The organism is Falsiroseomonas sp. HC035 (assembly GCF_050563525.1).
In the GTDB taxonomy this organism is placed as follows: domain Bacteria; phylum Pseudomonadota; class Alphaproteobacteria; order Acetobacterales; family Acetobacteraceae; genus Falsiroseomonas.
In genome coordinates, this window is sequence record NZ_JBNXUN010000001.1 from 54,522 (window position 1) to 109,275 (window position 54,754).

At 70.5% G+C, this 54,754-nt stretch carries 53 protein-coding genes, 3 tRNA genes and 1 pseudogene (2 of these 57 only partly in view); 33 read left to right on the forward strand and 24 right to left on the reverse strand.

Annotated elements, in window-relative coordinates:
* The 3 genes in view from ACLF3G_RS00300 to ACLF3G_RS00310 are tightly spaced (at most 24 nt apart) and all read right to left on the reverse strand, a layout consistent with a single transcriptional unit that may run on beyond the window.
* On the reverse strand, positions 1 to 151 hold the 5' end (the start) of the coding sequence (locus ACLF3G_RS00300; protein ID WP_430667314.1) for an MFS transporter. 1,103 nt of this gene lie to the left of the window's left edge; 151 of the gene's 1,254 nt are visible here — the first part of the coding sequence; the start codon lies at positions 149 to 151; its stop codon lies off the left edge, out of view.
* Between the two features lie 13 nt (positions 152 to 164).
* On the reverse strand, positions 165 to 554 hold the full coding sequence (locus tag ACLF3G_RS00305) for a hypothetical protein (protein ID WP_430667315.1): 390 nt from the start codon (positions 552 to 554) through the stop codon (positions 165 to 167).
* A gap of 24 nt (positions 555 to 578) precedes the next feature.
* Entirely contained in the window at positions 579 to 1,094 is a 516-nt protein-coding gene (locus ACLF3G_RS00310) for a hypothetical protein (RefSeq protein ID WP_430667316.1), read from the reverse strand.
* Between the two features lie 87 nt (positions 1,095 to 1,181).
* Between ACLF3G_RS00310 and ACLF3G_RS00315 the strand changes: the two genes are divergently transcribed.
* Both ACLF3G_RS00315 and ACLF3G_RS00320 read left to right on the forward strand, forming a co-directional pair.
* A complete protein-coding gene (locus ACLF3G_RS00315) occupies positions 1,182 to 2,444 on the forward strand; it encodes an amidase (RefSeq protein WP_430667317.1) in 1,263 nt (420 codons plus the stop codon).
* On the forward strand, positions 2,441 to 3,958 hold the full coding sequence (locus ACLF3G_RS00320) for a glycosyltransferase (RefSeq protein ID WP_430667318.1): 1,518 nt from the start codon (positions 2,441 to 2,443) through the stop codon (positions 3,956 to 3,958). The genes ACLF3G_RS00315 and ACLF3G_RS00320 overlap by 4 nt, the downstream gene beginning before the upstream one ends.
* On the opposite strand, the gene ACLF3G_RS00325 is transcribed toward ACLF3G_RS00320, so the two are convergent.
* A complete protein-coding gene (locus tag ACLF3G_RS00325; RefSeq protein ID WP_430667319.1) occupies positions 3,955 to 4,752 on the reverse strand; it encodes a helix-turn-helix domain-containing protein in 798 nt (265 codons plus the stop codon). The genes ACLF3G_RS00320 and ACLF3G_RS00325 overlap by 4 nt on opposite strands.
* A 113-nt stretch (positions 4,753 to 4,865) precedes the next feature.
* Here ACLF3G_RS00325 and ACLF3G_RS00330 point away from each other — a divergent pair, with 113 nt between their 5' ends.
* Positions 4,866 to 5,264, forward strand: coding sequence for a hypothetical protein (locus tag ACLF3G_RS00330; RefSeq protein ID WP_430667320.1), 399 nt, complete (start codon positions 4,866 to 4,868; stop codon positions 5,262 to 5,264).
* A complete protein-coding gene (locus ACLF3G_RS00335; RefSeq protein WP_430667321.1) occupies positions 5,261 to 6,070 on the forward strand; it encodes an alpha/beta fold hydrolase in 810 nt (269 codons plus the stop codon). The genes ACLF3G_RS00330 and ACLF3G_RS00335 overlap by 4 nt, the downstream gene beginning before the upstream one ends.
* On the opposite strand, the gene ACLF3G_RS00340 is transcribed toward ACLF3G_RS00335, so the two are convergent.
* The 7 genes from ACLF3G_RS00340 to ACLF3G_RS00370 form a co-directional block, all read right to left on the reverse strand.
* Positions 6,051 to 7,256, reverse strand: coding sequence for a class I SAM-dependent methyltransferase (locus tag ACLF3G_RS00340; protein WP_430667322.1), 1,206 nt, complete (start codon positions 7,254 to 7,256; stop codon positions 6,051 to 6,053). The genes ACLF3G_RS00335 and ACLF3G_RS00340 overlap by 20 nt on opposite strands.
* On the reverse strand, positions 7,253 to 8,920 hold the full coding sequence (locus ACLF3G_RS00345) for an NTP transferase domain-containing protein (RefSeq protein ID WP_430667323.1): 1,668 nt from the start codon (positions 8,918 to 8,920) through the stop codon (positions 7,253 to 7,255). The genes ACLF3G_RS00340 and ACLF3G_RS00345 overlap by 4 nt, the downstream gene beginning before the upstream one ends.
* Positions 8,917 to 9,609, reverse strand: coding sequence for an XdhC family protein (locus tag ACLF3G_RS00350; RefSeq protein ID WP_430667324.1), 693 nt, complete (start codon positions 9,607 to 9,609; stop codon positions 8,917 to 8,919). The genes ACLF3G_RS00345 and ACLF3G_RS00350 overlap by 4 nt, the downstream gene beginning before the upstream one ends.
* Positions 9,610 to 9,689: 80 nt before the next feature.
* On the reverse strand, positions 9,690 to 10,013 hold the full coding sequence (locus ACLF3G_RS00355) for an XdhC family protein (RefSeq protein WP_430667325.1): 324 nt from the start codon (positions 10,011 to 10,013) through the stop codon (positions 9,690 to 9,692).
* Positions 10,010 to 11,233: a vWA domain-containing protein gene (locus tag ACLF3G_RS00360; RefSeq protein ID WP_430667326.1), complete on the reverse strand. Its 1,224-nt coding sequence runs from the start codon at positions 11,231 to 11,233 to the stop codon at positions 10,010 to 10,012. The genes ACLF3G_RS00355 and ACLF3G_RS00360 overlap by 4 nt, the downstream gene beginning before the upstream one ends.
* The gene (locus ACLF3G_RS00365; protein ID WP_430667327.1) at positions 11,230 to 12,126 is read right to left on the reverse strand and encodes an AAA family ATPase; all 897 of its coding nucleotides are present in this window, start codon (positions 12,124 to 12,126) and stop codon (positions 11,230 to 11,232) included. The genes ACLF3G_RS00360 and ACLF3G_RS00365 overlap by 4 nt, the downstream gene beginning before the upstream one ends.
* Entirely contained in the window at positions 12,123 to 12,845 is a 723-nt protein-coding gene (locus tag ACLF3G_RS00370) for an SRPBCC family protein (RefSeq protein WP_430667328.1), read from the reverse strand. The genes ACLF3G_RS00365 and ACLF3G_RS00370 overlap by 4 nt, the downstream gene beginning before the upstream one ends.
* Before the next feature lie 186 nt (positions 12,846 to 13,031).
* Between ACLF3G_RS00370 and ACLF3G_RS00375 the strand changes: the two genes are divergently transcribed.
* From ACLF3G_RS00375 to prpB, 3 genes are read left to right on the forward strand one after another with little or no spacing between them, the layout of a single operon-like run.
* Positions 13,032 to 14,438 (forward strand): sodium:proton antiporter, encoded by a 1,407-nt coding sequence (locus ACLF3G_RS00375; RefSeq protein WP_430667329.1) that lies wholly within the window; start codon positions 13,032 to 13,034, stop codon positions 14,436 to 14,438.
* Entirely contained in the window at positions 14,435 to 14,881 is a 447-nt protein-coding gene (locus ACLF3G_RS00380) for a nucleoside deaminase (protein WP_430667330.1), read from the forward strand. The genes ACLF3G_RS00375 and ACLF3G_RS00380 overlap by 4 nt, the downstream gene beginning before the upstream one ends.
* 34 nt (positions 14,882 to 14,915) lie before the next feature.
* Positions 14,916 to 15,833: a methylisocitrate lyase gene (gene prpB, locus ACLF3G_RS00385; RefSeq protein WP_430667331.1), complete on the forward strand. Its 918-nt coding sequence runs from the start codon at positions 14,916 to 14,918 to the stop codon at positions 15,831 to 15,833.
* A gap of 15 nt (positions 15,834 to 15,848) precedes the next feature.
* Here the strand turns inward: prpB and ACLF3G_RS00390 are convergent, their stop codons facing one another.
* The 4 genes from ACLF3G_RS00390 to ACLF3G_RS00405 form a co-directional block, all read right to left on the reverse strand.
* Complete coding sequence (locus ACLF3G_RS00390) at positions 15,849 to 16,478, reverse strand: HAD hydrolase-like protein (RefSeq protein ID WP_430667332.1); 630 nt, start codon at positions 16,476 to 16,478, stop codon at positions 15,849 to 15,851.
* A gap of 181 nt (positions 16,479 to 16,659) precedes the next feature.
* Entirely contained in the window at positions 16,660 to 17,109 is a 450-nt protein-coding gene (locus ACLF3G_RS00395) for an MgtC/SapB family protein (protein WP_430667333.1), read from the reverse strand.
* 47 nt (positions 17,110 to 17,156) lie between these two features.
* Positions 17,157 to 17,231, reverse strand: a tRNA-Asn gene (locus ACLF3G_RS00400).
* Between the two features lie 74 nt (positions 17,232 to 17,305).
* Positions 17,306 to 17,376 (reverse strand) — tRNA-Cys (locus ACLF3G_RS00405).
* A 183-nt stretch (positions 17,377 to 17,559) separates the two neighbouring features.
* On the opposite strand from ACLF3G_RS00405, the gene ACLF3G_RS00410 reads away from it, so the two are divergent.
* The 4 genes from ACLF3G_RS00410 to ACLF3G_RS00425 all read left to right on the forward strand — a co-directional run bounded on the left by ACLF3G_RS00410 (position 17,560) and on the right by ACLF3G_RS00425 (position 23,060).
* Entirely contained in the window at positions 17,560 to 18,270 is a 711-nt protein-coding gene (locus tag ACLF3G_RS00410; protein WP_430667334.1) for a protein-L-isoaspartate O-methyltransferase family protein, read from the forward strand.
* A 70-nt stretch (positions 18,271 to 18,340) separates the two neighbouring features.
* Positions 18,341 to 19,717, forward strand: a complete 1,377-nt coding sequence (locus ACLF3G_RS00415) for a TolC family outer membrane protein (protein WP_430667335.1) — start codon at positions 18,341 to 18,343, stop codon at positions 19,715 to 19,717.
* A 78-nt stretch (positions 19,718 to 19,795) separates the two neighbouring features.
* The gene (locus ACLF3G_RS00420) at positions 19,796 to 20,314 is read left to right on the forward strand and encodes a DUF2497 domain-containing protein (protein WP_430667336.1); all 519 of its coding nucleotides are present in this window, start codon (positions 19,796 to 19,798) and stop codon (positions 20,312 to 20,314) included.
* Positions 20,315 to 20,378: 64 nt separating this feature from the next.
* On the forward strand, positions 20,379 to 23,060 hold the full coding sequence (locus ACLF3G_RS00425; RefSeq protein ID WP_430667337.1) for a valine--tRNA ligase: 2,682 nt from the start codon (positions 20,379 to 20,381) through the stop codon (positions 23,058 to 23,060).
* Positions 23,061 to 23,203: 143 nt separating this feature from the next.
* On the opposite strand, the pseudogene ACLF3G_RS00430 reads toward ACLF3G_RS00425, so the two are convergent.
* Together ACLF3G_RS00430 and ACLF3G_RS00435 are read right to left on the reverse strand one after the other, a co-directional pair.
* Positions 23,204 to 23,602 (reverse strand): annotated as a pseudogene (locus ACLF3G_RS00430) (Uma2 family endonuclease); the annotation flags it as partial.
* 46 nt (positions 23,603 to 23,648) lie between these two features.
* Positions 23,649 to 24,155, reverse strand: a complete 507-nt coding sequence (locus tag ACLF3G_RS00435) for a hypothetical protein (RefSeq protein WP_430667338.1) — start codon at positions 24,153 to 24,155, stop codon at positions 23,649 to 23,651.
* A gap of 151 nt (positions 24,156 to 24,306) precedes the next feature.
* Between ACLF3G_RS00435 and ilvD the strand changes: the two genes are divergently transcribed.
* Entirely contained in the window at positions 24,307 to 26,025 is a 1,719-nt protein-coding gene (ilvD, locus tag ACLF3G_RS00440) for a dihydroxy-acid dehydratase (RefSeq protein WP_430667339.1), read from the forward strand.
* A gap of 126 nt (positions 26,026 to 26,151) precedes the next feature.
* Positions 26,152 to 26,469 (forward strand): hypothetical protein, encoded by a 318-nt coding sequence (locus tag ACLF3G_RS00445; RefSeq protein ID WP_430667340.1) that lies wholly within the window; start codon positions 26,152 to 26,154, stop codon positions 26,467 to 26,469.
* Between the two features lie 3 nt (positions 26,470 to 26,472).
* Here the strand turns inward: ACLF3G_RS00445 and ACLF3G_RS00450 are convergent, their stop codons facing one another.
* The gene (locus tag ACLF3G_RS00450) at positions 26,473 to 27,246 is read right to left on the reverse strand and encodes an exodeoxyribonuclease III (protein ID WP_430668121.1); all 774 of its coding nucleotides are present in this window, start codon (positions 27,244 to 27,246) and stop codon (positions 26,473 to 26,475) included.
* A 49-nt stretch (positions 27,247 to 27,295) separates the two neighbouring features.
* On the reverse strand, positions 27,296 to 27,643 hold the full coding sequence (locus tag ACLF3G_RS00455; protein WP_430667341.1) for a HesB/IscA family protein: 348 nt from the start codon (positions 27,641 to 27,643) through the stop codon (positions 27,296 to 27,298).
* A gap of 83 nt (positions 27,644 to 27,726) precedes the next feature.
* Between ACLF3G_RS00455 and ACLF3G_RS00460 the strand changes: the two genes are divergently transcribed.
* The 11 genes from ACLF3G_RS00460 (at position 27,727) to serS (ending at position 38,651) form a co-directional block, all read left to right on the forward strand.
* Positions 27,727 to 28,896: a deoxyguanosinetriphosphate triphosphohydrolase gene (locus tag ACLF3G_RS00460; protein ID WP_430667342.1), complete on the forward strand. Its 1,170-nt coding sequence runs from the start codon at positions 27,727 to 27,729 to the stop codon at positions 28,894 to 28,896.
* Between the two features lie 33 nt (positions 28,897 to 28,929).
* Positions 28,930 to 30,705, forward strand: coding sequence for an arginine--tRNA ligase (gene argS, locus ACLF3G_RS00465; RefSeq protein ID WP_430667343.1), 1,776 nt, complete (start codon positions 28,930 to 28,932; stop codon positions 30,703 to 30,705).
* Complete coding sequence (locus tag ACLF3G_RS00470; protein ID WP_430667344.1) at positions 30,702 to 31,472, forward strand: SPOR domain-containing protein; 771 nt, start codon at positions 30,702 to 30,704, stop codon at positions 31,470 to 31,472. The genes argS and ACLF3G_RS00470 overlap by 4 nt, the downstream gene beginning before the upstream one ends.
* Position 31,473: 1 nt before the next feature.
* Positions 31,474 to 32,490, forward strand: a complete 1,017-nt coding sequence (gene nagZ, locus ACLF3G_RS00475; RefSeq protein ID WP_430667345.1) for a beta-N-acetylhexosaminidase — start codon at positions 31,474 to 31,476, stop codon at positions 32,488 to 32,490.
* On the forward strand, positions 32,487 to 33,185 hold the full coding sequence (locus tag ACLF3G_RS00480) for a site-2 protease family protein (RefSeq protein WP_430667346.1): 699 nt from the start codon (positions 32,487 to 32,489) through the stop codon (positions 33,183 to 33,185). The genes nagZ and ACLF3G_RS00480 overlap by 4 nt, the downstream gene beginning before the upstream one ends.
* Positions 33,182 to 33,952, forward strand: a complete 771-nt coding sequence (locus tag ACLF3G_RS00485; protein WP_430667347.1) for a segregation and condensation protein A — start codon at positions 33,182 to 33,184, stop codon at positions 33,950 to 33,952. The genes ACLF3G_RS00480 and ACLF3G_RS00485 overlap by 4 nt, the downstream gene beginning before the upstream one ends.
* Positions 33,936 to 34,559 (forward strand): SMC-Scp complex subunit ScpB, encoded by a 624-nt coding sequence (gene scpB, locus ACLF3G_RS00490; RefSeq protein WP_430667348.1) that lies wholly within the window; start codon positions 33,936 to 33,938, stop codon positions 34,557 to 34,559. Before ACLF3G_RS00485 ends, scpB begins: the two co-directional genes overlap by 17 nt.
* Positions 34,560 to 34,707: 148 nt before the next feature.
* Positions 34,708 to 35,775 (forward strand): ABC transporter ATP-binding protein, encoded by a 1,068-nt coding sequence (locus ACLF3G_RS00495; protein ID WP_430667349.1) that lies wholly within the window; start codon positions 34,708 to 34,710, stop codon positions 35,773 to 35,775.
* A gap of 103 nt (positions 35,776 to 35,878) precedes the next feature.
* Positions 35,879 to 36,481 (forward strand): Sec-independent protein translocase protein TatB, encoded by a 603-nt coding sequence (gene tatB / locus ACLF3G_RS00500; protein WP_430667350.1) that lies wholly within the window; start codon positions 35,879 to 35,881, stop codon positions 36,479 to 36,481.
* 18 nt (positions 36,482 to 36,499) lie between these two features.
* The gene (tatC, locus tag ACLF3G_RS00505) at positions 36,500 to 37,291 is read left to right on the forward strand and encodes a twin-arginine translocase subunit TatC (RefSeq protein WP_430667351.1); all 792 of its coding nucleotides are present in this window, start codon (positions 36,500 to 36,502) and stop codon (positions 37,289 to 37,291) included.
* Between the two features lie 82 nt (positions 37,292 to 37,373).
* Positions 37,374 to 38,651, forward strand: coding sequence for a serine--tRNA ligase (gene serS / locus ACLF3G_RS00510; protein WP_430667352.1), 1,278 nt, complete (start codon positions 37,374 to 37,376; stop codon positions 38,649 to 38,651).
* On the opposite strand, the gene ACLF3G_RS00515 is transcribed toward serS, so the two are convergent.
* Together ACLF3G_RS00515 and ACLF3G_RS00520 are read right to left on the reverse strand one after the other, a co-directional pair.
* On the reverse strand, positions 38,641 to 40,746 hold the full coding sequence (locus ACLF3G_RS00515; RefSeq protein WP_430667353.1) for a hypothetical protein: 2,106 nt from the start codon (positions 40,744 to 40,746) through the stop codon (positions 38,641 to 38,643). The two genes, serS and ACLF3G_RS00515, sit on opposite strands and share 11 nt — an antisense overlap.
* Positions 40,747 to 40,942: 196 nt before the next feature.
* Positions 40,943 to 41,809 (reverse strand): ATP-binding protein, encoded by an 867-nt coding sequence (locus ACLF3G_RS00520; protein WP_430667354.1) that lies wholly within the window; start codon positions 41,807 to 41,809, stop codon positions 40,943 to 40,945.
* Positions 41,810 to 41,914: 105 nt separating this feature from the next.
* On the opposite strand from ACLF3G_RS00520, the gene yajC reads away from it, so the two are divergent.
* Positions 41,915 to 42,271: a preprotein translocase subunit YajC gene (gene yajC, locus ACLF3G_RS00525; RefSeq protein ID WP_430667355.1), complete on the forward strand. Its 357-nt coding sequence runs from the start codon at positions 41,915 to 41,917 to the stop codon at positions 42,269 to 42,271.
* A gap of 147 nt (positions 42,272 to 42,418) precedes the next feature.
* On the opposite strand, the gene ACLF3G_RS00530 is transcribed toward yajC, so the two are convergent.
* Positions 42,419 to 43,057 (reverse strand): superoxide dismutase, encoded by a 639-nt coding sequence (locus ACLF3G_RS00530; protein WP_430667356.1) that lies wholly within the window; start codon positions 43,055 to 43,057, stop codon positions 42,419 to 42,421.
* Positions 43,058 to 43,182: 125 nt separating this feature from the next.
* Between ACLF3G_RS00530 and ACLF3G_RS00535 the strand changes: the two genes are divergently transcribed.
* Positions 43,183 to 44,004 carry a squalene/phytoene synthase family protein gene (locus ACLF3G_RS00535; RefSeq protein ID WP_430667357.1) on the forward strand — a complete coding sequence of 274 codons (822 nt, stop codon included), beginning with the start codon at positions 43,183 to 43,185 and terminating at the stop codon, positions 44,002 to 44,004.
* 165 nt (positions 44,005 to 44,169) lie between these two features.
* Positions 44,170 to 45,003: a hypothetical protein gene (locus ACLF3G_RS00540; RefSeq protein WP_430667358.1), complete on the forward strand. Its 834-nt coding sequence runs from the start codon at positions 44,170 to 44,172 to the stop codon at positions 45,001 to 45,003.
* A gap of 6 nt (positions 45,004 to 45,009) precedes the next feature.
* Here ACLF3G_RS00540 and uvrA read toward each other — a convergent pair whose 3' ends face one another.
* Positions 45,010 to 47,886: an excinuclease ABC subunit UvrA gene (gene uvrA / locus ACLF3G_RS00545; RefSeq protein WP_430667359.1), complete on the reverse strand. Its 2,877-nt coding sequence runs from the start codon at positions 47,884 to 47,886 to the stop codon at positions 45,010 to 45,012.
* Positions 47,887 to 48,079: 193 nt separating this feature from the next.
* On the opposite strand from uvrA, the gene ssb reads away from it, so the two are divergent.
* The 6 genes from ssb (at position 48,080) to ACLF3G_RS00575 (ending at position 54,247) form a co-directional block, all read left to right on the forward strand.
* On the forward strand, positions 48,080 to 48,616 hold the full coding sequence (gene ssb / locus ACLF3G_RS00550; protein ID WP_430667360.1) for a single-stranded DNA-binding protein: 537 nt from the start codon (positions 48,080 to 48,082) through the stop codon (positions 48,614 to 48,616).
* Between the two features lie 1,031 nt (positions 48,617 to 49,647).
* Entirely contained in the window at positions 49,648 to 52,434 is a 2,787-nt protein-coding gene (gene gyrA, locus ACLF3G_RS00555; RefSeq protein ID WP_430667361.1) for a DNA gyrase subunit A, read from the forward strand.
* Entirely contained in the window at positions 52,427 to 52,948 is a 522-nt protein-coding gene (gene coaD, locus ACLF3G_RS00560) for a pantetheine-phosphate adenylyltransferase (protein ID WP_430667362.1), read from the forward strand. Before gyrA ends, coaD begins: the two co-directional genes overlap by 8 nt.
* Positions 52,949 to 53,001: 53 nt before the next feature.
* Positions 53,002 to 53,532, forward strand: a complete 531-nt coding sequence (locus ACLF3G_RS00565; RefSeq protein WP_430668122.1) for a peptidylprolyl isomerase — start codon at positions 53,002 to 53,004, stop codon at positions 53,530 to 53,532.
* Positions 53,533 to 53,575: 43 nt separating this feature from the next.
* Positions 53,576 to 54,136 (forward strand): peptidylprolyl isomerase, encoded by a 561-nt coding sequence (locus tag ACLF3G_RS00570; RefSeq protein ID WP_430667363.1) that lies wholly within the window; start codon positions 53,576 to 53,578, stop codon positions 54,134 to 54,136.
* 38 nt (positions 54,137 to 54,174) lie between these two features.
* Positions 54,175 to 54,247 (forward strand) — tRNA-Lys (locus tag ACLF3G_RS00575).
* A gap of 39 nt (positions 54,248 to 54,286) precedes the next feature.
* Here the strand turns inward: ACLF3G_RS00575 and ACLF3G_RS00580 are convergent.
* On the reverse strand, positions 54,287 to 54,754 hold the final stretch of the coding sequence (locus tag ACLF3G_RS00580; protein WP_430667364.1) for a DEAD/DEAH box helicase. It continues 813 nt past the right edge of the window; 468 of the gene's 1,281 nt are visible here — the last part of the coding sequence; its start codon lies off the right edge, out of view; the stop codon is at positions 54,287 to 54,289.

Here is a 54,754-nt window from a genome sequence, read left to right on the forward strand (position 1 = left end):
CCCAGAAGGCGCTACCCGTCAGTTCCCAGGCGAGCCAGGACACCGCGATGCGCTGCATCCACAGCCCGGTCCAGGCCACCATGGAGCCGGAGAAGAACAGCCGGGAATCGCGCGTGGCGAGCGCGCGGGCGAGGGCGCTGGAGGAGGCCACCCGGGACGCCGGGTCAGCGCACCCGTCGCGGGGCGGCCGGCGGCGCCGGCTGGGTGGCCGGGGTGGCGGCCGGCGGGGTAGGCGCGCGGCTCAGGCATTCGGCGATCAGGCGGTCGCGATCGATCTGCGCCGCGCCGCGATCCGACTCGATCCGGCTGTAGGGCGTGACGCCGAGGGTGCCGCGACTCGACTCGGTCTCATCCGTCCGCATCAACTGCCCGCGTTCCCGGTACTGCACGACGCGCGTGGCCTCCGTCCGGCAGGCTTCGTAGCGGCTGTCGCGCTGGCCCTGCGGCACCGGCGCCGGGGCGGCGATCGGCGTCGGCAGGTTGCTGGGCAACGCCATGTTGCAGGCCGCCAGCGGCAAGGTGGCGAGGAGGAGGATCGGCAGGCGGCGGGGCATGTCGGGAACCTTCGGGGCGGCGGATCAGGCCAGGACGCGGGGGCCCGCCTCGGGTGGGCCGGGCAGGGTGCGTGACAATAGCCCGCGAAGTTCCTCCGCGTCGAACCTGGCTCCGGCATCCAATGGCAGGGCGGCGGCGGCGCGCAGCAGGGAAGGATGCAGTTCGACGCCATCGGTGGTCACCGCGAACAGGCCGGCCATCCAGGCGCTGCGCCCCATCACCTCCACCAGCGCCAGCAGCCGCAGGCACAGGGCCAGGCCGGGCAACGTCTCCAGCCCGGCACGGCGGTCCACCGCCTCGGCCCAGGACCGTGCGTCGCGGTCGGCGATGGACAGCACGGTGGCGCTGCCGTCCGGGCGGCGGAACAGCATCGTCCGCGTCGGTCCCCACTGGCCGGCATGGGCGCGGTCCCGTGCCGCATCCCAGGCGGCCAGAAGGGCGGTGGGGGTGACGGCGGGCAGCGCCTCGGGCGCGACGGGAACGGCGTAGGACAGGCTGCCGTCTTCGGCGGCAGCGACCTGGATCTTGGCATGCGGCATGTTGTTCTATGTGGCATCGGCGCCCCGCCGTGACACCCGCCACGGGGGCATCTTCGCAAAGCGTGCCTGGCATGGCGTGATGCGGTCATGGAACCGAACCGCCTCACCGCCCTCGACGCCGCCCGCGCCATCGCCGCCGGCCGGCTTTCCGCCACCGACCTGATGGAGGCCTGCCTGGCCCGCGCCGAGGAGCGGGAGGAGGTGGTGCACGCCTTCGTCCATCTGGACCGCGGCCTGGCCCGCCGCGCCGCCACACGGGCGCGCCCCGGCCCGCTGTCGGGCCTCCCGTTCGGGGTGAAGGACGTGCTGGATACGGCGGACATGCCGACCGGCTATGGCTCGCCGATCTGGGCCGGGCACCGGCCGCGCGGCGATTCGGCGGTGGTCGCCGCGGCGCGCGCGGCCGGCGCGGTCATCATGGGCAAGACCGTCACCACCGAATTCGCCACGCGCAATCCTGGGCCGACTACCAACCCGCACAACCCCGCGCATACGCCGGGTGGGTCCTCCTCCGGCTCCGCCGCCGCGGTCGCGGATTTCATGCTGCCACTGGCCTTCGGCACGCAGACGGCGGGCAGCATCATCCGCCCGGCCGCCTATTGCGGCGTCGTCGGCTTCAAGCCGAGCTATGGCAGCCTGCACCGTGGCGGCATGAAGGTGTGCTCGGAAGGTCTCGACACCATCGGCGTCATGGCGCGCAGCGTCGCCGATTGCGGGCTCGCGATCGGTGCGATGACCGGAATGCCGATGGACCCGGAGGCGAAGCTTTCCCGCGCGCCACGCCTTGGCCTCAGCCTGGGTCAGGCGCCGGGGGCCGCGGCGCCCGAGACCGTGGCGCGGCTGCACGAAGTGGCGGAGGCCGCGCGTCGCGCCGGCGCCGAGGTGCGGGAGTTCGCCCTGCCGCCGGCGCTGGAGGAGGCGGCCGCGCTGCACGCCCACATGATGAACATGGAAACCCGCCAGGCGCTGGCCTGGGAATGGGCGGTGGCGCGGGCCGAGATCTCGCCGGTGCTGCGCGAAAGGCTAGAATGGGCGGAGGCACAGCCGGCCGAGAAGCTGCTCGAATCGCGCCTCGCCTCCAAGGCCGCGCGCGCCGCCTTCCTGGATGCAACCCAGGGCCTCGACGCCATCCTGACGCCCAGCGCGCCGGCCGAGGCGCCGGAAGGTCTGGGCTATACCGGCGATGCCACCTTCAACCTGCTCTGGACCCTGCTGTGGGGGCCCAACGTGACCATCCCGGCCGGCACGGGCCCCAAGGGCCTGCCGCTCGGGGTACAGCTGGTCGGTCGGATCGGCGAGGATGCCGGGCTGCTGGCGACCGCGCGATGGGTACAGGCCGCGATCGGTTGACGGAGGACGTTGCGGCCGAGGCGCTGCGCAGCGCGCGGCACCTGCTGGCCTTGCCCGACCCGATCGCGGCAATCGCGCCGCTGGAGGCGGCGGCGCGGGCCACCGGCCTGACCCAGGTGGAGGCACTGCGCGCCCTGGTGCGGTTGCGGACGGGCCTCGGCCAGGATGCCCTGGCCGCGGCGCATGGACGGGCGCTTTTGGCGCTGCGGCCGGAGGATGACCAGGCGCGCTTCCTGCTCGGCCGGTCGCTGCACCTGCTCGGCTGGCCCGACCTGGCGCTGCGCTGCTTCCGTGCCCTGCGCCCGCCGGTGCCGGCCTGGTGGGTGGCGATGACCCGCGACGTGGCGGCGGAACTGTCCGCCGCGCGGCAGGAGGCGCGGGCCGCCTGCCGCGCCTGGCGCCGCGGACGCCGCGACGCGCCGAAGCTGGCCCGGCTGCTGCTGCGGGCCGGCCATCCGCGCGCGGCAGAGGCCGTGCTGGCCGCGCGTCCCGAGGACCAGCGCGGAGACTGGGCGGAGGCGCTGGTGCGGCTGCGCCTGGCGGAGGGTGAACCCGATGCCGCATCGCGTGCCACCCTGCGCCACCCGCCGGCGCTGCACTGGCGGGATGCGCTGGCGGCGGCCCGCATGCTGTTGCAGATTGGCGAGGTAGCCGCGGCGGAAGCCATGCTGGCGACACTTCCGGACCACCTGTCCAGCGCTGACGGCGCCCTGCTGCGGACCCGGCTGATGCTGCTGGCCGGCGAGGTGCCGCGCCTGCGGGCGGTCACGGCCGCCGCCTTCGCGGCCAAGCACTACCGCAGCGACCCGGCGCGGCAGGCGGTGACGGCGCTGGTGCTGGACCGGGCGATCCCGATCTGGCACGGCCCGGACCCTGCCGCCGGGCCGCCGCTCACCGTGCCACTCGTGCAGTACTGGGACACGCCCGACCCACCGTCCGATGTGCTGGAGGTGATGGAAAGCTGGGTGCGCCACCACCCCGGCCTGCCCCTGGCCCGTTTCCATGCCGCGAGCGCGCGGGATTTCCTGGCCGGGGTGGGGACGGAGGCGCTCGCAGCCTTCGATTCCTGCCGCCATCCGGCGATGCAGTCCGACGTGCTGCGGATGGTGTTCCTCGCGCGCCATGGCGGGCTGTGGGCGGATGTGGATGAGCGCTGCCTGCGGCCGGTCTCCGAATGGCTGGCGCGGCTGCACCGGGTCGGGCTCCTGGCGGCGTTCTCGGATGAGATTCCCTACTACGTCCACAGCTATGTACTGGCGGCGCCACCGGGTAGCGGCGTGATGGAGCGGCTGGTGGCGCGGATGCTGCCGCCGCTGGTTTCGGCCGCCCGCCGCGGCCAGCAGGTGCGCATCTGGGAGGCGACGGGGCCGGGGCTGGTGACGCGCGCGGTGGCGGCGGAGGCCGACCCCTCGGCGGTGGCACTGCTCGAACCCGGGTATTTCCGCAGCTTCGTCGGGGCGGTCGAGGATCTCGGCTACCGGCGCACGGCCGCGGGGAACTGGCGGCTGGCCTAGATGCTCCTCAGCCGTGCCGCGGTCTCGGCATCGGCGGGGTAGAAGGATTCGATGGCGAGTTCGGACAGGGTGACCTCGGCCGGATTGCCGAACACGGTGGTGGTGGACAGCAGGGTCAGCCGCCCGGCCGCACTTTCAAGCACCAGCGGCACCACGACCCCGCCCGGGACCAGCGCCGGCGTGGTCGGCGCGGTACGTGGCGGCGCGGGCATCGCCTGCAACTCGGCCAGCAGCGCGGCCAGCACCGGATCGCCGCCGGCGTCCACCTGCCGGCGCAGCCGTTCCAGAAGGTGCGACCGCCACTCATGGAAATTTCCGATGCGCGGCGCCAGCCCGCCCGGATGCAGGCTGAGCCGCATGGCGTTCACCGGCGGCGCCAGCAGCGACGGCTCGGCGATGCCGGCGAGCAGCGGCGCCACGGCGGCATTGGTCGCCACGATCTGCCAATGCCGGTCCACCGCCAGCGCAGGATTCGGCGCCTGGGCCGCCAGGATCATCTCCAGGGCCTGGCGTGCGCCGGCCATGGCCGGGTCGGCCAGCGCGGCGTCGCGGTAGGCCGGGGCATAGCCCGCGGCGAGCAGCAGCGCGTTGCGGGCCCGCAGCGGCACGTCGAGCTGATCGGCAAGGCGCAGCACCATCTCCCGGCTCGGGCTGGCGCGGCCGCTTTCGACGTAGCTGAGGTGCCGGGTTGAGACCTCCGCATCGAGCGCGAGGTCGAGCTGGCTGCGGCGCCGGCGCTGCCGCCATTCGCGCAGCAGCATGCCGATGGGCGGGGACGGGGTTGGGGCTTGCATGGTGGCGATCCTAGCCAGCCCGGCGCCGGCTTCCCATGACCTCCGAGGTTATCGCGCGCCGGCGTCCGACGGGTGTTGGCTGGCGGCATGGGAAACTGAAGGAGGAGATCCCGATGCCGAATGTTCGGATGCTGCGCCTGGCGCTGCTGGGCGATGCGGCGGCCTGCGCCGCCTGCGGCCTGGTGCTGGCGGCCGGCGCCGGTGCGCTGGCCGGCCCGCTGGGCCTGCCGGAGCCGCTGCTGCGCTGGGTTGGCCTTGGGCTGCTGCCTTGGGCGGCCTTCGTCGGCCTGACGGGCTGGGCGGCCAGCCCTTGGCAGCGCGCTGCCTGGGCCATCGTTGCGCTGAACGCGCTCTGGGTGCTGGACAGCCTGCTGCTGGCGGCAGGCGCCTTCGGCCTGGCGCCGACCGGGCTCGGCATCGCCTTCATCCTGGCGCAGGCCGTCATGGGTGCCGGCTTCGCGGTGGTGCAGGCGCTGGCGCTGCGGCGGGTGCCGGTGGAGGGCCTGGCATGATCCGCACCCGCGACGGCGTCGGGCTGTTCCACCGCAGCTTCGGCGATGGCCCGCCGGTCGTGTTCCTGGCCAGCTGGTCGCTGCCGAGCGACAGCTGGTTTGGACAGATGATGGCGATCCGCGACGCCGGCCTGCGCGCCGTGGCTTATGACCGGCGCGGCCATGGAAGGTCGGACGATCCGGGCCATGGCTTCGACTATGACACGCTGGCCGATGACCTGGCCGATGTCCTCGCCGTACTCGACCTGTCGGCAGTCACACTGGTCGCGATGTCCGGTGCGGCGGGGGAGGCGGTGCGCTACCTGACCCGGCATGGCGCCGGGCGCATCGCCCGGCTCGCGCTTGTGGGTCCGACGACGCCGCTGCTGGCGCAACGCCCGGACAACCCGGCCGGCATCCCGGCGGAGGTTCTCGGGGCGCTGCGCGAGGAACTGCGGCAGGACTTCCCTTCGTGGCTGGCCCGCAACGTGCGGGCCTTCGGTGGCCCGGAGGCCTCCGACGCCATGCTGGACTGGGTGTGCCGGTTGGCGGCGGGGGCATCTCTGCCGGGGCTCCTGGACTTCCACCGCAGCCTGGCGGAGACGGATTTCCGGGCCGAGCTGGCGGGGCTGCGCCTGCCCGTGCTGGTGATCCAGGGCGATGCCGATGCGACCTGCCCGATGGAGCTGACCGGCGGCCCGACCGCCGCGCTGATCCCGGGCGCCCGGCTACAGGTCTTCCCCGGCGCGCCGCACGGCCTGATCGTCAGCGATCCGGAGCGCCTGTCCGCCGCGCTGCTGGACTTCGTCAGCCCGGCGGCAGCGTAAGCCGCTGGCCGAGGCCGGGTTCACCAAACCAGCGCACATGCTCCGCCACCAGGTCGATCGAAAGCTCGGCCTCCGGCGGCAGATTCAAGGTCAGGTCAATATCCGCCACGCCCCCCGGCGGCAGCGGATCGGTCAGGAAGCGGTGGCGCTTCCAGTTGCGGTTGACGAGGCTGCCATCCGCCCTGAGCAGCAGCAGGCCGAGGTTGACACAACCCTTTTGCGAGCCGGAGGGCAACCAATCCACCTCGCCGGTATTCTCCAGCCGCAGCACCAGCCGCAGACCATCGGCGCCACATTGTAGCAGGCGGACGCCGATCTCGGCGGCGAGGCCCTCCCGCCGCAGGCTGCTCGGGCGGTCGCTGGCTTCCTGGCCACGATGCAGGACGAACATCCGGAAACCCTGCAGCACCGGCAGGGCCAGGTCGCGGTAGGTGGCGGAAGGTGGCGGCTTGGGCGCGGCGAGCCCCTCCATCTCGTATCCATACAGGTCCATGAAACGTCCGAGCGGCAGCATCAGGGGACGGATGCTGAACAGGCCGACCTCGATCCGCGCGAAGCCGCTTTCCTGCGCCGCAGCCCAGATGTCCTGGATGCGGATGTCGTTCTCGATCACGCCATGGCGGCGCATCTCGTTTTGCGAACTCTCGGCGCCGGAATGCTGCGGGCCGGGTTCCATGAACACGGCACGGCCGGTCGGTGCCAGCAGCCGGGAGAAATCCGCCAGCACGCCGCCCTGGTCCGACACGTGGTGGAACGCCTCGTGGCATAGGACGCGGTCGATACTGCCATCGGGCAGGTCGATACGGATGCCGTCATAGGGTACGTAGCGCAGCCGCGTCGCCAGATGCGGCCAGTACCGGGCATCATGCGCGGCGGCGGCCTCCAACGCGGTGGGGGAGATGTCGGTCGCCATGACCTCGCAGCCCGCCTCGGCCAGGCGGCGGCCGAGCCAGGCTACGCCACAGCCGAACTCCAGCACGCGCAGGCCGGGAAACAGCTCCGCCGCCTCCAGCATCGCGCCCAGCCGGGTCAGGTTGGGACCCACCTTGGCCAGCGGCGCGAAGGGCTTGCGGAAGCTCCAATGGTCCGGCGTGACATCGGCATGAGAGGCGTCGGCCCGGCGGGCGTGCTCGGCCAGTGGCACGTCCGCGATCAGCCGGCGGACGTCGATCGGCGAGGCACTCATCGCTTGCCGGCGAATTCAGGCAGGCCCTTGAGGCTTTCCGTCGTGTCGAAATCGCGCAGAACGGCGTCGCTCGCCATCTCTACCTCCACCATCCGCGCCGCATGCTGGGCCGCCAGGTGGCGCGCGCCGATATCGCCGGTGATCGACAGCATCTGCGGCAGGAATTCCCGCGCCCAGAGCATCGGGTTGCCCTGCTTGCCGCGGAAGGTCGGCTGCACGATGGCGCGGCCTTCCTCCGGATCAAAGGCCTGCATCAGCCGGTCCAGCATGGCGGCCGAGACCAGCGGCATGTCGCCGAGGCAAACCATGATGCCCTCGGCGTCCGCCGGCACCGCCGCCAGCCCCGCCTTCAGCGAGGCGGACAGACCATCGGCGTAGTTCTCCGCATGCGCGAACAGCACCGGCCGGCCGGCCAGCGCTTCCTCGATCCGCTCCCGCTCATGCCCGGTCACCACGATCACCGGCGAGGCGTGCGAGGCCAGGACGTTGTCGACGACCCGCAGGATCATCGGGATGCCCTTGTTGTCGGGCACCAGCAGCTTGTTCAAGGGCGCCATGCGGCGCGAACGCCCGGCGGCCAGCACCAGGGCGCAGACGGTGCGGGCGCGGCGCGGCGCGCTGGTCAGCGGCGGGGTGCGCGGCGCCTCGGCACGGGGCAGGGGGCGCGTCTCGATCTCCTTGAGCAGCCCGCCGACGCCCATGCCCATGATGTCCTTCGCCGTCACCTTGCGACCAGCGAAGATGCGGGCGAGTACCCAGTCGAAGCCGTTCAGCTTCGGGCTGCGGGCGCAGCCGGGCAGCACCAGGGCCGGCGTATCGCCAATGCGGCCGAGGCAGATCAGGTTGCCCGGGTCCACCGGCATGCCGAAATGCTCGATGGCGCCGCCGGCGCGGACGATGCCGGCCGGGCCGACGTCGCGCCGGTCCACCACGGCGGAGGCGCCGGCGACCAGCAGCAGGTCGGCGCCGGCGCGCTTCAGCCGGGCCAGCGCATCGGCCACGGGGCCTTCCTCGTGCCGCACGCGTTCCACCGGCAGCAGCGTGCCGAGCAGGGCGCGGATGCGCGTCTCGGTCGCCTCCACCGCGCCTTCCATGACGCTTTCCTTGATGCCGGGCAGTTCCGTCAGCACCAGGCCGACGCTGAGCGGCTGGAACGGATGCACGCCGAGCGCGCCATTCGCCTTGCGGCCGGCGCCGACTCCCTTGGCAATCGCCTCCACCACCGCCAGCACGCGGCCAGGGACGGCGAAGGGGATGATCTTGATGGTCGCCAGCATCTCCTTCGTATCGACCACGCTGTGGTTCGGCAGGGTGGCGATGGTGACGCTTTCGTCGACGGCGTTGATGCGCTCGATCAGCGCGGCGTCGAGCGTGAACAGGCCGGGGCTTTCGGCGAACAGGTTCACCCGGCCGGTCGCGGCGCGGGACCGGGCGATGAGCGGGGCCATCAGCGCATCCGCGATGCGGTCCGCCGCCTCATCCTCCGGCACGTCGCCGGATTCGAGGCGGGCCGTGATGACGTCACGCCGGCCGGCCTCCCGCAGCAGCGTGATGGCGGCCTCGTCCAGCACGGTGCCCTTCTTGATCACGCGACCGGTCAGGCGGACGGTGTGGGCGAGGATGGCGCCGCGCGCTTCCTCCAGCGGGGTCGGGCCGAAATTCATGTTTTCGAACCCTTCGGCCCGCGCCTTGCGGCAATGATCTGGGCGAGGATGGAGACAGCGATTTCAGGCGCGGTGACGGCGCCGATGTCGAGGCCGACCGGCGCGTGGATCCTGGCAAGCTCGGCTTCGCCCAGCCCGGCCTCGCGCAGCCTTTCCAGGCGCTTGCTGTGGGTGCGGCGGCTGCCGAGGCTGCCGATGTAGAAGGCGGGGCTACGCAGCGCGACTTCCAGCGCCGGGTCGTCCAGCTTCGGGTCGTGGGTCAGCGTGACCACGGCGGTGCGGGTATCGGGCGCCAGCGCGGTCATCGCCTCATCCGGCCAGTCGCCGGAGATGGCGACGGATTGGCCGAGACGCTCCTCCGTCGCGAAGGCGCGGCGCGGGTCCACCACCGTCACGGCGAAGCCGAGCGTCGTTGCCATCGGCACCAGCGCCTGGGCGATATGAACGGCCCCGACCACGATCAGGCGCAGCGGCGGGTTCTGCGGCTGGATGAACCAGCTTTCTTCCCCCAGCGTGGCGTTGCGCGCCGCATCGGTCGCCAGGGCTGCCTGCGCCTCGGCGGCCAGCGGCTCCGGTAGGTCGTCGTCAGGATACAGTCGCTGCGCGCCATCCGGCAGCCGCGTCAGCAGCGCGACCGGATGCTTCGCGTCTCGGGCGGCCGTCAGGCGGGCCAGGAGTTCCGGGGTCATGGTTCAAGTTCCCCGTGCGGTTGGTAGCGCCGGCCAAGGCCGTGAAGGTGGCGCGCGGCGCCGGAGATCCATAAGATCCTTCATCCGAGCTTCTCGACGAAGACCTTGAGCTTGCCGCCGCAGGCCAGCCCGACCTCCCAGGCGCGGTCGTCGGAAATGCCGAAATCCAGCAGCTGCGGCGTGCCGCTCGCCATGGTCTGCTTCGCCACGTCGGCCACAGCGCCCTCGATGCAGCCGCCGGAGACGCTGCCCTCCATGCGACCGGAAGCGGTGACCACCAGGCGCGACCCCGCCGGGCGCGGCGACGACCCCCAGGTCTCGACCACGGTCGCGATGGCCACTTGCTCGCCTTCCGCCATCCAGCGGGCGGCGGTTGCGAGAATGTCTTCGGACGATGCGCTCATGCCGCGCTCCTCATTCGGCCGGCGCGCGGGTCCGACAGGACGGAGACCAGGTCGCGCAGGCTCGCAAGATTATGCACCGGGCGGAATTCGTCCACATGCGGAAGCATCGCCCGGATGCCTTGCGATTTGGGCTGGAAGGCCGCGTAGCGCAACAGGGGATTGAGCCAGATCAGGCGGCGGCAGGACCTTTGCAGCCGGTCCGTCGCCTCGGCGAGGCCGCGCGCGCCCTCGCGGTCCAGCCCATCGGTGATCAGCAGCACCACGGCGCCCTGGCCGAGCACGCGGCGCGACCAAAGCCGGTTGAACAGTTCCAGCGAATCGCCGATGCGGGTGCCGCCTGACCAGTCGGGCACGGCGTGCGCTACCGCCTCGAACGCCACTTCCGCGTCGCGGTGGCGCAGCTGGCGCGTGACGTTGGTCAGGCGGGTGCCGAACAGGAAGGTGTGCACGCGCTCGCGGTCATTCGCCACGGCGTGCAGGAAGTGGATTAGGATCTGCGCATAGCGCGCCATGCTGCCGGAGATGTCGCACAGCGCCACCAGCGGCGGCGGTCGGACGATGCGGCGGCGGCGGGCGATGTCCAGGATCTCGCCGCCGGTGCGCAGGCTTTCGCGGGTGGTGGCGCGCAGGTCCCAGGCCGGGCCGGACGGATCGGCCCGGAAGCGGCGGGTGGGGCGCGCATCCAGCGGCAGGACCAGCTTGCGGATCTCGCGCTTGGCGTTGGCGAGGTCTGCGGCCGACATCGCCTCGAAATCCATCGCCTGCAGGCGTTCCCGCTCGCTGACGGTGAAGGTCATGTCCACCCGTTCCTCGGGCGGTTTGTCGTCCGGCCGGGGCGGCTTCGGGCGGTCGCCCTGCATCGCCTCTGCCAGGCGCCGCTGCGCCGGGGCGGGCTTGGCGGGTTCCTGCATGCCCTCCATCAGCGCCATAGCGCTGGCGTGGCGCGCGGCGTCCGGATCGCGCCAGAACATGCCGAAGGCCTGGTCGAAGAGAAGAAAGTGCTCGTGGCGGTGGACCATGGTGGCGCGCAGCGCGGCATGGACCTGGGCGCGGTCGCCGAGGTCCACCTGCGTCAGCGCCTCCGCCCCTGCCATGCTTTCGATCGGGCCGACCGGCACGCCGGCGCGGCGCAGCAGGCGGCCGAAGGCGAGCAGGTTGAAGGCGAGCGCGGCGCCGGGGCTCGCCGATGGCAGCGAAAGCGCCGCCTTCGGCGGAATCACGCCGCCGCCTGCTTGGCCTCGGCGACCAGCCGGGCAGCCTCCGCACCGCGGATCTTGGCGATGTCGTCCTGGTATTTCAGCAGCGCGCCGAGCGTCTCATCGACCAGGGTCGGCTCCAGCTCCCGCGCATCGAGCGCGGACAGCGCCGCGGCCCAGTCGATGGTCTCGGCGACGCCGGGCGGCTTGAAGGTATCGGCGCCGCGCACCGCCTGTACGAAGGCGACCACCTGGGCGGACAGCACCTCGCCCACCTGCGGCGCGCGGATCTTCAGGATGGCGCGTTCGCGGGCGGCGTCGGGGTAGTCCACCCAATGATACAGGCAGCGGCGGCGGATGGCGTCATGCACCTCCCGCGTCCGGTTCGAGGTGATGATCACCAGCGGCGGCGTCGTCGCCTTCACGGTGCCGAGTTCGGGAATGCTGATCTGGAAGTCCGCCAGGATTTCGAGCAGGAAGGCCTCGAAGGGCTCGTCGGCCCGGTCCAGCTCGTCGATCAGCAGGACGGCGGGCTCGCCCTCCAAAGCATCCAGCAGCGGGCGGGACTGCAGGAAGCGGCGGTCGTAGATGCCGCGCTCCAGCGCCTCCCGGTCTCCTGCGCCGCCGCTGGCCTCGGCCAAGCGGATCGCCATGAGCTGGCGGGCGTGGTTCCACTCATAGGCGGCCGAGGCCAGGTCCATGCCGTCGTAGCATTGCAGGCGGACCAGGCGGCGCGGCAGCTCGGCGGCCAGGACCTTGGCGATCTCGGTCTTGCCGGTGCCGGGCTCGCCTTCCAGGAACACCGGGCGGTTCATGCGCAGCGCCAGGTGGATGGTGGTGGCGAGTTGGCGGTCGGCGACGTAGCCGCCTTCCGCCAGCAGGCGCTGCGTCGCGGCAACGTCGGCCGGCCTGCTCACGTCAGGAAGATCAGCGCGAGGACGACCAGCATCGCGCCCAGGCCGAACCAGACCTGGATCGGGAAGCCGAGGAAATCCTGCGTCAGCAGGCGCAGCGGCAGCGGCAGCTGGCCCGAGGTCGGGTTTGGCCGGTGCACCGGCCCGCCCGGCGACATGCCCTCCGCGCCATGCTGCGTGAGCGGCGCGGCGGTGGCGGGTTCGGCCAGGTATTCGGTATCCGTGCCGGCGACGGCGCGGGAGGCCGGCTGGTCCGGCGGTGCCGGGTGCTCGGCCAGCGGCGGGGCGACGATGGCGGCGAAGCGATCGAAGAACTGGTCGGCCATGGATTTCGCGGTGCTGTCGATGAGGCGGGCGCCGAGCTGCGCCATCTTGCCGCCGACCTGGGCGCGAACGGCATAGCGCAGCACGGTCGCCTCCGGCCCGTCTTCCTCCAGCGCCACGTCGGCGCCGCCCTTGGCGAAGCCCATGGCGCCACCGGTGCCCTCGCCGGAGATGGTGTAGGAAACCGGAGGGACGATGTTGGACAGCGTGACCTTGCCGCCGAACTTGGCGGACATCGGGCCGAGCTTCATGGACACCTTGGCCTGGAACTGGTCGTCGCCGATCCGTTCCACGCTTTCGCAGCCGGGAATGGCCGCCTGCAGCACCTGGGGATCGTTCAGGGCATCCCAGACCCGTTCCCGGGGCGCTGCGATGCGCCGTTCGCCGGTCATTTCCATGCGCGAGTTCTCCGCTTTGCGGCGCGGAAGGTAGGCCGGGCGGGGCTTGGCGGGAAGGGCGGGCGGCGGGATCGTGAGGCAACGGGCTGATTTCCTGCCCGGGGAAAGCCCGGAAAGCGCCCGGTGACGCGGCATGGGTAAGCGTCTATGGGCTGGAACAGGGGATGGCGAATGGGGAATCCGGGGATGAGGGGGAAGGGTCTGCTTGGCCTGGGCGCCGCGCTTCTGCTGGCACCAGGGCAGGCGCTGGCGGCTGGCGTGCCGGGAGCGCAACTGTCGCTGGCCTGGGGCATTCCCTTCGTCGGCATCCTGCTGTCCATCGCGCTGATGCCGCTGGTGGCCGCGCATCTGTGGCACCACCACTACGGCAAGATCGCCGCGATCTGGGCGGCGCTGTTCCTGCTGCCCTTCGCCGCCACCTTCGGCTTCGATGCCGCCTGGTACGAGTTCGCCCATGTCATGGTGCTGGAGTACGTGCCCTTCATCGCGCTGCTGCTGGCGCTGTACACGGCGGGCGGCGGGGTTCTGCTGAAGGGTTCGCTGGTCGGCACGCCGACGGTGAACACGGCGCTGCTGGCCATCGGCACCATCCTGGCCAGCCTGATGGGCACCACGGGGGCGGCCATGCTGCTGATCCGCCCGGTGCTGCGCGCCAATGCCTTCCGCACCCGCAAGACCCACACCTTCGTCTTCTTCATTTTCCTGGTCGCCAATATCGGCGGCAGCCTGACCCCGGTGGGCGACCCACCGCTGTATCTGGGCTTCCTGCGCGGCGTGTCCTTCTTCTGGCCCACCACCCACCTTTTTGCCGAATTCGCCACCTGCGCGGTGATCCTGCTGGCAGTCTACTGGCTGCTGGATACGCTGGCCTGGAACCGGGAGAAGCCGGTGCCACCCGTGGTCGCCAAGGAAGCGGTGGGCATCGAGGGATGGCTCAACGTCTGGCTGGTGGTGGCCATCGTCGGCGTCGTCATCGGCATGGGCTACGTCAAGCTCGGCAGCATGAACGTGCTGGGGCAGGTGATGGAGGTGGAAAGGGTGGTCGGAATCGGCCTGTTCCTCGCCATCACCGGCGTCTCCGTCGCCTTCACCACTCCGGCGCTGCGGGAGGCGAACGGCTTTGCCTGGGGCGCCATCCTGGAGGTCGCGAAGCTGTTCGCGGCGATCTTCGTCTGCATGGCCCCGGTGCTGGCCATCCTGCGCGCCGGCAGCCAGGGCGCCGCGGCGGGGCTGGTGGCGTTGACCTCCGGCCCCGACGGGGCGCCGATTCCGTGGGTGTACTTCTGGATGAGCGGCGTGCTGTCCAGCTTCCTCGACAATGCGCCGACCTACATCGTGTTCTTCGAATTGGCCGGTGGCGACCCCGTGACGCTGATGGGGCAGGGGGCGCTGACGCTGGCGGCGATTTCGTGCGGCGCGGTGTTCATGGGGGCCAATTCCTACATCGGCAACGCGCCCAACTTCATGGTGAAGGCCATCGTCGAGGAGAACGGCGTCCGCATGCCGTCCTTCTTCGCCTATTGCGGCTGGGCGGTGGTGTTCCTGGTGCCGCTGTTCATGCTGATCACCTTCATTTTCTTCCGCACGCCATGAGCGACGATCAGGGGTTCATGGCGCAGGCCCTGGCGCAGGCGCGGACGGGCTTCGACGAAGGCGGCGTGCCGGTCGGCGCCGTGCTGGTCGGGGCGGAAGGCCGGCTGCTCGGTGCCGGGCGGAACCGGCGGGTGCAGCAGGGCGACCCGATCGCGCATGGCGAGATGGATTGTCTGCGCCAGGCCGGACGCCGCCCCGGCTATGCCGGCACCACGCTCTACACCACCCTGACCCCCTGCATGATGTGCGCCGGCACCATCGTGCAGTTCGGCATTCCCCGGGTCGTCATCGGCGAGAACCGCAGCTTCGCCGGCAACGAGGATTTTCTGCGTGATCGTGGCGTGCAGGTGACGGTGCTTGATGATCCGGCCTGCCACGCGCTGATGCAGCGCTTCCAGGCCGAGCGGCCGGAGGTCTGGGCGGAGGATATCGCGGCGGGCTAGACAAGGCCCGTCCCGCCCATCGGAGAGCCCCGCCATGCCCTATGTCATCGCCGACGACCTGCCCGACGCCCCCGCCGGCCAGCGCTTCCGCGCGCTGCTCGACCGGCCGCAGATCCTGCAGATGCCGGGCGCTCATCTCGGCATCGCGGCCCTGCTGGCGAAGGAGGCGGGGTTCGAGGCGCTGTACATGTCGGGTGCCGCCATGTCCGCGACCATGGGCCTGCCCGACCTCGGCATGATCACGGTGGATGACGTGGCCTTCCACATCCGCCAGGTCGCCCGCGCCGCATCCCTGCCCATCCTGGTCGATGGCGACACGGGCTATGGGGAGGCGCTGAACGTCATGCACATGGTGCGGACCTTCGAGGAAGCCGGCGCCGCGGCGGTGCACCTGGAAGACCAGTTGCTGCCGAAGAAATGTGGCCACCTGAACGACAAGAAGCTGGCCGATGCCCGCGACATGGCTGCCAAGGTCGCCGCCGCCCGGAAGGCGCGCAAGCACCTGTACATCATTGCCCGTACCGATGCGGTGGCCAGCGAGGGCATGGATGCGGCGGTGGACCGCGCGAAGCTGTATCTCGAGGCCGGCGCCGACGCGATCTTCCCCGAGGCGCTGGTGACGCGCGACATGTTCGCCGAATTTGCCCGCCGCATGCCCGGAGTGAAGCTGCTGGCCAACATGACCGAGTTCGGTCGCACGCCGTTCTTTACGGCGCAGGAATTCCAGGACCTCGGCTATGCCATGGTGATCTGGCCGGTCAGCCACCTGCGCGTCGCGGCGCGGGCGATGGAGGAGCTTTACGCCGCCATCAACCGAGACGGCGGCACCATGAAGATGCTGGACCGGATGCAGACCCGCGCGCAGCTCTACGCGACCATCAAGTACCACGAATACGAGGCTCTGGATTCCAGCCTGATCCAGACGGTCATCCCCGACGGGATGCCGCAATAGCCTGGGACGGACGGCTCAGGCGGCGAACCAGGCCGGGATCTCGGCCATGCTGGTGAACAGGATGTCCGGTCGCGCCGCGGCCAGGGCGGAGGGCACGGCGTAGCCCCAGGCCACCGCGCCGGCCTGCACGCCGGCGCTGCGGGCGGCGGCGATGTCGCGCAGCTCGTCGCCGATCGCCATCGCCTCGGCCGGCAGCCGACCGCTGCGGCGCAGCACCTGGCGGAAGCGGGACGCCTTGCCGAACAGGGTGGCGTCGCAGGCCCAATGGGTGAAGCTGGCGGCGGCGTCGCCCAAGGCCCGCCGGGCATTCGCCTCGCTGTTGGAGGACACCAGCGCCAGCGTGACGCCAGCCAGGCGCAGCCGGTCCAGCATGGCCTCCGCGCCCGGGAACAGCGGCGGCGGCGGGGCGGCGGTGGCCAGCGCCTTCACATGGGCGGCAATGCGCGGCAGCTTCCACAGCGGAACATGCAACGCCCGCATGATGGCCCGCGCATCCCGGTCGCGCAGCGATTCGGCTTCGGCATGGTCGATCCGGCGGAAACCGAATCGGCGCGCGGCGTCGTCCAGTGCCTCGAACATCAGGGCGCGGCTGTCGGCCAGCGTGCCGTCCAGGTCGAACACGGCGAGGCGCGGCGGCGGCAACACGCCTCGTGGGACCTCCCGGGAGAATGCCTGGAGTGGCAACCTCGGGGTCGGCCCGATCCGGCTCATCATGCGGCGTCTCGGTCGCGGGGCTGGCGCGGCGGGGGGGTCACATGGGGGCCTAGGGCGGTTGCGGGATCAGGACAACGCCAGCGGAGGGGGCGCCGTCAAGCCGTCCCGTCGCTCAGCCCCGCGGTTCCGGCTTGAATTTGCTGAGCAGGTAGAGGGTCAGCACGGCGAAAAGGCAGATCACCACGGCGACGTCATAGGCGGTGACCGCAACCGCGACGCCGATGGCCCCGGTGGCCCAGAGGGAGGCGGCCGTCGCCGTGCCGTGCACCTGGCCGCCATCCTTCAGGATGGCGCCACCGCCGATGAAGCCCATTCCGGTGATGACCCCTTCGATGATTCGCGCCGCGGCCTCGGGTTGCCCGGCGGTCAGCCCCTCCGTCGCCTGGACGAAGCCGCAGGAGGCGACGGCGACGAGGGGAAAGGTGCGCAGCCCGGCACTGCGATCCTCCCTTTCCCGGTTCCAGCCGATCAGGAAGGCGAGGGCGTAGGCGATGGCGAGGTCGCGCAGATGCGGCAGTAGGGTGAGCTGGCGCACGCTGGGCAGCAGGTCGGAGAGGTCCATGCGCAGCGAAACGCGCTGGAACGCCGGTGGTTCTGTCGGGATGAAGATGGCTCCGGCGGTAGGATTCGAACCTACGACCAACGGATTAACAGTCCGCTGCGCTACCGCTGCGCCACGCCGGATCAGCCAAGGTGCCGGGCTATAGCGACCGCCCGGCCCGGGGTAAAGCCCCCCAAGCAGGAAGAGGGGATCGGAAAGGCCGCGGCCGGAATCGAACCGGCATATACGGATTTGCAGTCCGCTGCATCACCACTCTGCCACGCGGCCGTGACACGATGGCGCCTCTATCCGGCAGGCCGCGCTGCTGGTCAAGGCGCGTGTGCCCCTCGACGCCAAGGCGCGTGCGCCCCTCGACGCCAAGGCGCGTGTGCCCCGCGACGCCAAGGCGCGCGGGACATCACGCGGAACTGCGACTTGGCCGGCGCGCGGGCGGCCCGTATAAGCGCGGCCATGGACAAGGCAGCGACGATGGACCTGGACCGCGCGACGCGCGCAACGCCGGATATGGCGGCCGCCCGCCGCTTCATGGTCGACGGCCAGTTGCGGCCGAACAAGGTCACGGACCCGCTGCTGCTGGCCGCCATGGGAGACCTGCCGCGGGAGCGTTTCCTGCCGCACGGCCTCGCCGCGCGCGCCTATGCGGACGAGGATGTACGCCTGCCCGGCGGCCGCGCCCTGATCGAGCCGATGGTCATCGCCCGCCTGCTGCAATTGCTGCGGATCCGGGAAGGCGACCGCATGCTGGTGCTCGGTGCCGGCACGGGCTACGCGGCGGCGGTCGCGGTGCGCTGTGGCGCGCGCGTCACCGCCGTGGAACCCGACCCGGCGCTGTTCAGCCATGCGCGGCAGGCGGTCGCCGGCCTGCTGCCGGCCGGCGTGCTTCGCCTGGTCCAGGCCGAACCGTCGCTCGGCCACGCCGCTGGTGCACCTTATGACGCTATCCTGATCGAGGGCGAAATTCCCGCGATACCGGCGGCGATCGCTGAGCAACTGGCTGATGGCGGCCGGCTGGCGACGGTCCTGGCGGCGGCGGAGCGCGGTCTTTCCTCCCGCGCCGTCCTGGGATTGCGGCAGGGCGGCAGCTTCAGCGTGACGGATGCCTTCGATTGCGCCACCCTGCCGCTGCCTCAGTTCCAACCGGCTCCGGGCTTCGCCTTCTGAAGCCCAGGCCAGGCCGGCGTGCCCTTCGTCTCCCCCGCCCTGCGGCGTGGGCATCTGGAGTTTCGACGCGATGATGTCCTCCCGTTCCGCTCTCGCCCTGATGCTGCTGGCCTCTCCGGCCGCCATCATCGCTCCCGCAGCGGCGCAGCCGTTGCAGGAAGCGCTGGCGCTGGCCTATGCCAATAACCCCACCCTGCAGGCCGCGCGCGCGGAACTGCGGGCGGTCGATGAGGGTGTGCCACAGGCCTTGTCCGGCTGGCGTCCCACGGTGCAGGTCACCGGCAGCTACGGCACCGCGACCGGCCGCAGCACCGCCAGCGGCGTCAGCCGCAACGTCGACCGCGACCCGGCCGCCATCCAGGCTGGCGTGACGCAGCCGCTGTACCGCGGTGGTCGCACGGTCGCGCAGACGCGGCGGGCCGAAAACCTGGTGCTGGCGCAGCGCGCCCGGCTGATCGCGACCGAACAGCAGGTGCTGGGCGATACCGTGAATGCCTATGTCGCGGTGATCCGCGACCAGGAGGAGGTCCGCCTCAACATCAACAACGAGCAGGTGCTGAACCGTCAGCTCAGCGCCACCAACGAACGCTTCCGCGTCGGCGAGATCACCCGCACCGACGTTGCACAGGCGGAAAGCCGGCTGGCCGGCACCCGCGCCGCCCGCGCCGACGCTGAGGGCCGCCTACAGCAATCCCGTGCCACCTTCACCCGGCTGGTGGGCCAGCCGCCGCAGCGCCTGGTTGCGCCGCAGCCGCTGCGCGCGCCGGTGGCGAACGCCGCCGAGGCCGGCGCCGTGGCCAGCCGCAACAACCCGGCCGTTGTCGCCGCGCTGTTCGGCGAGGCGGCGGCGCGCGACCTGGTGGACGTGAACTTCGGCACGCTTCTGCCGCAGGTCAGCCTGAACGGCACCACCTTCCGCAACGACAACAGCCAGGCGCCTGACAGCCGCGCTACCGGCAGCCAGCTGACGGCGAACCTCACCGTGCCGCTGTACCAGGGCGGCTCCGAGTATTCGCAGGTGCGCGAGGCGCGGCAGCGGGCACAGCAGGCGCGGCAGGTCGTGGCGGACCAGCGCCGCGCGGCCTCGCAGCAGGCGACTTCGGCGTGGGAGACGCTGAACGCGGCCCGCGCGCAGGTGGACAGCGTGCGCGCGCAGATTCGCGCTGCCGAGATCGCGCTGGACGGCGTGCAGCGGGAAGCCATCGTCGGCAGCCGCACCACGCTGGATGTGCTGAACGCGGAACAGGAACTGCTGAACGCCCGCGTCAGCCTCGTCCGTGCGCTGGCCAACGTGATCACCGCCTCGCATTCGCTGGCGGCCTCCGTCGGCCGCCTGACGGCGCAGGATCTCGGGCTGCCGGTGCAGATGTATGACATGGAGGCATATTATCGTCAGGTGCGGAACCGCTGGGTCGGCCTCGGCGACTACGCCGAGCAGGGGCGCTAAAGGATGAGTGGTGCAGGCAAAGGGCCTGGTGGTGGCGGTGGTGCTGGCGGCGGGCCGGGCGGCGGGAACGACCCGGCGATGGACGATATCCTCGCCTCCATCCGTCGCATCCTGAACGAGGACGAGGCGCAGGACACCTCGGCACCGGTCGCCAAGGGCGATGTGCCGGAGGATGAACCCCTCGACCTGACCGAGGCGATGCTGGTCGGCCCACCGGTGCCGGAGACGGTCGCCAGGCCGGAGCCGCCCGCGCCGGTTCTGCCGCCGCCACGCGCCGCCGTGCCGGCGCCCGAGCCGATGCCGGAACCGCCCGCGCCGGAACCACCGATGACGGTCGCCAGTGTGATGACGGCGGCGGAGGGGCTGATCGCACCCGCCGTCGCAGCCGCCACCACGCAGACCCTGGCAACCCTGCTGCGCAGCGTCGCCAACGAACGTTCCGCCACGGTGCACCGGGGCGGACCGTCGATCGAGGATGTGGTGCGGGAGGAAATCCGGCCGCTGCTGAAGGAATGGCTGGACCAGCACCTGCCGCCGCTGGTCGAACGGCTGGTTCGGGTCGAGATCGAGCGTGTGATCGGGCGCGCCCAGGGCTAGGCACAGGGCTGACGCCCGGACCCGCCCCTTGACGGCGGCCCTTCCGCGGGGAAGGGATGCCGCCATGCTCGACAAGACCTTCGACCCCGCCAGCGTGGAACCCCGCCTCTATCAGGGCTGGGAGGATTCGGGCGCCTTCGCGGCGCACCCCGAAAGCCCGGCCAAGCCCTTCACCATCATGATCCCGCCACCCAACGTCACGGGCAGCCTGCATATCGGCCACGCGCTGACCATGACGGTGCAGGACATCCTGACCCGCTGGCGCCGCATGCAGGGCCGCGACGCGCTGTGGCAGCCGGGCACCGACCACGCCGGTATCGCTACGCAGATGGTTGTGGAGCGCCTGCTGGCCTCCCAGGGCCAGAAGCGGCAGGAGATGGGGCGGGAGGCGTTCCTGGAGCATGTCTGGGAATGGAAGCGGCAATCCGGCGGCACCATCACCCGCCAGCTCCGCCGCCTCGGCGCCAGCCTGGACTGGCCGCGCGAACGCTTCACGATGGATGAGGGCCTGTCCGAGGCGGTGCGGGAGGTGTTCGTCACCCTGCACAGCCAGGGCTTGATCTACCGCGACCGCCGCCTGGTGAACTGGGACCCGGTGTTCCAGACCGCCATTTCGGACCTCGAGGTCGAGAGCCGGGAGGTGAAGGGCCAGATCTGGACCCTGAACTACCCGATCGAGGGCGCACCGGGCGAATTCCTGCAGGTGGCGACGACGCGGCCGGAGACGATGCTGGGCGACGTCGCGGTGGCCGTGCATCCGGAGGATGCGCGGTTTGCCGGGGTGGTGGGCAAGTTCCTCGTGCTGCCGCTGGTCGGGCGACGCATCCCTGTGGTGGCGGATGCCTATTCGGACCCGGAGAAGGGCACTGGCGCGGTGAAGATCACCCCGGCGCATGACTTCAACGACTTCGATGTCGGCAAGCGTCACGGGCTCGGAATGCCGTCCGTGCTGGATGCCGATGCGAAGGTGACCCTGGTGGAGATCGGCGGCGAGTGGGCCGAGCCGGAGTTCATCCGTAGCCTGGACGGGCTGGACCGCTTCGAAGCCCGGAAACGCATCGTGGCGAAGCTGGAGGAGCTGGGCCTGCTGGCCAAGGTCGAGCCGCATGTGAACCAGGTGCCGCATGGCGACCGCTCCGGCGTGCCGATCGAGCCGCGGCTGACGCTGCAATGGTATGTCGATGCGAAGACGCTGGCGCAGCCGGCGATCCGCGCGGTGGAGACCGGGCAGACGCAGTTCGTGCCGCGGCAGTGGGAGAACACCTTCTTCGCCTGGATGCGCGACATCCAGCCTTGGTGCGTGTCACGCCAGTTGTGGTGGGGCCACCAGATCCCGGCCTGGTACGCGCCGGATGGCGAAGTCTTCGTGGCCAGGACGGAGGAAGAAGCGCGCGCGGCGGCACAGGAAAAATTCGGCCGGGATGTCGAACTGCTGCGCGACCCGGACGTGCTGGACACCTGGTTCAGCAGCGCGCTCTGGCCTTTCAGCACCCTCGGCTGGCCGCGGGAAACGCCGGAGCTTGCGAAGTATTATCCGGGCGACGTGCTGGTGACGGGCTTCGACATCATCTTCTTCTGGGTCGCCCGGATGATGATGATGGGGCTGCACTTCATGGATGGCCGGGTGCCGTTCGAGAAGATCTACATCCATGGCCTCGTCCGGGACGAGAAGGGCCAGAAGATGTCGAAATCCAAGGGCAACGTCATGGACCCCCTGGAGCTTATCGACGCCTACGGCACTGATGCGCTGCGTTTCACCATCGCATCGCTCACCGGGCCGGGGCGAGACGTGAAGCTCGGCCGCAAGCGCGTCGAGGACTTTCGCTCATTCGGCACCAAGATCTGGAATGCGGCGCGGTTCCTGGAGATGAACGGGATCGCGGCGGATGCGGGTTTCGACCCGGCCACCGCCAAGCTGCCGCTGTCGCGCTGGATCCTGGACGGCTCGAATCGCGCCGTGGCGGAGACGACGGCGGCGCTGGAGGCGTTCCGCTTCGACGATTACGCCGCCGCCAGCTACCGCTTCGTCTGGGGCAGCTACTGCGACTGGTTCCTGGAATTCGCCAAGCCTGTGCTGAACGGGCCGGATGGTCCTGCCAAGGACGAGGTGAAGGGCGCTGCCCAGCATGTATTCGGCACCATCCTGCGCCTGCTGCACCCGGTGATGCCCTTCATCACCGAGGAACTGCACGCGCATTTCGGCTACGGCGCGCCGTGCAGCCTGATCCGTGCGGAATGGCCGGGCGCCGTGGAGGTGACCGAAGCCGAGGCGGCGCGGGAGGAGCTGGACTGGGTGGTGGCGCTGATCGGCCAGGTCCGCGGCGTGCGGGCGGAGATGAACGTGCCGCCTTCCGTCACCGTGCCGCTGCTGCTCTCTGGCGCCTCCGCCACCAGCCTGGCGCGGGCGGAGGCCTGGGTCGACGTGATCCGCCGCATGGCGCGCGCCACCGAGATCCGAGCCCTGGATGGTGCGGCGCCGGGGGGCGTGGCGCAGGTGGTGGTGGGGGAGGCGACGGTGATGCTGCCCCTGGCGGAAGTCATCGACCTGGCCGCGGAACGCGCACGCCTCGCCAAGGCGCGAGGCCAGGCGGAGACCGAGGCGGGCAAGATCGCCCAGAAGCTTGGCAACGCGGATTTCGTGGCTCGCGCGAAGGAGGAGGTGGTGGAGGAAAACCGTGAACGCCTTGCTGCCGCGCAGGCGGAGATGGCGCGGCTGGACGCGGCGCTGGCCCGCATCGCCGGTTGAGGCCGCCGCTCAATCCGGCGGCGGGAACAGCGCCTCGACCTGCAGGGCAAGCCCCGGCGGGTCGAGTGTGAGGGCACCACCGGGCAGGATCGCGTCACCGGGTCGAGGATCAGGTAGTGCCGGATGGCGTCCTGCCGCAGGTAGTCGGCCAGCTTGGTCACGCTGTCCCTGCGGGCGGTGGAGGGTGAGGCGACCTCCACGACGATGACCGGGTCCGGCACGGCGATCCGGTTGCCATCGAGCCTGGCGCCACAGGCGACCATGACATCGGGCTCGTAGGCGGTGTCGTTGCCGATCTCGAGGGCGGGACCGTCGATGAAGGCGTCGCCGGGCAGGCCTGCGGCGGCGATGGCGTCTGCGAGAGCGCGGCAAGCTCGATATTTCGTCCGCGCATGCACCAGCCGCTCGGGCGCCACGGCCTCCACCCGGCCATCGATCAGCTCGAAACGGCCGCGCGGCTGGCGCTCCACCCAGGCATAGTAGTCCGCGCGGGTCATCCGATGGTCGGGGGTCTTCGGCAGGTCGGAAATGGGGCCTGACATGGGGTTCGGCGCAGCCTACGCCAACGCGGTAGGCAGGCGGTAGCGTTCAGCGCCGAAGCTGCTCCAGGAAGCGCTGGTTCTGCTGGTCGAACTGGTTCTGCTGCTGGCGCATCCGGTCCTGGTGCTGCTGGAACTGGTTCTGCTGCTGGCGCATCCGGGCCTGATGGTCCTGGTTCATCTGCTGCGTCGAGTAGCCTTGGCCGCCGCCCTGGACCGGGGCGCCCTGCGGGTAGGCCACGCCACCCAGCATGCCGGCCCGCTGCTGCTGCTGGTAGGCACCGAAGACCTGCTGCGCACCTTCCTGGTAGGCTCGGCAGGCCTGGGCGCTGCCCTGCCGGCAGGCGTGCTCCGCCTGGCTGAGCTGAGCCTCCCGCCGCTGGATCGCCTGGGCCGCGTTGCAGGACGCGCCGTTGCCGGACTGGCACTCCTGGACCGCAGCCTGGAACATGGCCTGCAACGGTCCGGCCAGCCGGGGGTCGAGGTGGTCGGCTGCCGCCGGCAGGGCGAGGGCGGAAAGCAGCGCTGCGAGTCGGAGAGGGCTGGGGCGAACCATAATCTAAGATCCTTCGCTCATTCCGGAACCGCGATCATGGCGAGGGCGCAACCGCCGCCCGAATCACGTATCCGGCAGCCACGCCGGCCCTGGCCGAGCGGCCGGGCTTGTGGCACCCCAGGGGCCGACACGCCGCTGGGGAAAACGCGCCATGACCGAATGGGACAAGTCCAGGCTGCCGAGCCGCCACACGACCGTGGGGCCGGAAAGGGCGCCGCACCGCAGCTACTACTACGCCATGGGCCTGACGCAGGACGATATCGCCAAGCCCTTCGTCGGCGTCGCCACGTGCTGGAACGAGGCCGCGCCCTGCAACATCGCGCTGTCGCGCCAGGCGCAGTCGGTGAAAGTGGGAGTGAAGGAAGGCGGCGCGACGCCGCGGGAGTTCACCACCATCACGGTGACGGACGGCATCGCCATGGGCCACCAGTCCATGAAGTCCTCGCTCGCCTCGCGCGACGTCATCGCCGATTCGATCGAACTCACCATGCGCGGCCACTGCTATGATGGCCTGGTCGGCGTGGCGGGCTGCGACAAGTCGCTGCCGGGCGTGATGATGGCGATGGTGCGGCTGAACGTGCCGTCGGTGTTCATGTATGGCGGCTCGATCCGGCCCGGCCGGTTCCAGGGGCGCGACGTGACGGTGGTGGACGTGTTCGAGGCGGTTGGCAAGCACGCGGCCGGCAACATGTCCGACGCCGACCTGCTGGAGCTTGAACAGCACGCCTGCCCGGGGGCGGGCGCATGTGGCGGCCAGTTCACCGCCAACACCATGGCGTGCATTTCGGAAGTGCTGGGCCTGGCGCTGCCGGGTTCCGCCGGTGCGCCGGCGCCCGACGAATCGCGCGACTACTTCGCGGTGCAGTCCGGCCGCGCCGTGGTGGACCTGATCCGGAAGAACCTGCGGCCGCGCGACATCGTGACGCGGGATGCGCTGTTCAACGCGGCGGCCATCGTCGGCGCCACCGGCGGATCCACCAATGCGGCGCTGCACCTGCCGGCCATCGCGCATGAATGCGGCATCAAGTTCGACCTGCATGACGTGGCCGAGATCATGCGCGCCACGCCGCATATCGCCGACCTCAAGCCCGGCGGGCGCTACGTGGCGCAGGACGTGTTCCACATCGGCGGCGTGCCGGTGATCATCAAGGCGCTGCTGGAAGGCGGCTACCTGCGCGGCGACGCCATGACCGTCACCGGCAAGTCCCTGGCGGAGAACCACCGGGAGGTGATCTTCCCGAAGGACCAGGACGTGGTGCGCCCGACCAGCGACCCGATCAGCCCGATCGGCGGAGTCGTCTCCCTGAAGGGTTCGCTGGCGCCGGAAGGTGCCATCGTCAAGATCGCCGGCATGTCCAAGCTGCGCTTCGAGGGCACCGCGCTGTGCTTCGACTGCGAGGAGGATGCCTTCAAGGCGGTGGACATGCGCGCCTACAAGGCGGGCGACGTCATCATCATCCGCTACGAGGGCCCGAAGGGCGGCCCGGGAATGCGGGAGATGCTGTCCACCACCAGCGCCATCTACGGCCAGGGCATGGGCGACAAGGTGGCGCTGATCACCGATGGTCGGTTCAGCGGCGCAACGCGCGGCTTCTGCATCGGCCATGTCGGGCCGGAGGCCGCCGTGGGTGGGCCGCTGGCGCTGCTGAGGAACGGCGACCGCATCATCATCGACGCCGAGGCCGGGACCATCGACGTCGACCTGCCGGAAGCCGAGATGGAAGCCCGCCGCGCCGCCTGGACCCCGCGCAAGACGCAGTACACCTCCGGCGCCTTGTGGAAGTACGCGCAGACGGTGGGGCCGGCCTCGCAGGGCGCGGTGACGCATCCGGGCGCGGCCGAGGAGTCGCACGTCTACGCGGATCAATAAGGCGCGGCCGCCGCAAAGGCCTCGCCAGCGCCCCGATCGCGCCCGAACCGCGACATGAGGCTGGGGTTAAGTGAGCATGAAGCGGCAGGCACCCCCAACAAGGCCCGCCGCACGGGAGTTCCCGCCATGCGCCGCCTCCGCGCCCTTGTCCTGCTGCTGCCGGTGCTGCTGTTCGCACCCGGCTGCGTCATCGCCGGCGATATCACCCCGGTCGGCGGCTACGGGTATGGCTACGGCTATGCCCAGCCCTACTACGCCCCGCCGCCGCCGCGCTACTACGCGCCGCGCCCGGTCTATCGCCCGTACTACGCGCCGGCCCCCCGCTACTACGCGCCGCCACGCCACTACAGCCATCGCGGCTGGGGCGGGCACGACCGTGGCCGCGGCTATGACCGGGGTCGCGGCCATGATCGGGGCCATGGACGCGGCCGGGACTGGCGCTGAGCGTCAGTCCTCGATGTCGATGAGGAGGGGCGTGTGGTCGGAGGGCTGTTCCTCCGCCCTTGGGTCCACATCGACCGTCACCGCGGAAAGTCGCTCGGCGAGCTCCGCGCTGAGCAGGGCGTGGTCGATCCGCAGCCCGGCATTGCGCTCGAAGGCGGAGCCGTAGTCCCAGTAGGTGTAGATGCGCTCCGGCGCCGGGTGCAGGGCGCGCAGCGCGTCGGTCAGTCCAAGATGCTCCAGCGCCCGCCAGGCCGCCCGCGTCTCCGGCCGCACCAGCGCATCGGTCGGGGGCAGGGCACCCGGAGCAAGGTCATCCGCCGTGGGGCAGACGTTGAAGTCGCCGAGGATGGCGAGCGGGGTGAAGGCCGCCAGCCGCGACTCGGCCAGCCGGCGCAGGCGTTCCATCCAGGTCAGCTTGTACAGGAAGCCCTCGGCGCCGCCGGAATTGCCGTTGGGCAGGTAGATGCCGGCGGCGTGCATCCCAGCCGCTGCGACCTCGATATAGCGGGCCTGGTGGTCGGGGTCATCGCCGGGCAGCGCCTCGGCCACGATCTCGAACGGGATCCTTGAGAGGACCGCGACACCGTTGCGCCCACCATCCTGGCCGATGGCGTGGACCTGATAGCCGGACCCGGCAAATTCCTTGGCGGGGAAGTCCGCGGTCTTGCACTTCAGCTCCTGCAGGAACAGCAGGTCCGGCTGCTGCCGGGCCAGGAAGCGCAGGATGTGCGGCGCCCGCTTGCGGACGGAATTCACGTTGAAGCTGGCGAGGCGGATCATCCTGCCGAGTCTGCCCGGCGCAGGCGCGCTTGGCTACCCGGCTCGCTCAGGCGACGCTGAAGCTGGTGCCGCAGCCGCAGGCGCTGACGGCCTGGGGGTTCTTCACCGCGAAATGGGCGCCGATCAGCGCCTCCGTCCAATCCAGCTCCGCGCCGGCCAGGTATTCCAGGCTGACCGGGTCGACGAAGACGCGGCCGGGGCCGTCCTGCACCACCAGGTCGTCGGGCGCCGGCGCGTCCTCCAGGTCGAAGCGGTACTGGAAGCCGGAACAGCCGCCGGCATCGACCGCCAGGCGCAGGCCGGCTGTGGGGCGGCCCTGGCGCGTGGCGATATCGGCCACCTGCGCCGCGGCGCGCGGGGTGACGCGGAACGGGGTGAGGGGTTCGGTCTGCATGCGGGCGGGTGCTCCTTGCATCGGAACATAGGACGGAAGCGGCAGACCTTCCAGGGCGGTCGGGCGGGTGCTAGGCCAGCGCGATGGATCCGAAGCGGCTTCCGGACGGGCTCGTACCCTGGGCGGTCCGGGCCTCCCACTCGCGCGGACGGCTGCACGCCGAGCCGGGGGGAGGCGCGCGCTCGCCCTTCCAGCGCGACCGCGACCGCATCATCCACTGCACCTCCTTCCGGCGGCTGCAATACAAGACGCAGGTCTTCGTCTACCACGAGGGCGACCATTTCCGGACACGCCTGACCCACAGCCTGGAAGTCGCGCAGATCGCGCGTTCCATCGCCCGCGAACTGGCGCTGGAGGAAGACCTGGCGGAGGCGCTGGCGCTGGCGCACGACCTCGGCCACCCGCCCTTCGGCCATGGCGGGGAGGATGCGCTGGATTCGATGATGAAGCCGCATGGCGGCTTCGACCACAACGCGCAGTCGCTGAAGGCGGTCACCCGCCTGGAAACCCGCTACGCCGGTTTCGACGGCCTGAACCTGACCTGGGAGACGCTGGAGGGCCTGGCCAAGCACAACGGCCCGCTGCGCCGCCCATCCCCCTACATCGCCGAATACGACAGCCTGCACCCGCTGGAGCTGACCAGCCACGCCAGCGCGGAGGCGCAGGTGGCGGCGCTGGCCGACGACATCGCCTACAACAACCATGACCTGGACGACGGCATCCGCGCCGGCCTGTTCACGCTGGAGGAAGCCGCCAGCCTGCCCCTGGTGCGGGAAGCTTTCGCCGAGGCGACGCGCGACAACGCCCACCTGCCGCCGGACCGTGCAACGGGGGAGGTGGTGCGGCGGGTCATCAACGCCATGGTCAACGACACGGTGGCCGAGACCCGCCGCCGCATCGCGGCCCTCGCACCGGGCAGCGCCGCCGACATCCGCGCGCATGACCGGCCGGTGGTGGCGTTCTCGGAGGCGATGATGGAGGCGAACAACCAGCTCCGCGCCTTCCTGTTCCAGCGCATGTACCGCCACTGGCGCGTCAACCGCACGACCCAGAAATGCAAGCGGGCGCTGCAATTGCTGTTCACCCTGCTGCACGGCGAGCCGCGCCAGTTGCCGCCCGGATGGCATGCCAAGGCCGGGGAGCCCGGCAGCCAGGCGGCGGCCCAGGCGGTCTGCGACTACCTGGCCGGGATGACCGACCGTTTCGCGCTGGAGGAGCATCGGCGCCTGACCGATCCCTCCATTCCGGGCTAAGACCCCCTTTATTCGATTCCGGATCAGCTTTTCATGACACCGACAGCCGACCTATTCGCCACGATGCGCGCCCATGTGGTGGATGCGCTGCGCCAGATCCTGCCTGAATTGCCGGCGGTAGCCTTCACGCGCGTGCTGGTGGAGCCGCCGAAGGACGCGGCGCATGGCGACATGTCGACCAACGGCGCGATGGTGGTGGCCAAGCTGGCGAAGATGCCGCCGCCGAAGCTTGCCGGCTTGCTGTGCGAGCGGCTGGCCGCGCTGCCGATGCTGGTGGAGGCGACGCCCGCCGGGCCGGGCTTCGTGAACCTGCGGCTTGAACAGGGCTTTGTGCGCGGCGTGGTGCCGGCGGTGCTGGCGGCCGGGCCGGCCTATGGCGACGGGCCGGCGCGGGACGGCGGGCCGGTGAATGTCGAATACGTCTCGGCCAACCCGACCGGGCCGATGCATGTCGGGCATTGCCGTGGCGCCGTGGTGGGCGATGCGCTGGCGCTGCTGCTGCGCAAGGCCGGCTTCGACGTGACGCGGGAGTACTATGTCAACGACGCAGGCGCACAGGTGTTGGCGCTCGCCTATGCCACCTACTGGCGCTACCTCCAGGCGCTCGGCACGACGATGACCGAGGAGGACTACGCGCAATCCGTGCCTGGCGGGCTGCAATACAAGGGCGAGTACCTGGTGCCGGTCGGCATCGCGCTACGCCAGATCTTCAAGGAGACCCTGGCCGAGCCGGGCGCCATGCCGGCGGCCGCCACGCATTGGCTGGACACGGTGCGGGACTTCACCGTGGAAGCCATGATGTCCTCGATCCGGGAGGATCTGGCAGCCCTTGGCGTGCAGCACGACGTCTTCATCAGCGAGCGCAGCATCGTAGCCGAAGGCTGGCTGGAAAAGGCCGAGGCGACGCTGGCGGCGAAGGACCTGATCTACACCGGCGTGCTGGAGCCGCCGAAGGGCAAGACGCCGGATGACTGGGAGCCGCGGCCGCAGACCCTGTTCCGGGCAACCTCCTATGGCGACGACGTCGACCGCCCCCTGCGCAAATCCGATGGCTCCGGCACCTATTTCGCCAACGACGTGGCGAACCACCTGGCCAAGATCGAGCGTGGCTTCCCGCAACTGGTGCAGGTCTGGGGCGCCGACCATGGCGGCTACGTCAAGCGGATGCAGGCCGCCGTCGCGGCGCTGTCGGACCGCAAGGTCAGCCTCGACGTGGTGCTGACCCAGATCGTGCATGTGGTGAAGGATGGCGAGCCGGTCCGCATGTCGAAGCGCGCCGGCACCTATGTGACGCTGCGCGACCTGATCGATGAAGTGGGCAAGGATGCCGTCCGCTTCACCATGCTGACGCGCAAGGCGGATGCGCAGATGGAATTCGACCTGAACAAGGTCATCGAGCAGTCCCGGGAAAATCCGGTGTTCTACGTGCAGTACGCGCATGCCCGCTGCCGGTCGGTGCTGCGATCCGCCGGTGATCCGGATGTATCGGCGCTGGCGGAGGCGCCGCTCGATTCGCTGGTGGATGCCTCGGAGCTGGCGCTGATCCGCCGCATGGCGGCCTGGCCGCGCACGGTGGAAGCCGCTGCTGCGGCGCGGGAGCCGCATCGAATCGCGTTCTTTCTCCAAGACTTGGCCAGCGACTTTCATGTATTGTGGAACAGGGGACGCGACGATGCGACGTTGCGCTTCATCCGGGCGGAGGAGCCGGAGGCGACACGGGCGCGACTGGCGCTGGTGGCCGCGACTTCGGTGGTCCTGCGCTCTGGCCTCGCGGTGATGGGGGTCGAACCCGTCGAGGAGATGCGATGAGCGATGCGATGGTGCCATCCTACCGGGTGCAGCGGGATCGCCCGGGGGTTCCATGGATGATGCTGGCCGCGGCCGGGGGGCTGCTGGCCGTGGGGGGCGTGGCGGCCGGCGGCTGGTGGGCCTTCCAGAGCATGGGCGGCGGCGGCGTGCCGGTGGTGGAAGCCGACCCGCGCCCCTTCAAGGTGCGCCCGGACGATCCCGGCGGGCTGCGCGTGCCGAACCAGAATGCGCTGGTGCTGGAACGCCCCGGCAACCGGCAGGCCCAGGCGGCGCCGCGCGCCGATGGTCTGGTGCCGGAGGCCGAGGCGCCGAACCTGGCGCTGCTGCGCGCCGCCGTGGCGCCGCCTCCGGTGATCGCACCGCGCCCGATGCCCGTGCCGGAGCCGGATTCCGTGGTGGCGACCGAGGCGCCTGAGGAGGCGGCGACGCTGGCCTCCCTGCCGTTTCCGCCGCCGGCCGCGCCCGCACCGCCGACTTCGCCGTCTCCGGCTGCTGCTGCCGTGCCGGCGCCGGTGGCGAATGGGCGGGCGCTGGTGCAACTGGCCGCGGTGGGCAGCGAGGAGGCCGCGCGCGGCGAATGGGATCGGCTGACGCGGCGTGCGCCGGAGCTGTTCCAGGGCCGCAGCCCTGTGGTGCAGCGGGTGGAGCGCGAAAGCGGCTCGCCGCTGTTCCGCCTGCGCGCCAGCGGGTTCGCCGATGCGGATTCGGCCGCGCAGTTCTGCGAACAGGCCCGCGCCCGCAGCCTCGCCTGCATCCCGGTGCGCTGAGTTGACCCCGAGAGCTGCCATCGTCGGCATCGCCGGCACCACGCTGGCGGCGGAGGAGGTCGCGCTGTTCCGGCGCTGGCGCCCGGCCGGTGCCATCCTGTTCCGTCGCAATGTCGAGACGCCGGCGCAGGTCACGGCGCTCTGCGCGGCGCTGCGCGAGGAACTGGGCGCGGAGGCGCCGATCCTGGTGGACCAGGAAGGCGGGCGAGTCGCCCGGCTGCGGCCGCCACATTGGCCGGATTTTCCGCCGGCCGCGCTGTTCGAGGATGCTCCGGCCATGGCGGCGGAGGCGAATGCGACGCTGCTCGGGCTGGAATGCGCCCGCCTGGGGCTGGACGTGGTCTGCGCGCCGGTCCTGGATCTACGGCTGCCGGGCGCGCACCAGATCATCGGCGACCGTGCCTTCTCCGATCAGCCGGCGGAGGTCGCGCGGCTGGGCGCGGCCTGGGTGCGCGGGCTGCAACAGGCCGGGTGCATCCCGGTGGTGAAGCATATTCCCGGGCATGGCCGGGCGCAGGTCGACAGCCACGAATCGCTGCCCCGCGTCGCGGCGGACCGTGCCACGCTGGCGGCGGACCTGGCGCCGTTTCGGGCATTGGCGGCTCCGGATGGCGGGGTGGGTCTTTGGGCGATGACGGCGCACATCCTGTATGAGGCGCTGGATGCGGCGCTGCCGGCGACCCTGTCGGCCGGGACCATCCGCGACGTGATCCGCGGCGAGATCGGCTTCGACGGCGTGCTGGTCTCGGACGACCTGGCGATGGGGGCGATGGCGGGGCTCTCGAAGGAACTGCCGGCGGCGACCATCGCCGCGGGCTGCGACCTGGCGCTGCATTGCACCGGGGTGCTGGCGGAAACCGCTTCGCTGCTGGAAGCCTGCCCGGCGCTCGGCACGCGGGCGGCGCACCGGATGCAGGCGGCGCGCGATGCCATGCTGGCGGCCAGGAAGGCGCTGAACCCGGTGCTGCTGGCCGAGATCCGGGACCGCCTGCTGGCCACGAAGACGGCTTTCGCGTGATCGGCGAAATCGCGGCGATCGCGGTGGCGGCCATCCTGGCCATCACCCTGCATGAGGCGGCGCATGGCTTCGCGGCGCGCGCGCTGGGCGATGATACGGCCTGGCGGCTCGGCCGGGTCAGCCTGAACCCCCTGCGCCATGTGGACCCGGTGGGCACGCTGCTGGTGCCCGGCCTGTTGCTGGTGACGCAGTTGGCGACGTTGGGACGGGTGGAGGCGATGTTCGGCTGGGCCAAGCCAGTGCCGGTGGACATCTGGCGGCTGCGCGATCCGCGCTGGGGCATGGTGCTGGTGGCGGCGGCCGGGCCGGGCATCAACTTCGCCCTGGCCTTCGGCTTCGGCCTGTTCGCCCATGTGGTGACCGCGGCCGACGGCGTGCTGCCGCTGGTGGCGGCGGACTGGCTGCTGCGGATGGCGGCACTCAGCATGTTGTACAACGTGATCCTGGCCTGCTTCAATCTGCTGCCGATTCCCCCGCTGGATGGCGGCCGCATCCTGGTCGGCCTCCTGCCGGCCCCGGCGGCGCGGGCGGTGGCGGGCCTGGAGCGATTCGGGCTGCTGATCGTGCTGGGCCTTATCTTCCTGGTGCCCTATGCGATTCCCGGCTTCGATCCGCTCGGCATCCTGATGCGGGAGGTGGCGTTTCCGGTGCTGCGGGTAATCTTCACGCTGTCCGGCCATGGGGGCGCGGTATGACCGACCCGGTGCTGCATCTGCGGCTGGACGGGTATGAGGGCCCGCTCGACCTGCTGCTGGATCTGGCGCGGGCGCAGAAGCTGGACCTGGCTGGCATCTCCATCGTGGCGTTGGTCGATCAGTATCTGGCGGTAATCGACCAAGCGCGCGGCATGCGACTGGAATTGCAGGCCGATTGGCTGGTGATGGCCGCCTGGCTCGCCTGGCTGAAATCCCGCCTGCTGCTGCCCAAGGAAGAAGCCGGAGAAGATGAGGACCCGGAGGCGTTGGCCAGCCGCCTGACTGATCGGCTGGCGGAGCTGGAGGCGATGCGCGCCGGCGCCGCCTGGCTCGGCCGGCGCGACCAGTTTGGACGCGACGTGTTCGGCCGTGGCGCCCCCGAGAACCTGACGGTGGAGGACCGCTCCGGCCTGCGGGCGGATCTGGCGGCGCTGTGCCAGGCCTATGTGGCGGGGCGGCGCCGGTCCCTGGCGCTGCGGCCCTATCGGCCCAAGCCGCGGCGGCTGTGGTCGGTGCAGGAGGCCATCGCGCGGATGACGCGGGTGCTCGGCGACCTGCCGTCCTGGGCCGTGCTGCAACGATTCCTGCCGGACGGTGCGGAGCTGGATGCGGTGGAACGCCGCGCGGCACTGGCCAGCACGTTGATCGCAAGCCTGGAGATGGCGCGCGGCGGCGGGCTCGACCTGCGGCAGGACCGCGCCTTCGGGCCGATCCTGCTGCGTCGTGCCGAGAACGCGGAGAAGGCAGGCGATGTCAGAGCCGCCTGAGGACGGGCTGCCTGAGGCGGAGCCACCCGAGGATGTCCCACCGGTCAGCGCCGCGGCGATCCGGCTGGCGGAGGCGCTGGTCTTCGCCTCGGACCGCCCGGTGACGCCCGCCCGGCTGCAACCGTTGCTGGCGGAGGGCGAGCAGGCGGAGGCGGTGTTCCGCGAATTGTCCCGCGCGCTGGAGGGCCGCGGCGTGGTGCTGACCGAGGTCGGCGGCGGCTTCGTGCTGCGCACCGCGCCCGATCTCGCAGGCGCGTTGACCCGGGTGATCGAGGTGCCGCGCCGGCTGCCGCGTGCGGCGATGGAGGCGCTGGCGGTTATCGCCTGGCACCAGCCCTGCACCCGTGCCGAAATCGAGGAGATTCGTGGCGCCGGCCTGGCTCAGGCGACCCTCGAATCGCTGCTGGAACACGGCTTGGTGGCGCCTCGCGGGCACAAGGAGGTGCCGGGCCGGCCGACCCTGTGGGGCACCACGCCGCGCTTCCTGGAGCAGTTCGGCCTGAAGTCGCTGCGCGACCTGCCGCGGCGGGAGGAGCTGGTCAGCGGCGATGCCGCGCCGCTGTTCGGCACCCAGGATGCGCCGCCCCAGACGCCGGATGGCGACTGACGATGCGGATTCCGGTCCGCCCCTGCGACCCGCCGGCTTCCGGAGGGGTGAACGCCCGAACGGCCGCCGCCGCACGTGTGGCGTGCCAGGCGTCCGGATGGACGCGCCCGGCGCTTGAGGAGCGTCGGCTCGCCGACGCACGGCAAAATTGAGCATCCGGTTCGAGGGCGTCTCCCACCACTATCCCGAGCGCGGGGTGGTGCTGCGGGATCTGGACCTGGAGGTCGGGCCTGGGGAGATCCTGTGCCTGCTCGGCCCCTCCGGCTGCGGCAAGACCACGCTGCTGCGCCTCGCCTCGGGGCTGGAGCCGTTGCAGGCCGGGCGCATCACGCTGGACGGCCAGTTGATCGCGGAGCCGGGGCGGGAGACGCCGCCGGAAGCCCGCGGCGTCGGATTCGTGTTCCAGGACTACGCGCTGTTCCCGCATCTGACGGTGGCGGAGAACGTCGCCTTCGGGCTGCGCTTCGTGCCGCGCGGGCAGCGCAAGTGGCGGATCATGGATTCGCTGGCGCGGGTGGGGCTGGAGGCCTTCGCCGAATCCTGGCCGCACATGCTGTCCGGCGGCCAGCAGCAGCGCGTGGCGCTGGCGCGGGCGCTCGCGCCGCGGCCTGCCGTTTTGCTGCTGGACGAGGCTTTCGCCAGCCTGGATGCCAGGCTGCGCGAACAGGTGCGCGACGATACGCTGCACGTGTTGCAACAGGCCGGCATCGCCACCCTGATCGTGACGCATGATTCGGAGGAGGCGATGTTCATGGCCGACCGGATCGCGCTGATGAATGCTGGCCGGATCGAACAGCTCGGCGCACCGTCGGCGCTCTACCTCGCGCCACGCAGCCGCTTCGTCGCGACCTTCCTGGGCGAGGTGAACCGCATGCCGGCGCAGGTGCGGGAGGGCCAGGTGGAAACCCCGATCGGCGGCCTGAAGCTGCGCGAGACGGATGGCGTGCGGGAGGGTGAGGCGGCGGAGGTGCTGTTGCGCCCCGAAGGCCTGCGGGTGATGGCGCCGGAGGCCAGCAACGGCACGCTGGCGGAGGTCGAGGCCTGCCGGCTGCTCGGCGCCACCACGCTGGTGCACCTTGCGGTGGCGGACGGGCAGGGCGGCCTGCTGCACCTCCACGCCCGGCTGCCGCCCGGCGCCTGGCTCAGCCGCGGTGATCGCGTAGCCGTGGCGATGGACCCGGAACGGGCCTTCGTATTCCCGGCCGAGGCTCCCTAGATAGGGTTGGCGGATTGCGACTGGATTGGCGTTGGGCGGCGTTCCTGCTAACGGGTTCGCCCCGCCTGGCCTGCATGCCGCATGGCGTCGGGGATGAGGATTCATGCTGGGTCTCGACTGGACCGAACTCGCGCTGATCGCCGTTGTCGCTGTGGTCGTCATCGGCCCCAAGGACCTGCCCGATGCTGTCCGCAGCATCGCCAAGGGCATCCAGAAGCTTCGCCGCATGGCCGGCGAGTTCCAGGGCCAGGTGGACGAGGTGGTGCGCGAGGCGAAGCTGGAAGACGTGCGCAACCAGATCAACGATATCCGCAACTTCAACGTGCGTGACATCGTCGAGAAGGAGGTCGACCGCGACGGGTCACTGCGCAAGACCTTCTCCGAGGACCCGCTGCGCGAGGCGTTCGACACGCGCCCTCCGGTACACGGGGCGGAGGTGACCCCGCCGCCGGCCAGTGCGCCGGCCAGTGCGCCGGTCACTGAACCGGTCACCGATGCGCCGCGGGCCGAGGCGCCGCCCTTCGTCCCACCAGCCTTCATCCCGCCGGGTGCGACGCCACCGGTTATGGCCGAACCCCTGGCCGCGCCGATCGCGCCGCAGGCACAGCCGATCGCGCCGCCGGCACCGGAAGCCGCGCCGGCCTTCGTGCCACCCGCGGCCGAGGCGAAGCCACCCACCGGCACCCCCGCCGGCACCGCCACCTGACAGACGGATCCCCCCACAGTGCCGCGTGATCCGACCGACGAGATCGACGACAAGCCGATGCCGTTGATCGAGCACCTGATGGAGCTGCGCACGCGGCTCCTCTGGTCGCTCGGCGCCTTCATCATCGCCTTCGCGGTCTGCTACTACTTTTCCCGCCAGATCTACGGCTTCCTCGCCGCGCCGCTGGCGGACATCCTGCAGGCGCAGGGGATGGGCGAGCGCCGGATGATCTTCACGGCGCTGTACGAGGCGTTCTTCACCTACCTGAAGGTCGCCTTCTTCGGCGCCACCTTCTTCAGCTTCCCGATGTGGGCGACACAGCTTTGGCTGTTCATCGCGCCCGGGCTCTACAAAAGCGAGAAGAACGCGATCACGCCGTTCCTGGTCGCTTCGCCCTTCCTGTTCGTCATGGGCGCGGCGCTGGCCTACTACTTCATCTTCCCGATGGCCTGGAGCTTCTTCATCAGCTTCGAGACGCCGCAGGAAGCCGGCACCGTCGCGATCCAGCTGGAAGCCAAGGTCAGCGAGTACCTGTCCCTGGTCATGCACATGATCCTGGCCTTCGGCATCGCCTTCCAGTTGCCGGTGGCGCTGACGCTGATGGCCCGCGTCGGCATCGTGACGGTGGACGGGCTGCGGCGCGGCCGGCGCTATGCGATCGTCGGCATGTTCGTGGTCGCCGCCATCATCACGCCGCCGGACATCATCAGCCAGATCGGCTTGGCCGTGCCGATGATCCTGCTCTACGAGATCTCGATCCTGGCCGCAGTCTGGATGGGGCGGAAGAAGGACGCGGCGGCGAAGACCTGAGGGGCACGGCCCCCGGCGTCCTGATTGACGACCGCGCCCGGCTGCCCTAGCCGCAGGGCAGCAGTCTTTCAGGTCCAGTTCCATGCATGACATCAAGGTGGTGCGCGCCGATCCGGCGGCGTTCGATGCGGCGCTCGCGCGGCGGTCCCTGCCGCCGGTGGCGGCGGAGGCGCTGCGCCTCGACGATCTGCGCATCGAGGCGGTGCGGCTGACCCAGGCGGCGCAGACGACGCGCAACGAGTTGTCCCGCCAGATCGGCGCCGCCATGAAGGCCGGCGACACCGCGCTGGCGGAGCGGCTGAAATCGGAGGTGAAGGCCGCCATGGATGCCGCCGCCGCCGCGACGCCGGAGGCTCATGAGGCGGCGCGCGACGCCCTGCTGGCCAGCCTGCCCAACCTGCTGGCCGCCGATGTGCCGGACGGCGCAGACGAATCCGCCAACGTCGTGCTGCACACCCATGGCAGCCCCCGCAACTATCCCTTCACGCCGCGGCAGCATTTCGAGCTGGGCGAGGCGCTGGGCATGGATTTCAGCACCGCGGCGAAGCTGGCCGGCGCCCGCTTCACCGTGCTGCGCGGTCCGCTGGCACGGCTTGAACGCGCGCTCGGCCAGTGGATGCTGAACCTGCACACGGAGGAACACGGCTACACCGAATGCTCCGTGCCGCTGCTGGTGAACGACGCCTCCATGTACGGCACCGGGCAGTTGCCCAAGTTCAAGGAGGACCTGTTCGGCACCACGGATGGCCGCTGGCTGATCCCGACTGCCGAGGTGCCGCTGACCAACTTCGTGCGGGGCGAAATCCTGGCAGAGCCGGCCTTGCCGCTGCGCCTAGCCGCGTTGTCCCCCTGCTTCCGGTCGGAGGCGGGCTCCGCAGGGCGCGACACCCGCGGCATGCTGCGCCAGCACCAGTTCCCCAAGGTCGAGATGGTCTCCGTCACCCATCCGGACCAGTCCGAGGCGGAGCATGAGCGCATGACCGCCTGCGCCGAACGCGTGCTGACCGAGCTCGGCCTGACCTGGCGGCGCATCGTGCTGGCGTCCGGCGACACCGGCTTCGGCGCCGCCAAGACCTACGACCTGGAAGTCTGGCTGCCCGGCCAGCAGGCCTGGCGGGAGATTTCCTCCTGCTCCAACTGCCGCGACTTCCAGGCACGCCGGATGGAGGCGCGCTTCCGCCCAGCCGGTGCCAAGGGCACCGAGTTCCTTCACACGCTGAACGGCAGCGGCGTCGCGGTCGGCCGGGCGCTGATCGCGGTGCTGGAGACGCACCAGGCCGAGGATGGCTCCATCGCCATCCCTGAGGTGCTCCGCCCCTACATGGGTGGCGCGGAGGTGCTACGCCCGGCTACTGCCTGACCGTCCCCCCATCCGGCCCGGCACCCTCGCCTGAGCGGGCCGGGGCTTCGGCGCCGGTGCGGGAGGGCTGCATGTCCAGCACCTGACGCTCCCGCGCCAGGCTCACCGCCAGCTGCGCCAGTTCCTGGCGCTGCTGCGTCAGGCGGGCTTCCACCGTCGCGACCTCGGCGCCGAGCTCCTGGCGCCGGCGCTCCATGGCCGCAACCTCGCTGCGCAGGGCCTCCGCCTGGTTGCGCAGCCGGGCCTGTTCCTGCCGCGCGCCATCGGTGCCCTGGGTGATCTCCCGCAGCCGGGTCCCGGCGGCCTCGTTGGCGCGGTTGGCCTCGGCGAGGCGGGCCTCCGCCTGCGCCAGCTCGGCACGGCGGGATTGCAATTCACTGCCGGCGGCCTGGGCTTCGGCGCGCGCCTCTTGCAGGCGGCGTTCCTCCGCCGCGGTGCCGGTGCGGAGTTCGGCCAGACGGCGCTCGGCGGCGCCGACCTCGTTGCGCAGCTCGGCGCTGCGCGCTTCCAGGCTGCGCAGGGTCGCCGCGGCTTCCTCCCGCGCCGTGCTCAGCCGGTCCAGCTCGGCCTGCGCCTGCTCCACCTGGCCGCGGCGCTCGGCCAGCGTGGCCTCGGCCGTGGACAGCGCGTCGCGCAGGCTGGCGAGGCGCCGGTCCTGGTCGGTGACGCGGGTGTCCAGCTCCGCTGCCCGGGTTTCCAGGGTGCGGACCCGGGCGCTGGTGTCGCGCTCTGCCTGCGTCACCTGTCCCAGCCGCTGCTCGGCCTCGGCCAGGGCGGCGCGGCGGTCGGTCAGGTTGCGCTCGGCTTCCTCCAGCGTGGACCGCAGGTTGGTCAGGCGGCGGTCGGTCTCGCCGGTCACCTGCTGGCGTTCCGCCAGCGCCTGCTGCGCCTGGGCGATGCCGCCGCGCAGGGCTTCCAGCCGCTGCGCTTCGGTCGTCGCCTGTTCACGCAGTTGCGCCAGCCGACGATCCTCGCCGCCCGCGGACTCCCGCACCCCGGCCAGCCGACGTTCCGCTTCCGTCGCCTGCTCGCGAAGGCCGGCGAGGCGCCGGTCTTCCGCCTGGGCCTGCTCGCGCAGGTCAGCCAGCCGCCGTTCGGCCTCGCCCACCTGCTCGCGCAGCCCGGTGAGGCGCTGGTCGGCGCTCTGGCCCTGTTCCCGCACGCCGCCGAGGCGGCGTTCGGCCTCCGCCAACTGGGTCCGCAGGCCGCGAAGGCGCTGGTCCTCCGCCTGTGCCTGCTGCGTCAGCCCGCCGAGGCGGCGCTCCGTCTCGGTCACCTGGCTGCGTAGCCCGGCCAGGCGCTGGTCTTCCGCCTGGGCCTGGTTGCGCAGCGTGTTGAGGCGGCCTTCTGTTTCGCCGACCTGCCCGCGCAGGCCGGTGAGGCGCTGGTCCGCGGCCTGCCCACCCTGGCGCAACTCCGCGAGGCGCCGCTCTTCATTCGCCGCCTGCTCCCGCAGCCCGGCGAGACGTCGTTCGGATTGCGCGGCCTGGTCCTGCAGGGCGGCAAGCTGCCGTTCCTCGGCGCCGCGGCGTTCACCAAGCGAGGCGAGGCGGCCATCCTGGGCGGTGGCCTGGTCGCGCAACTGCGCCAGCCGGCGCTCCGCCGCCTGGGCGTCGTTGCGCAGCCCCGCGAGACGTGCCTCGGCCTCGGTGAGCGAGGCCTGGGCCTGGCTGGTGGATTGCTGCAGGTCGCCGGAGCGGCCCTGAAGGCTGGCAAGCTGGCCTTCCTCCTGCGCGATCTGGGCGCGCAGGCGGCGGGCCTCCTGGTCGGCACTGGCGCGCGCCCGCTGGGCGCTGCTCAGCGCGCCATTCGCCTGTCGCAGGCGCTGTTCCAGGCTGGCGAGGTCGCCGGCCGCGGCGCGTTCCTGCGCCAGGGCGGCTTCGAGCTGGGAGACCCGCTGCCGCAGCGTGGTGCCAGTCGCCTCCGCGCTGGCCAACGCGCGCTGGTTCGCCGTGATGTCCGCGTTGCGCTGCACCGTGTAGCCACAGCCAGCCAGCGGGGCCAGGACCAGCGGTGCGATGACCAGCGTGGACGGCCTGCGCCAATTCGAGATGGGCCAGCGCGAGTTGGATGGCATGAAGAACCCCGTTGCCATGATCGGCCGCCTTGCCGCGGCACGCGCCCCCCTGGCGCGCCGGGATGGCACTCCGTCCGCCGGACAACGTCAACCTTCGCGCGGGGCGCAACGCGCCGCCCGCAATCACGTTACAGATGGGCGGCGGGCCGTCTGCGCAGAGATCGTTTGGGACAGAACTTAAGCGTAACGAAGCTGCGTCCGGATCATGCGGCGGTCAGGCGTTCGTCCTGACGCCGAGCCTGCCGGCCATGTCCTGGACGAACTGCCAGGCGACGCGGCCGGAGCGTGCGCCGCGAGTCACGCTCCATTCGACAGCCGCGCGGCGGAGATCGTCCTGGCTGACCGGCAGGCCGAAGCTGCCGGCGTAGCCCTCGACCATGGCGAAGAAGGTGTCCTGGTCGCAGTTGTGGAAACCGATCCAGAGGCCGAAGCGGTCCGACAGGGAGACCTTCTCCTCCGTCGCCTCGGAGGGGTTGATGGCGGTGCTGCGCTCGTTTTCGATCATGTCGCGCGGCATCAGGTGGCGGCGGTTGCTGGTGGCGTAGAACAGAACGTTGGCGGGCCGACCCTCGATGCCGCCGTCGAGCACGGATTTCAACGCCTTGTAGTCGGCGTCCTCACGTTCGAAGGACAAGTCGTCGCAGAACACCAGGCAGCGGCGGGACCCGACGCGGAGCACGTTCAGCAGGTCGGGCAGGGTGCGGACATCCTCGCGCTGGATCTCCACCAGCGCGATGGCACCGGGAATTTCGGCATTGGCGGCGGCGTGGGCGGCCTTGACCAGGCTGGATTTGCCCATGCCGCGGGCGCCCCACAGCATGGCGTTGTTGGCTGGCAGGCCGCGGGCGAAGCGCAGGGTGTTCTCCAGGATCAGCGCCTTCTGGCGCTCCACGCCCTGCAGCAGCGTGATGCCCACGGCGGCGACGCGCGGCACCGGGTCCAGCCGGGCGGGCGGGCCGGGGTGCCAGACGAAGGCGTCGGCGGCGCCAAGATCTGGCGCGGCGGGGGCAGGGGGTGCCAGGCGTTCCAGCGCCTCCGCGATGCGGGCGAGCGTTGGCAGCAGCGGATGGCTATCGGACAAGGTGCGGGGACCCGGATGATGTATTGACGGAAAGGTCGCGGAAGCTAGGTTGCGGGCCGATGCCCCGCAACCCCGGGGCGCCCCTCCCTTTCTGGACGCCGCCCCATGTTCATCTCCCCCGCCTATGCCCAGGACGCCGCCGGTGGCACCGCCGCCGTGGTGATGCAGCTTCTGCCGCTGATCCTGATCTTCGCCGTCTTCTACTTCCTGCTGATCCGCCCGCAGCAGAAGAAGATGAAGGAACATCGCACCATGCTGTCGGCACTGAAGCGCAACGACAAGATCATCACGGCCGGCGGCCTGGTGGGTACCGTGACGAAGGTGCGGGACGACAGCGACGAGGTCGAGGTGGAGATCGCTCCGAATGTGCGGGTGACGGTGGTGCGCGGCACCATCGGCAGCGTCATCAAGCCGCCGGCGCCGGCGAATGACGCCAAGGCGACGGACGTGGCGAAGAGCTGATCCGCCGCCGTCGACACGCGAAAGGCGCCGGGGTTTCCCCCGGCGCCTTTCTGATTCAGGCGGCCCGGTAACGGGCCGAACGGCCGCCGCGACCTTTGCCGCGAAGCCAAGCGCGCGGAGCGCGCGCCCGGCTCCTGAGGGCAGGATCTACGCGCTCTGCCCGGTGGTCAGGCCACCCTTGTCCATGAGGCCGGCGACAACCTCCCAATCGACCAGCTTGTTCAGGAAGTTGTCGAGATAGTTCGGGCGGACGTTGCGGAAATCCAGGTAGTAGGCGTGTTCCCACACGTCGCAGCCGAGGATTGGCGTGCCTTCGCCGGTCGAGATCGGGTTGGCGCCGTTCGGGGTCTTCGTCACCTTCAGCTTGCCGTCGCTGCCGATGATCAGCCACGCCCAGCCGCTGCCGAACTGCGTCACGCCGGCCTGCTTGAAGGCGTCCTTGAAGGCCTGCAGGCCACCGAGGTCGCTGTCGATCTTGGCCGCCAGCGCGCCCGGCAGCTTGTCGCCGCCGCCCTTGGGCGACATCACCTGCCAGAACAGCGCGTGGTTCCAGTGCTGCCCGGCCTGGTTCAGAACCGGCAGGCCATCGGCACCGGCCTTGCCCGCCTCGGCCACGATGGTCTCCAGCGACTTGCCGGCGAGGCCCTTGGACTCGATCAGCCCATTCAGCGCCGTGACATAGGCGTTATGGTGCTTGCCGTGATGGAGCTCCAGCGTTTCCTGGCACATGCCCTGGGCGGCGAGGGCGGAGGTGTCGTAGGGCAGCGGCGGCAGGGTGAAGGGCATGGGGTCTCTCCCGTTGGGCTTCGTGTCGCCGGGGGGAGCCCTGCGACCGTCGCCTGACCTAGGCGTGGCCTGGTGGAGCGTCAACCGCACTTGCGGCCAGCCCCCGCGACCGTCATCTGGCCGCCATGGCCACCCCCCCCTCACTTTCGCCGATCGGCGACCTCGCGCGCCGGCACGACCCGGACCGCTACCTCGCCGCCCTGTTCGCACCGGCGGAGCGGCGCGAGGCGCTGTTCGCGCTGATCGGCTTCAACCACGAACTGGCCCGGGCGCGGGAGGCGACGACGACGCAGATCGCCGCCCTGATCCGTCTGCAATGGTGGCGCGACGCGGTGGCGGAGGCCGCGGCCGGCCAGCCGGCGCGACGGCACGAGGTGGCCGCGCCGTTGCACGAGGCGATCAGGTCCGGGGTGCTGGACGCCGGAGACCTGGCGGCGCTGATCGATGCGCGGGAAGCCGAGGCGGAGCCGGAGGGGATCCCGACGCGGGAGGCTTTCGGCGCGTGGCTGCGCGCCGGGGCCGGCGGCTTCGCCGTGGCGGCGGGACGCCTGCTCGGTGTGCCGGATGCCGTGCTGCCGGCCCTGCAACGGCGCGGGGCCCTCATCGGGCTGGCCGGAGTGCTGCGCAGCGTGCCCGCCCATGCCGCGCAGGGCCGCTGCCTGCTGCCGCTGGATGCGCTGGCTGAGGTCGGGCTGAGCGCCGAGGGTGTGGTGACGCAGCCATCCGTGGCGGAACCGCTGCGGCGTGCCATGGCGGAAGAAGGCGGCGCGATGCTGGTGCGCGAACGCCAGGCAGCGCTGCCCCGGCAGGCGCTGGCCGCCGTGCTGCCCACGCTGCTGGCCGCGCGTGATTTCCAGCGGATGGCTGCGGGGAGGGAGGTGCCCGCGACGCGCAGACTGGGGGATCGGCTGGCTGTCGCGTGGGCGGGGTTTCGCGGCACCGCCTGAGCGTGGCAATCTGCTCACCGGACCACCGATCCGGTCCGGGAGGAGTTGCCCCATGCCCACCCGCTGCCGCCTGCCGTCCCTGTCCGCGACCCTGTTTCCACGGAAGGGTCAGGCGTTGGATGCGGTGGCGCCCCATGTGGTCGCCGCCAGCGGCCGGTGCGGCTGATGTCGGACATGCTGCTGTACCAGACGGCGGATGCCGACCGCTTCTTCCCGATGATCTCGGCGACCATGCAGTGCAACCGCGCCTTCTGCCTGCGCCGCGGCGTCAGGATGGAGGTCTTCATCGGCATCCGGCGCGGCGTGCATCCCTGGCAGGCCACCTACAACCGGCTTGGAATGCTGGGAGACCTGCTGGCACGTGACTACAACGGTTGGCTGATCTACCTGGATGCCGATGCCTTCGTGCCCAACCCTCGATTCGAGATCCGCAAGTTCCTGAAGGAGCATGCGGACAGCGCGATGATCCACCCGGTGGGCGGTGGCAAGGGGCCTTGGGACGTCAACGCGGGGGTCTTCCTGTGGAACTTCGCGCGCCCCGAGACCCGGGAGGTGGCGCGCCGCTGGATCGCGGCGTTCGAGCAGGTGACCGACCAGCAACTGCGCAACGCGGCCGATCCGGTCTTCCTGATGAACGACCAGACCATGCTGCACGCGGTGCTGCGTGATGCGCCGGAACTGACAGCGGGCGTGGCCCTGGAGGCGCACGATGTCATCGGCTACCCGCATTCCCGCCTCATCAAGCAATTCGTGCCCAACGGGCAGCAGACGCTGGAGGAACGCACGGCGCGGATCGTGGAGGCGGTGGAGCAGGCGCGGCGGCGCAGTGGCGCGGCGGCGGCGCAGGGCGCCGACCAGGTGCGGCGGTCCGCGATGGCGCTGATCGACGCGCCGCAGGATGTGCTGGAGGCGCATCTGCCGCGGCACGAGGCGGCCGCGCTGGGCCAGGCGATGGCGCAGTTGCTGCGCCATCACCCCGTGTCGGACGGCTTCGCCTGACCGGGTTCAGGCGCGGCGGCGCTTCCTGACCACCAGCGGCTCCGCCACCGCCCCCTCCCGCGCCAGGATCGGGCCGAGGAAGCGGCCGGTGTGGCTTTCCGGCACGGCGGCCACCTGTTCCGGGGTGCCCTGCGCCACGATGCGGCCGCCGCCCTCGCCACCCTCGGGTCCTAGGTCGAGCACCCAGTCGGCGGTCTTGATGACTTCGAGGTTGTGCTCGATCACCACCACCGTGTTGCCGGTGGCGACCAGCGCGTGCAGTACTTCCAGCAGTTTCCGGACGTCCTCGAAGTGCAGGCCGGTGGTGGGTTCGTCCAGGATGTAGAGCGTTCGGCCAGTGGCGCGGCGCGACAGTTCCTTGGACAGCTTGATGCGCTGCGCCTCGCCGCCCGAGAGCGTCGTCGCCTGCTGGCCGAGATGGATGTAGCCCAGGCCGACGTCGCGCAGCACCACCAGCTTGTCCCGGATGGCGGGTACCGCGGAGAAGAAGTCGCAGCCCTCCTCCACCGTCATGTCGAGCACATCCGCGATCGACTTGCCGCGGAACTTCACTTCCAGCGTCTCGCGGTTGTAGCGCTTGCCCTTGCAGGTGTCGCAGGTGACGTAGACGTCGGGCAGGAAGTGCATCTCGATCTTCAGCACGCCGTCGCCCTGGCAGGCCTCGCAGCGGCCGCCCTTGACGTTGAAGCTGAAGCGGCCGGGCGCGTAGCCCCGCGCGCGTGACTCCGGCAGTTCGGAGAACCAGTCGCGGATCGGCGCGAACAGGCCGGTATAGGTGGCAGGGTTGGAGCGCGGCGTGCGGCCAATAGGCGACTGGTCGATGTCGATGATCTTGTCGAGGTGTTCCAGCCCCTCGATCCGATCATGCGGCCCTGGCACCTGGCCGCTGCCCATCAGGCGGCGGGAGGCGGCCTTGAACAGCGTCTCGATCACCAGCGTGGATTTGCCGCCGCCGGAGACACCCGCGATGCAGGTGAAGGTGCCGAGCGGGAACTCCGCCGAGACATCCTTCAGATTGTTGCCGCGCGCGCCGACGACGCGGATCATGCGCTTCGGGTCAATCTTTCGCCGAACGTCCGGCATTGGGATGCGGCGCTTGCCGGACAGGTACTGGCCGGTGATGCTCTCGGGGTTCGCCTCGACCTCCGCCGGCGTGCCCTGGGCGATGATGCGGCCGCCGCCCTTGCCGGCAGCGGGGCCGATGTCGATCAGGTGGTCGGCGCTGCGGATCGCGTCCTCGTCGTGTTCGACCACCAGTACCGTGTTGCCGATGTCGCGCAGGCGGCGCAGCGTCTTCAGCAGGCGTTCGTTGTCGCGCTGGTGCAGGCCGATGCTGGGTTCGTCCAGCACGTACAGCACGCCGGTCAGGCCGCTGCCGATCTGCGACGCCAGCCGTATGCGCTGCGATTCACCGCCCGACAGCGTGGCGGAGGACCGGCCGAGGCTGAGGTAGTCCAGCCCGACATCGACCAGGAACTGCAGCCGTTCCTCGATCTCCCTCAGGATGCGGCGGGCGATTTCCTGGCGCTGCGGCGTCAGCGTCTCCATCACTCCCGCAAACCACTTCCGGGACTTGATGATGGACAGGTCGTTGACCATGCCGATGTGCTCGCCGGCGATCTTCACCGACAGCGATTCAGGCTTGAGGCGGTGGCCGTTGCAGACGGGGCAGGCGCGTGAGGCCTGGTAGCGGGACAGATCCTCGCGCACCCACGGATTGTCGGTTTCGCGGTAGCGGCGCTCGAGGTTGGGGATGACGCCCTCGAACGCCTTCTTCACATCGTAGGCGCGCAGGCCATCCTTGTACTTCAGCGTCACGATTTCGGCGCCGGTGCCATGCATCACCACATGCCGGAACGCCTTGGTCAGGTCGCCCCACTGGCTGGTCATCGAGACCTTGTAGTGCCGCGCCAGGCTTTCCAGCGTCTGGTCGTAATAGGGCGACTGCGCCCCGGCCCAGGGCTGCACCGCGCCGTCCTTCAGCGACTTGGTGTCGTCCGGCACCACAAGCTGCGGGTCGAAGAAGCTCTGTGTCCCGAGGCCGTCACAGGTCGGGCAGGCGCCCTGCGGGGAGTTGAAGGAGAACAGCCGCGGCTCGATCTCCTCGATGGTGAAGCCGCTGACCGGGCAGGCGAATTTCTGGCTGAAGACGGTGCGGCCCTCGCCATCGGCATTCTCGGCATAGGCAACGCCGTCGGCCAAAGCGAGCGCGGTCTCCAGGCTGTCGGCCAGGCGCGCCTCGATGCCCTCGCGGACCACGATGCGGTCCACCACCACCTCGATGTCGTGCTTCAGCTTCTTCGACAGATTCGGCACCTCGGCCACCTGGTAGAGCGTGCCGTTGACCTTCACCCGCTCAAATCCGCGGCGCTGGAACTCCAGGAAGTCCTTCTTGAACTCGCCCTTCTTGCCCTTGGCGACGGGCGCCAGCAGCAGCAGGCGCGTCCCCTCCGGCATCGCCATGATGCGATCGACCATCTGGGACACCGTTTGCGCCTCGATCGGCAGCCCTGTGGCCGGCGAATACGGCACGCCGACGCGGGCCCAGAGCAGGCGCATGTAGTCGTGGATTTCCGTCACCGTGCCGACGGTTGAGCGCGGGTTGTGGCTGGTGGTCTTCTGTTCGATGGAGATCGCCGGCGACAGGCCCTCGATGCTGTCCACATCGGGCTTCTGCATCAGTTGCAGGAACTGGCGGGCATAGGCCGAAAGGCTTTCGACGTAGCGGCGCTGGCCTTCTGCGTAGATCGTGTCGAAGGCGAGCGACGACTTGCCGGAGCCGGACAGGCCGGTGACGACCGTCAGCGTGTCCCGCGGGATGTCGATGTCGACATTCTTGAGATTATGCTCCCGCGCGCCGCGCACACGGATCTGGCCGGTCATGGATGTCCACCGATGGATAGGCGCACGGAGCCTCCCGGAGGGATGCCACGTTCGCATTGTGTTCTGGGGGTTTTGCCACCATATAGGTGGGGCGGGAAGAGGTTTTACGAGGCCTGTCGCGCGCAGCCCAGCCCTGTCTGGTCGGCGCGGCAGCGTCGGGCTAGTTTCCGCGGTTCAGATCGAGGGGCCGGCGATGGCAGGCGTGAACAAGGTGATCCTGGTTGGCCGTCTGGGTAAGGACCCGGAGGTGCGGAACTTCCAGAATGGCGGCCGGGTGGTCAACCTGCGCCTGGCGACGTCCGAGCGCTACAAGGACCGCGAAGGCAACCAGCAGGAGCGCACCGAGTGGCATTCGGTGGCCATCTTCAACGAGAAGTTGGGCGAAATCGCCGAGAAGTACCTGAAGAAGGGCTCCGAGGTGTATGTCGAAGGCCAGCTCGAGACCCGGAAGTGGCAGGACCAGTCAGGGCAGGACAAGTATTCGACCGAAATCGTGCTGCGCCAGTTCCGCGGCGAGATCGCACTGCTGGGCGGGCGCGGCGGCGGCGGGGCTGACCCGGGCGAGGGGGATACGGGCGGCAGTTACGGCGGCGGCGGGCGCTCCTCGGCTCCTGCGCGTTCTGGCGGCGGCGGTTGGGACAACAGCGGCGGCGGCGCCCGCGGGGGCGGCGGCGGCCGCAGCGCTCCGCCGAAGGGCGGCAGCGACCTGGACGACGATATTCCGTTCTAAGGACCGTTCGTCCGCGTCCGTCCGATCTTGGTGAGGCCGGTACGTGATGAGGGATCTGCCGGCGGCTCGCGGCCGCTCGAATTGCAGCAGGCTGTAGCGCAGCAGCCCAGTCCGGCCGTCCAGATCCAGCAAGGGGAGCCCAGCCTGCCCCCAGCCCTCGGCCGCCCCGCCCCGGCCGCTGGCCTGCAGCATCCGGCCGAGGAAGGCATAGGTCGGCAGGGTGTGGCGGGTGATGTCGCGCAGCGTCGCCAGGGCAAGCACGGCCCCGGCCGGCAGGCGCTGATAGCCGGCGGCGGAACGGGTCACGTCGCAGGTGCCGAACCGCTTCACCCGGTCGAACCACGAAGCGCGGGTCAGCCGCGTTATGGGCACCCAGGCCGAGGCAGGCACGAAATCCGACAGTTCCAACGCATCGCCCGGCCGCAGCACGCGCCGCACCTCCGCCAGGAAGGCGGCGCGGGCCAGTTGGCGCGGGTCGATGTTCAGGCTGACCAGGTTCAGCGGCTGCATCCGCTCCTCCAGGCAGGGGAGGGTGCCGCCCAAGCCGCAGCCGGCATCGAGCACGCGAATCCCCGGCGCGACTCCGGCCAGGGCGAGCAGTTCCAGGCTCAGCCTTTCGGCCACGGCGGCGTACTCCTCGGCCGAGTCCGGGCGGGCCAGCCTGGGCTACGGCCGGTAGCCTCAGTGGATGTGGCGGCCGAAGCTCTGTTCCAGTTGCGGGTAGCCGCGCGCCAACTTGCCCAGCAGCAGGTCGATACAGGGCAGCGTCACGCGCCAGCCGCCCGCGACGGCGTAGCCGCCATGCCAACTTGCCGCATCTCCGCCTGGCTCCTGCGACCCATGTCCTCAGTTGCTTCAGGCCGGCATGAGCCACGAGTGAAGCGGCAGGGCGCAACTAACGGCACATTGCGGGCCGTTTCCGGCCAGGAATTGGCCTTGGGAGGGGCTGCACCCTTCCGCCGGGGCGCGGAATTGCCTAATCCACAACCCGCGAGACCCGGCTGCGTCCGGCCAAGCATGAGGATTGCGCGTTGAGCGACACGTCACCGCCGCCTGGCGACCCCAAGGGGCCGGGCCACGACATCGCACCGGTTGGTCTCGAGACCGAGATGCGCCGGTCCTACCTCGACTACGCCATGTCGGTCATCGTCGCGCGCGCCCTGCCGGATGCGCGGGACGGGCTGAAGCCGGTGCACCGGCGCATTCTCTATGCCATGCACGAATCCGGCTACACCGCGGACAAGCCGCACCGGAAATCGGCCCGCGTCGTCGGCGACGTGATGGGCAAGTACCATCCGCATGGCGACGCCTCGATCTATGATGCGACAGTGCGGATGGCGCAGTACTTCTCCATGCGCGTGCCGCTGATCGATGGCCAGGGCAATTTCGGCTCCATGGACGGCGATCCGCCGGCGCAGATGCGCTACACGGAGGTCCGCCTGGCGCGTGCCGCGACGGCGCTGCTGGAAGGGATCGACGAGGACACCGTCGACTTCCAGCCGAACTACGACGAATCGGAAAGCGAGCCGCGCGTCCTTCCGGCCTCCTTCCCGAACCTGTTGGTCAACGGCGCGCAGGGCATCGCCGTCGGCATGGCCACCAACATCCCGACGCACAATCCGGGCGAGGTGATCGACGCGGCGCTGGCCCTGATCCGGGATCCGGATACCAGCCTCGACGAGCTGATGAAGATCATGCCGGGGCCCGACTTCCCGACCGGCGGACTGATCCTGGGACGCTCCGGCATCCGCAATGCCTTCGAGACCGGCCGGGGCTCCATCCCGCTGCGTGCGCGCGCGACGATCGAGGAGATGCGCGGCGGGCGATCCATGATCGTGGTCACGGAAATCCCCTACCAGGTCAACAAATCCACCCTGATCGAGAAGATCGCGGAACTGGTCCGCGCCAAGGCGGTGGAAGGCATCTCCGACCTGCGCGACGAGTCCGACCGCGACGGCCTGCGCATCGTCGTCGAGCTCAAGAAGGATGCGACGCCGGAGGTGGTGCTGAACCAGCTCTATCGCTTCACGCAGTTGCAGACCTCCTTCGGCGTGAACTTCGTGGCACTGGATGAGGGCCGGCCGCGGCTGATGGGGCTGCGCGACGCGCTGATGGCGTTCCTGCGTTTCCGCGAGGACGTCATCCTGCGGCGGTCCCGCTTCCGCCTGAACAAGGCGCGTGACCGAGGCCACCAGTTGATCGGCCTCGCCATCGCGGTGGCGAACATCGATGCCGTGATCGCGCTGATCCGCGCGGCGCCGGATGCGGCGACGGCGCGGGCGCAGCTGATGACGCGGGACTGGCCGGCGGCCGATGTGGCGCCGTTGCTGGAGTTGGTGGACGACGTCCGCAACACCTTGGCGCCGGACGGCACGGTGCGGCTGACCGAGGACCAGGCGCGCGGCATCCTCGAATTGCGCCTGCAGCGCCTGACCGGGCTGGAGCGGGAGAAGATCAACGCGGAACTCGCGGAGGTCGCCGGCACCATCAAGGACCTGCTCGACATCCTGTCCTCCCGCCCCCGGCGGATGGACCTGATGACGCAGGAGCTGATCGCGGTGCGGGCGCAGATCGCCGTGCCGCGCATGACCGACATCGTCGACGGAATCGCCGACCAGGACGACGAGAGCCTGATCGAGCCGGGCACCATGGTGGTGACGCTGACGCGCGACGGCTACGTGAAGCGCACCGGGCTCGACGTGTTCCGCAGCCAGAACCGCGGCGGCCGCGGGCGTTCCGGCGCGGCGACGCGGGAAGATGACATCGTCGTCCGCAGCTTCGTGGCGCACACGCACCAGTGGGTGCTGTTCTTCACCAGCCGTGGCATCGCCTTCCGGGAGAAGATCTGGCAGTTGCCGGAAGGCGGCGCCACCGGCCGCGGCCGCAGCCTGCGCCAGGTGCTGCAGTTGCAGCAGGACGAGAAGGTGACGGCGGTGCTGCCGCTGCCGCAGGACGAGTCGCTGTGGGAGAACCTGCACCTGGTCTTTGCGACCGCGCAGGGCAACGTCCGGCGCAACAAGCTTTCGGACTTCCGCAATGTCCGCGCCGTCGGGCTGATCGCGATGAAGCTGGAGGAGGGCGACAGCCTGATCGGCGTCGCCACCTGCCGCGAGGGTGACGACGTGATGCTGGCGACCCGCAACGGCCGCTGCATCCGCTTCCAGGCCGAGGCGGACCAGCTCCGCGTCTTCGCCGGGCGTGATTCCAGCGGCGTGCGTGGGATCCGGCTGATCAACGGCGATGCGGTGATCTCGCTGGCCGTTCTGCGCCATGCCGAGGCGTCGCCGGATGAGCGCGCAACCTATCTGCGCCACAGCGCTCAAAAGCGGCGCGCGGCCGGGGAGGAGGTTGCCTCCGAGGCTGAGGCGGCCTCCGAGGAGGTCGAGGAGGTCTCCGGCACGGTCCAGCCGGTGCCGCCGGAGCGTCTGGCCGAGATGGAGGCGGCCGAGGAGATCCTGGTGGTCGTCACCGACCGTGGCTTCGGCAAGCGCACCTCGGCCTACGAATACCGGGTTACGGGTCGCGGGGGGCAGGGTATCGCCAACATCAACCTGACCCCGCGCACGGGGCGGGAAGTGGTGGCGACCTTCGCGGTGCGGGAAGGCGACGGAGTCATGCTGGTGACCGATGGCGGCCGCCTGATCCGCTTGCCGGCCGACCAGATCCGCATCACCGGCCGCGGCGCCATGGGCGTGACGCTGCTGCGCCTGGGCGACAGTGAGCGGGTAACGTCCTGCTTCCCGGTGGTCGAAGAGGTCGAGGTCGCGACCGAAATCCCCACCGAAATCGCACCGCCGGAGGGCAGCACCGATGGCTGAGTGGCGCACCGGGATCTATCCCGGCACCTTCGACCCGGTAACCAACGGCCACCTGGACGTCATTGCCCGCGCCGCGCGGCTGGTGGATCGCCTGGTGGTGGGCGTCGCCATCAATGCCGGAAAGGGACCGCTGTTTCCACTCGATGAGCGGGTGGAACTGGTCAAAGCGGAGACCGACACCATCTCAGCGGCGGTCGGCTCGGAGATTGTCGTGGTGCCGTTCACCGGGCTGCTGGTGGAGTTCGCGCGGCAGTCGCAGGCGCGGATGATCATCCGCGGGCTGCGGGCGGTGACCGATTTCGACTACGAATTCCAGATGGCGGGGATGAACCATCGGCTGGCGCCGGATGTCGAGACGGTGTTCCTGATGGCCAGCGAAACGAACCAGTTCATCTCCTCGCGCTTTGTCAAGGAAGTCGCGACGCTAGGGGGGGATGTGTCCTCCTTCGTGCCGAAACTGACCCTCGAACGCACGCTGGCGCGCGTGCGCAACCGCAAGGACGCCGCTGAATGACCGGGATTACCTTCCTCCGCCGCGGCCTGCTGGGTGCGGCGCTCGCCGCGCCGATGCTCGTGGGGCGCTCTGCGGTGGCCCAGGGGGCGGCGCAGACCGATCCGGAGAACACGCTGTTCCTGGAGCTGAAGGATGGTCGCGTGACGATCCAGCTGCTGCCGGATCTGGCGCCGCGGCATGTCGAGCGCATCAAGCTGCTGGCGCGGCGCAATTTCTACGACAACACGCCGTTCCACCGCGTGATCGAAGGCTTCATGGCGCAGGGTGGCGACCCGAGCGGCACCGGCACGGGTGGCTCCGACCTGCCGAACCTGGCGGCGGAGTTCACCCCCGCCAACCGCGCCCGCTTCCTGCGCGGCACCTGCGGCATGGCGCGGACGGCGCAGCCGAACACTGCCAACAGCCAGTTCTTCATCATGTTCGCGCCGGCGCCGAGCCTGGATGGGCAGTACACCATCTGGGGGCGCGTGGTCGCGGGGATGGAAGCCGTGGACAAGATCAAGCGCGGCCAGGGCCAGGGCGGCATCGTGCCGCCGCCGCCCGACCGCATCCGGGCCATGCGCGTCGCGGCGGATGTGCGCTAAGGACCCGGCGCTCCCTACGGAAACCCAGGAAAGGACCATGACGATGAGCGCCACGATCGACCCCGAGAACACCCTGCTGCTGGAACTCGACAGTGGCGTCGTGACCATCGAGCTGCTGCCGGAGCTTGCACCGAAGCATGTCGAGCGGATCAAGGCGCTGGCCACCGCCGGCTTCTACGACGGCACGCCCTTCCACCGCGTGATCGACGGCTTCATGGCGCAGGGTGGCGACCCCACCGGCACCGGCACCGGCGGGTCCGAGCATCCCGACCTGCAGGCCGAGTTCACGCCGCCGGCCAAGGCGAAGTTCGTGCGGGGTGTCTGCGGTATGGCGCGCACCAACAACCCGAACAGCGCCAACAGCCAGTTCTTCATCATGTTCGCGCCCGCGCCGAGCCTTGATGGCCAGTACACCATCTGGGGCCGTGTCGCCGAGGGCATGGACCTGGTCGACAAGATCAAGCGCGGCCAGGGCCCGAACGGCCTGGCGCGGGAGCCGGACCGCGTGAAGTCGATGCGCGTCGGCAGCGCCGCAACTTCGGCCGCGACGCCCGCCGAAGGGGTTGCCGAAGGGGTTGACAGCACCCCGGCCGCCGACGCCTAACACCGCTGCGCGCGTGCCACCTCGGCACACGCCACCCCGAGCCCGTAGCTCAGCCGGTAGAGCACGTGACTTTTAATCATGGGGTCGTGGGTTCGAGTCCCACCGGGCTCACAATCGGTCTCAGGCCTTCGGCGCGACCGAGCGCGCCAATCAGGCTGCCTTGACCGCCGCGCGCGCCATGAGCTTCTCTTCCTCGGTCCAGATTTTGCGCTCGCGCTTTTCCTGTGGCTTGATGTCCTTGACCGGCGCGCCACCCAGCACGGGCGGGCGTAGCGTCGAGTTCCGCGCCGCTTCCGAATGCCACGGGTGATCGGCCTGCACGGTCAGGGCACGACCGATTTCCCGCTCCACATCACGCAGCCAGGCGCGCTGCTCGGCGTCGCATAGCGTGATGGCGAAGCCGCCGCGCCCGGCGCGCCCGGTTCGACCGATGCGGTGGACATAGCTTTCCGGCAAGCTCGGCAGGTCATGGTTGAAGACATGCGTGACGGTGTCGACGTCGATGCCTCGGGCCGCGATATCCGTCGCGACCAGGACCTGCACGGTGGCACTCCGGAAAGCGTTCAGCGCGCGCTCCCGCTGGCCCTGAGACTTGTTTCCGTGCAGCGCCTCCGCCGT

Coding starts and splice junctions, on each gene's coding strand:
- ACLF3G_RS00305 (WP_430667315.1), bottom strand. CDS start 554: ATGCCCCGCCGCCTGCCGATCCTCCTCCTCGCCACCTTGCCGCTGGCG.
- ACLF3G_RS00310 (WP_430667316.1), bottom strand. CDS start 1,094: ATGCCGCATGCCAAGATCCAGGTCGCTGCCGCCGAAGACGGCAGCCTG.
- ACLF3G_RS00315 (WP_430667317.1), top strand. CDS start 1,182: ATGGAACCGAACCGCCTCACCGCCCTCGACGCCGCCCGCGCCATCGCC.
- ACLF3G_RS00325 (WP_430667319.1), bottom strand. CDS start 4,752: ATGCAAGCCCCAACCCCGTCCCCGCCCATCGGCATGCTGCTGCGCGAA.
- ACLF3G_RS00330 (WP_430667320.1), top strand. CDS start 4,866: ATGCCGAATGTTCGGATGCTGCGCCTGGCGCTGCTGGGCGATGCGGCG.
- ACLF3G_RS00335 (WP_430667321.1), top strand. CDS start 5,261: ATGATCCGCACCCGCGACGGCGTCGGGCTGTTCCACCGCAGCTTCGGC.
- ACLF3G_RS00340 (WP_430667322.1), bottom strand. CDS start 7,256: ATGAGTGCCTCGCCGATCGACGTCCGCCGGCTGATCGCGGACGTGCCA.
- ACLF3G_RS00345 (WP_430667323.1), bottom strand. CDS start 8,920: ATGAATTTCGGCCCGACCCCGCTGGAGGAAGCGCGCGGCGCCATCCTC.
- ACLF3G_RS00350 (WP_430667324.1), bottom strand. CDS start 9,609: ATGACCCCGGAACTCCTGGCCCGCCTGACGGCCGCCCGAGACGCGAAG.
- ACLF3G_RS00355 (WP_430667325.1), bottom strand. CDS start 10,013: ATGAGCGCATCGTCCGAAGACATTCTCGCAACCGCCGCCCGCTGGATG.
- ACLF3G_RS00370 (WP_430667328.1), bottom strand. CDS start 12,845: ATGGAAATGACCGGCGAACGGCGCATCGCAGCGCCCCGGGAACGGGTC.
- ACLF3G_RS00375 (WP_430667329.1), top strand. CDS start 13,032: ATGAGGGGGAAGGGTCTGCTTGGCCTGGGCGCCGCGCTTCTGCTGGCA.
- ACLF3G_RS00380 (WP_430667330.1), top strand. CDS start 14,435: ATGAGCGACGATCAGGGGTTCATGGCGCAGGCCCTGGCGCAGGCGCGG.
- prpB (WP_430667331.1), top strand. CDS start 14,916: ATGCCCTATGTCATCGCCGACGACCTGCCCGACGCCCCCGCCGGCCAG.
- ACLF3G_RS00395 (WP_430667333.1), bottom strand. CDS start 17,109: ATGGACCTCTCCGACCTGCTGCCCAGCGTGCGCCAGCTCACCCTACTG.
- ACLF3G_RS00410 (WP_430667334.1), top strand. CDS start 17,560: ATGGACAAGGCAGCGACGATGGACCTGGACCGCGCGACGCGCGCAACG.
- ACLF3G_RS00415 (WP_430667335.1), top strand. CDS start 18,341: ATGATGTCCTCCCGTTCCGCTCTCGCCCTGATGCTGCTGGCCTCTCCG.
- ACLF3G_RS00420 (WP_430667336.1), top strand. CDS start 19,796: ATGGACGATATCCTCGCCTCCATCCGTCGCATCCTGAACGAGGACGAG.
- ACLF3G_RS00425 (WP_430667337.1), top strand. CDS start 20,379: ATGCTCGACAAGACCTTCGACCCCGCCAGCGTGGAACCCCGCCTCTAT.
- ACLF3G_RS00435 (WP_430667338.1), bottom strand. CDS start 24,155: ATGGTTCGCCCCAGCCCTCTCCGACTCGCAGCGCTGCTTTCCGCCCTC.
- ilvD (WP_430667339.1), top strand. CDS start 24,307: ATGACCGAATGGGACAAGTCCAGGCTGCCGAGCCGCCACACGACCGTG.
- ACLF3G_RS00445 (WP_430667340.1), top strand. CDS start 26,152: ATGCGCCGCCTCCGCGCCCTTGTCCTGCTGCTGCCGGTGCTGCTGTTC.
- ACLF3G_RS00455 (WP_430667341.1), bottom strand. CDS start 27,643: ATGCAGACCGAACCCCTCACCCCGTTCCGCGTCACCCCGCGCGCCGCG.
- ACLF3G_RS00460 (WP_430667342.1), top strand. CDS start 27,727: ATGGATCCGAAGCGGCTTCCGGACGGGCTCGTACCCTGGGCGGTCCGG.
- argS (WP_430667343.1), top strand. CDS start 28,930: ATGACACCGACAGCCGACCTATTCGCCACGATGCGCGCCCATGTGGTG.
- ACLF3G_RS00470 (WP_430667344.1), top strand. CDS start 30,702: ATGAGCGATGCGATGGTGCCATCCTACCGGGTGCAGCGGGATCGCCCG.
- ACLF3G_RS00485 (WP_430667347.1), top strand. CDS start 33,182: ATGACCGACCCGGTGCTGCATCTGCGGCTGGACGGGTATGAGGGCCCG.
- scpB (WP_430667348.1), top strand. CDS start 33,936: ATGTCAGAGCCGCCTGAGGACGGGCTGCCTGAGGCGGAGCCACCCGAG.
- tatB (WP_430667350.1), top strand. CDS start 35,879: ATGCTGGGTCTCGACTGGACCGAACTCGCGCTGATCGCCGTTGTCGCT.
- serS (WP_430667352.1), top strand. CDS start 37,374: ATGCATGACATCAAGGTGGTGCGCGCCGATCCGGCGGCGTTCGATGCG.
- ACLF3G_RS00515 (WP_430667353.1), bottom strand. CDS start 40,746: ATGGCAACGGGGTTCTTCATGCCATCCAACTCGCGCTGGCCCATCTCG.
- yajC (WP_430667355.1), top strand. CDS start 41,915: ATGTTCATCTCCCCCGCCTATGCCCAGGACGCCGCCGGTGGCACCGCC.
- ACLF3G_RS00530 (WP_430667356.1), bottom strand. CDS start 43,057: ATGCCCTTCACCCTGCCGCCGCTGCCCTACGACACCTCCGCCCTCGCC.
- ACLF3G_RS00535 (WP_430667357.1), top strand. CDS start 43,183: ATGGCCACCCCCCCCTCACTTTCGCCGATCGGCGACCTCGCGCGCCGG.
- ACLF3G_RS00540 (WP_430667358.1), top strand. CDS start 44,170: ATGTCGGACATGCTGCTGTACCAGACGGCGGATGCCGACCGCTTCTTC.
- uvrA (WP_430667359.1), bottom strand. CDS start 47,886: ATGACCGGCCAGATCCGTGTGCGCGGCGCGCGGGAGCATAATCTCAAG.
- ssb (WP_430667360.1), top strand. CDS start 48,080: ATGGCAGGCGTGAACAAGGTGATCCTGGTTGGCCGTCTGGGTAAGGAC.
- coaD (WP_430667362.1), top strand. CDS start 52,427: ATGGCTGAGTGGCGCACCGGGATCTATCCCGGCACCTTCGACCCGGTA.
- ACLF3G_RS00565 (WP_430668122.1), top strand. CDS start 53,002: ATGCTCGTGGGGCGCTCTGCGGTGGCCCAGGGGGCGGCGCAGACCGAT.
- ACLF3G_RS00570 (WP_430667363.1), top strand. CDS start 53,576: ATGAGCGCCACGATCGACCCCGAGAACACCCTGCTGCTGGAACTCGAC.